Source organism: Azoarcus sp. TTM-91, assembly GCF_012911025.1.
In the GTDB taxonomy this organism is placed as follows: Bacteria; Pseudomonadota; Gammaproteobacteria; order Burkholderiales; family Rhodocyclaceae; genus Azoarcus.
The window spans coordinates 1-57,372 of record NZ_WUEI01000005.1; the positions used below are offsets into that span (position 1 = coordinate 1).

49 protein-coding genes, 2 tRNA genes, 1 other RNA gene and 1 pseudogene (1 of these 53 only partly in view) are annotated in these 57,372 nt (G+C 65.2%); 15 read left to right on the plus strand and 38 right to left on the minus strand.

Annotated elements, in window-relative coordinates; translation table 11 throughout:
- Nucleotides 1–49: 49 nt before the first annotated feature.
- From GRF61_RS02635 to GRF61_RS02645, 3 genes are all read left to right on the plus strand, one after another.
- Nucleotides 50–1,489, plus strand: a complete 1,440-nt coding sequence (locus GRF61_RS02635; RefSeq protein ID WP_169149181.1) for a catalase — start codon at nt 50–52, stop codon at nt 1,487–1,489.
- A gap of 133 nt (nt 1,490–1,622) precedes the next feature.
- Entirely contained in the window at nt 1,623–2,816 is a 1,194-nt protein-coding gene (gene cfa / locus GRF61_RS02640) for a cyclopropane fatty acyl phospholipid synthase (protein WP_169149182.1), read from the plus strand.
- 127 nt (nt 2,817–2,943) lie between these two features.
- The gene (locus GRF61_RS02645; protein WP_169149183.1) at nt 2,944–3,834 is read left to right on the plus strand and encodes a ZIP family metal transporter; all 891 of its coding nucleotides are present in this window, start codon (nt 2,944–2,946) and stop codon (nt 3,832–3,834) included.
- 86 nt (nt 3,835–3,920) lie between these two features.
- Here the strand turns inward: GRF61_RS02645 and ffs are convergent.
- Nucleotides 3,921–4,019: signal recognition particle sRNA small type (gene ffs / locus GRF61_RS02650), an RNA gene on the minus strand.
- A 247-nt stretch (nt 4,020–4,266) separates the two neighbouring features.
- Here ffs and GRF61_RS02655 point away from each other — a divergent pair.
- From GRF61_RS02655 to GRF61_RS02665, 3 genes are all read left to right on the plus strand, one after another.
- Entirely contained in the window at nt 4,267–4,800 is a 534-nt protein-coding gene (locus tag GRF61_RS02655) for a flavodoxin (RefSeq protein ID WP_169149184.1), read from the plus strand.
- Between the two features lie 164 nt (nt 4,801–4,964).
- Complete coding sequence (locus GRF61_RS02660; RefSeq protein WP_169149185.1) at nt 4,965–5,786, plus strand: nitroreductase family protein; 822 nt, start codon at nt 4,965–4,967, stop codon at nt 5,784–5,786.
- Between the two features lie 80 nt (nt 5,787–5,866).
- On the plus strand, nt 5,867–7,276 hold the full coding sequence (locus GRF61_RS02665; protein WP_169149186.1) for a TonB-dependent receptor: 1,410 nt from the start codon (nt 5,867–5,869) through the stop codon (nt 7,274–7,276).
- A 96-nt stretch (nt 7,277–7,372) separates the two neighbouring features.
- On the opposite strand, the gene GRF61_RS02670 is transcribed toward GRF61_RS02665, so the two are convergent.
- From GRF61_RS02670 to cadR, 3 genes are all read right to left on the minus strand, one after another.
- Nucleotides 7,373–7,804 (minus strand): DUF6491 family protein, encoded by a 432-nt coding sequence (locus GRF61_RS02670; protein ID WP_169149187.1) that lies wholly within the window; start codon nt 7,802–7,804, stop codon nt 7,373–7,375.
- Between the two features lie 97 nt (nt 7,805–7,901).
- Nucleotides 7,902–8,273, minus strand: coding sequence for a cupin domain-containing protein (locus tag GRF61_RS02675; RefSeq protein ID WP_169149188.1), 372 nt, complete (start codon nt 8,271–8,273; stop codon nt 7,902–7,904).
- The gene (cadR, locus tag GRF61_RS02680) at nt 8,270–8,707 is read right to left on the minus strand and encodes a Cd(II)/Pb(II)-responsive transcriptional regulator (protein ID WP_169149189.1); all 438 of its coding nucleotides are present in this window, start codon (nt 8,705–8,707) and stop codon (nt 8,270–8,272) included. Before cadR ends, GRF61_RS02675 begins: the two co-directional genes overlap by 4 nt.
- Nucleotides 8,708–8,815: 108 nt before the next feature.
- On the opposite strand from cadR, the gene GRF61_RS02685 reads away from it, so the two are divergent.
- Nucleotides 8,816–9,484: a cation transporter gene (locus tag GRF61_RS02685; RefSeq protein ID WP_169149190.1), complete on the plus strand. Its 669-nt coding sequence runs from the start codon at nt 8,816–8,818 to the stop codon at nt 9,482–9,484.
- Nucleotides 9,485–9,531: 47 nt separating this feature from the next.
- Here the strand turns inward: GRF61_RS02685 and GRF61_RS24540 are convergent, their stop codons facing one another.
- The 3 genes and pseudogenes from GRF61_RS24540 to cobA all read right to left on the minus strand — a co-directional run bounded on the left by GRF61_RS24540 (nt 9,532) and on the right by cobA (nt 14,516).
- A complete protein-coding gene (locus GRF61_RS24540) occupies nt 9,532–12,393 on the minus strand; it encodes a nitrate reductase (RefSeq protein WP_248281077.1) in 2,862 nt (953 codons plus the stop codon).
- A 94-nt stretch (nt 12,394–12,487) separates the two neighbouring features.
- Nucleotides 12,488–13,702 (minus strand): annotated as a pseudogene (locus tag GRF61_RS02700) (FAD-dependent oxidoreductase); the annotation flags it as partial.
- Nucleotides 13,703–13,733: 31 nt separating this feature from the next.
- Entirely contained in the window at nt 13,734–14,516 is a 783-nt protein-coding gene (gene cobA, locus GRF61_RS02705) for a uroporphyrinogen-III C-methyltransferase (RefSeq protein WP_169149193.1), read from the minus strand.
- Between the two features lie 599 nt (nt 14,517–15,115).
- Here cobA and GRF61_RS02710 point away from each other — a divergent pair.
- Nucleotides 15,116–16,009, plus strand: coding sequence for a choice-of-anchor L domain-containing protein (locus tag GRF61_RS02710; RefSeq protein ID WP_169149194.1), 894 nt, complete (start codon nt 15,116–15,118; stop codon nt 16,007–16,009).
- 119 nt (nt 16,010–16,128) lie between these two features.
- On the opposite strand, the gene GRF61_RS02715 is transcribed toward GRF61_RS02710, so the two are convergent.
- The 6 genes from GRF61_RS02715 to rnr form a co-directional block, all read right to left on the minus strand.
- Nucleotides 16,129–16,923 carry an ABC transporter ATP-binding protein gene (locus GRF61_RS02715; RefSeq protein WP_169149195.1) on the minus strand — a complete coding sequence of 265 codons (795 nt, stop codon included), beginning with the start codon at nt 16,921–16,923 and terminating at the stop codon, nt 16,129–16,131.
- Between the two features lie 11 nt (nt 16,924–16,934).
- Nucleotides 16,935–17,864, minus strand: a complete 930-nt coding sequence (gene ntrB, locus GRF61_RS02720) for a nitrate ABC transporter permease (RefSeq protein ID WP_248281078.1) — start codon at nt 17,862–17,864, stop codon at nt 16,935–16,937.
- Between the two features lie 33 nt (nt 17,865–17,897).
- Complete coding sequence (locus GRF61_RS02725; protein ID WP_169149196.1) at nt 17,898–19,142, minus strand: ABC transporter substrate-binding protein; 1,245 nt, start codon at nt 19,140–19,142, stop codon at nt 17,898–17,900.
- A 439-nt stretch (nt 19,143–19,581) separates the two neighbouring features.
- Nucleotides 19,582–20,877, minus strand: a complete 1,296-nt coding sequence (locus tag GRF61_RS02730; RefSeq protein WP_169149197.1) for a nitrate regulatory protein — start codon at nt 20,875–20,877, stop codon at nt 19,582–19,584.
- 76 nt (nt 20,878–20,953) lie between these two features.
- Complete coding sequence (rlmB, locus tag GRF61_RS02735; RefSeq protein ID WP_169149198.1) at nt 20,954–21,712, minus strand: 23S rRNA (guanosine(2251)-2'-O)-methyltransferase RlmB; 759 nt, start codon at nt 21,710–21,712, stop codon at nt 20,954–20,956.
- Nucleotides 21,705–24,701 (minus strand): ribonuclease R, encoded by a 2,997-nt coding sequence (gene rnr / locus GRF61_RS02740; RefSeq protein WP_169149260.1) that lies wholly within the window; start codon nt 24,699–24,701, stop codon nt 21,705–21,707. The genes rlmB and rnr overlap by 8 nt, the downstream gene beginning before the upstream one ends.
- A 161-nt stretch (nt 24,702–24,862) precedes the next feature.
- Here rnr and GRF61_RS02745 point away from each other — a divergent pair.
- Together GRF61_RS02745 and GRF61_RS02750 are read left to right on the plus strand one after the other, a co-directional pair.
- Nucleotides 24,863–24,947 (plus strand) — tRNA-Leu (locus GRF61_RS02745).
- A gap of 201 nt (nt 24,948–25,148) precedes the next feature.
- Nucleotides 25,149–25,233: transfer RNA gene (locus GRF61_RS02750), tRNA-Leu, on the plus strand.
- A gap of 140 nt (nt 25,234–25,373) precedes the next feature.
- Here GRF61_RS02750 and GRF61_RS02755 read toward each other — a convergent pair.
- The 20 genes from GRF61_RS02755 to GRF61_RS02850 all read right to left on the minus strand — a co-directional run bounded on the left by GRF61_RS02755 (nt 25,374) and on the right by GRF61_RS02850 (nt 44,771).
- Nucleotides 25,374–26,684 carry an adenylosuccinate synthase gene (locus tag GRF61_RS02755; protein ID WP_169149199.1) on the minus strand — a complete coding sequence of 437 codons (1,311 nt, stop codon included), beginning with the start codon at nt 26,682–26,684 and terminating at the stop codon, nt 25,374–25,376.
- A gap of 3 nt (nt 26,685–26,687) precedes the next feature.
- Nucleotides 26,688–27,854, minus strand: a complete 1,167-nt coding sequence (locus GRF61_RS02760; RefSeq protein ID WP_348982335.1) for an ATP phosphoribosyltransferase regulatory subunit — start codon at nt 27,852–27,854, stop codon at nt 26,688–26,690.
- Entirely contained in the window at nt 27,851–28,036 is a 186-nt protein-coding gene (locus GRF61_RS02765) for a DUF2065 domain-containing protein (RefSeq protein WP_169149201.1), read from the minus strand. Before GRF61_RS02765 ends, GRF61_RS02760 begins: the two co-directional genes overlap by 4 nt.
- Nucleotides 28,037–28,044: 8 nt before the next feature.
- Complete coding sequence (hflC, locus tag GRF61_RS02770; RefSeq protein WP_169149202.1) at nt 28,045–28,926, minus strand: protease modulator HflC; 882 nt, start codon at nt 28,924–28,926, stop codon at nt 28,045–28,047.
- Entirely contained in the window at nt 28,926–30,188 is a 1,263-nt protein-coding gene (gene hflK / locus GRF61_RS02775; RefSeq protein WP_169149203.1) for an FtsH protease activity modulator HflK, read from the minus strand. Before hflK ends, hflC begins: the two co-directional genes overlap by 1 nt.
- A gap of 14 nt (nt 30,189–30,202) precedes the next feature.
- Nucleotides 30,203–31,348, minus strand: a complete 1,146-nt coding sequence (gene hflX, locus GRF61_RS02780) for a ribosome rescue GTPase HflX (RefSeq protein WP_169149204.1) — start codon at nt 31,346–31,348, stop codon at nt 30,203–30,205.
- Between the two features lie 54 nt (nt 31,349–31,402).
- Nucleotides 31,403–31,648, minus strand: a complete 246-nt coding sequence (gene hfq / locus GRF61_RS02785) for an RNA chaperone Hfq (protein WP_169149205.1) — start codon at nt 31,646–31,648, stop codon at nt 31,403–31,405.
- A gap of 109 nt (nt 31,649–31,757) precedes the next feature.
- Entirely contained in the window at nt 31,758–33,086 is a 1,329-nt protein-coding gene (der, locus tag GRF61_RS02790) for a ribosome biogenesis GTPase Der (RefSeq protein ID WP_169149206.1), read from the minus strand.
- Between the two features lie 20 nt (nt 33,087–33,106).
- On the minus strand, nt 33,107–34,249 hold the full coding sequence (bamB, locus tag GRF61_RS02795) for an outer membrane protein assembly factor BamB (RefSeq protein WP_169149207.1): 1,143 nt from the start codon (nt 34,247–34,249) through the stop codon (nt 33,107–33,109).
- Nucleotides 34,250–34,252: 3 nt separating this feature from the next.
- The gene (locus GRF61_RS02800; RefSeq protein ID WP_169149208.1) at nt 34,253–34,897 is read right to left on the minus strand and encodes a tetratricopeptide repeat protein; all 645 of its coding nucleotides are present in this window, start codon (nt 34,895–34,897) and stop codon (nt 34,253–34,255) included.
- Nucleotides 34,884–36,197, minus strand: coding sequence for a histidine--tRNA ligase (gene hisS / locus GRF61_RS02805; RefSeq protein WP_169149209.1), 1,314 nt, complete (start codon nt 36,195–36,197; stop codon nt 34,884–34,886). Before hisS ends, GRF61_RS02800 begins: the two co-directional genes overlap by 14 nt.
- Before the next feature lie 35 nt (nt 36,198–36,232).
- Complete coding sequence (ispG, locus tag GRF61_RS02810) at nt 36,233–37,480, minus strand: flavodoxin-dependent (E)-4-hydroxy-3-methylbut-2-enyl-diphosphate synthase (protein ID WP_169149210.1); 1,248 nt, start codon at nt 37,478–37,480, stop codon at nt 36,233–36,235.
- A 1-nt stretch (nt 37,481) separates the two neighbouring features.
- Nucleotides 37,482–38,390 (minus strand): RodZ domain-containing protein, encoded by a 909-nt coding sequence (locus tag GRF61_RS02815; protein ID WP_169149261.1) that lies wholly within the window; start codon nt 38,388–38,390, stop codon nt 37,482–37,484.
- 5 nt (nt 38,391–38,395) lie between these two features.
- Complete coding sequence (pilW, locus tag GRF61_RS02820) at nt 38,396–39,199, minus strand: type IV pilus biogenesis/stability protein PilW (RefSeq protein WP_169149211.1); 804 nt, start codon at nt 39,197–39,199, stop codon at nt 38,396–38,398.
- Entirely contained in the window at nt 39,196–40,326 is a 1,131-nt protein-coding gene (gene rlmN / locus GRF61_RS02825) for a 23S rRNA (adenine(2503)-C(2))-methyltransferase RlmN (protein ID WP_169149212.1), read from the minus strand. Before rlmN ends, pilW begins: the two co-directional genes overlap by 4 nt.
- Before the next feature lie 84 nt (nt 40,327–40,410).
- Complete coding sequence (gene ndk, locus GRF61_RS02830) at nt 40,411–40,836, minus strand: nucleoside-diphosphate kinase (protein WP_169149213.1); 426 nt, start codon at nt 40,834–40,836, stop codon at nt 40,411–40,413.
- A gap of 84 nt (nt 40,837–40,920) precedes the next feature.
- A complete protein-coding gene (locus GRF61_RS02835; RefSeq protein ID WP_169149214.1) occupies nt 40,921–41,574 on the minus strand; it encodes a DedA family protein in 654 nt (217 codons plus the stop codon).
- Nucleotides 41,575–41,713: 139 nt separating this feature from the next.
- Complete coding sequence (locus tag GRF61_RS02840) at nt 41,714–43,000, minus strand: TRAP transporter large permease subunit (RefSeq protein WP_169149215.1); 1,287 nt, start codon at nt 42,998–43,000, stop codon at nt 41,714–41,716.
- Complete coding sequence (locus GRF61_RS02845) at nt 42,997–43,701, minus strand: TRAP transporter small permease (RefSeq protein ID WP_169149216.1); 705 nt, start codon at nt 43,699–43,701, stop codon at nt 42,997–42,999. The genes GRF61_RS02840 and GRF61_RS02845 overlap by 4 nt, the downstream gene beginning before the upstream one ends.
- Nucleotides 43,702–43,766: 65 nt before the next feature.
- Nucleotides 43,767–44,771: a TRAP transporter substrate-binding protein gene (locus GRF61_RS02850; protein ID WP_169149217.1), complete on the minus strand. Its 1,005-nt coding sequence runs from the start codon at nt 44,769–44,771 to the stop codon at nt 43,767–43,769.
- Nucleotides 44,772–44,967: 196 nt separating this feature from the next.
- On the opposite strand from GRF61_RS02850, the gene GRF61_RS02855 reads away from it, so the two are divergent.
- Both GRF61_RS02855 and GRF61_RS02860 read left to right on the plus strand, forming a co-directional pair.
- Nucleotides 44,968–46,950, plus strand: a complete 1,983-nt coding sequence (locus GRF61_RS02855; protein WP_211165698.1) for a PAS domain S-box protein — start codon at nt 44,968–44,970, stop codon at nt 46,948–46,950.
- The gene (locus tag GRF61_RS02860) at nt 46,947–47,549 is read left to right on the plus strand and encodes a response regulator (protein WP_169149218.1); all 603 of its coding nucleotides are present in this window, start codon (nt 46,947–46,949) and stop codon (nt 47,547–47,549) included. The genes GRF61_RS02855 and GRF61_RS02860 overlap by 4 nt, the downstream gene beginning before the upstream one ends.
- 17 nt (nt 47,550–47,566) lie before the next feature.
- Here the strand turns inward: GRF61_RS02860 and tilS are convergent, their stop codons facing one another.
- From tilS to GRF61_RS02875, 3 genes are all read right to left on the minus strand, one after another.
- Entirely contained in the window at nt 47,567–48,829 is a 1,263-nt protein-coding gene (tilS, locus tag GRF61_RS02865) for a tRNA lysidine(34) synthetase TilS (protein WP_248281079.1), read from the minus strand.
- A gap of 101 nt (nt 48,830–48,930) precedes the next feature.
- The gene (locus tag GRF61_RS02870; protein ID WP_169149220.1) at nt 48,931–49,899 is read right to left on the minus strand and encodes an acetyl-CoA carboxylase carboxyltransferase subunit alpha; all 969 of its coding nucleotides are present in this window, start codon (nt 49,897–49,899) and stop codon (nt 48,931–48,933) included.
- A gap of 94 nt (nt 49,900–49,993) precedes the next feature.
- Nucleotides 49,994–50,950 carry a TerC family protein gene (locus GRF61_RS02875; protein ID WP_169149221.1) on the minus strand — a complete coding sequence of 319 codons (957 nt, stop codon included), beginning with the start codon at nt 50,948–50,950 and terminating at the stop codon, nt 49,994–49,996.
- A 662-nt stretch (nt 50,951–51,612) separates the two neighbouring features.
- Here GRF61_RS02875 and GRF61_RS02880 point away from each other — a divergent pair.
- The 3 genes from GRF61_RS02880 (at nt 51,613) to GRF61_RS02890 (ending at nt 54,695) form a co-directional block, all read left to right on the plus strand.
- Nucleotides 51,613–52,938, plus strand: coding sequence for a hemolysin family protein (locus tag GRF61_RS02880; protein WP_169149222.1), 1,326 nt, complete (start codon nt 51,613–51,615; stop codon nt 52,936–52,938).
- A gap of 213 nt (nt 52,939–53,151) precedes the next feature.
- Entirely contained in the window at nt 53,152–53,808 is a 657-nt protein-coding gene (locus GRF61_RS02885; protein WP_282447108.1) for a cation transporting ATPase C-terminal domain-containing protein, read from the plus strand.
- Complete coding sequence (locus tag GRF61_RS02890) at nt 53,805–54,695, plus strand: universal stress protein (RefSeq protein ID WP_169149223.1); 891 nt, start codon at nt 53,805–53,807, stop codon at nt 54,693–54,695. Before GRF61_RS02885 ends, GRF61_RS02890 begins: the two co-directional genes overlap by 4 nt.
- A gap of 74 nt (nt 54,696–54,769) precedes the next feature.
- Here the strand turns inward: GRF61_RS02890 and ybaL are convergent, their stop codons facing one another.
- Complete coding sequence (ybaL, locus tag GRF61_RS02895; RefSeq protein WP_169149224.1) at nt 54,770–56,494, minus strand: YbaL family putative K(+) efflux transporter; 1,725 nt, start codon at nt 56,492–56,494, stop codon at nt 54,770–54,772.
- 526 nt (nt 56,495–57,020) lie between these two features.
- On the minus strand, nt 57,021–57,372 hold the 3' portion of the coding sequence (locus tag GRF61_RS02900; RefSeq protein ID WP_169149225.1) for a Bax inhibitor-1/YccA family protein. It continues 317 nt past the right edge of the window; 352 of the gene's 669 nt are visible here — the last part of the coding sequence; its start codon lies off the right edge, out of view; it ends in the stop codon at nt 57,021–57,023.

Below are 57,372 nucleotides of genomic sequence, written 5' to 3' on the forward strand. Positions count from 1 at the left end.
CACTGACCCCGCCCCTCACCCCTCTTGCGCCAAAACCACGGAGACCGCCATGAGCAACTGCCCGTACCACACCACCACCGCCGGCGCGCCCATCGCCGACAACCAGAACAGTCTCACCGCCGGCCCGCGCGGCCCGGTGCTGATGCAGGACTGGCAGCTCATCGAGAAGCTCGCCCACCAGAACCGCGAGCGCATCCCCGAACGGGTCGTCCATGCAAAAGGCTGGGGCGCCCATGGCACCTTCACCGTCACTCATGACATCACCCGCTTTACCCGTGCCCGCATCTTCGAGCAGGTAGGCAAGACCACCGAACTCATCGCCCGCTTCTCCACCGTCGCGGGGGAGCTCGGCGCGGCCGATGCCGAGCGCGACGTGCGCGGCTTCGCCCTCAAGTTCTACACCGAGGAAGGCAACTGGGACGTTGTCGGCAACAACACGCCGGTGTTCTTCGTTCGCGACCCGCTCAAGTTCCCCGACTTCATCCACACCCAGAAGCGCCATCCGCGCACCAACCTGCGCTCGCCGACGGCGATGTGGGACTTCTGGTCGCAGTCGCCGGAATCGCTGCACCAGGTCACCATCCTGTTCTCCGACCGCGGCCTGCCCACCGATGTGCGCCACATCAACGGCTACGGCTCCCACACCTACTCCTTCTGGAATGCGAGCGGCGAACGCTTCTGGGTCAAGTTCCACTTCAAGACCCAGCAGGGCCACCGCCACTGGACCAATGCCGAGGCAGCACAGGTGGTCGGCGCAACCCGCGAATCCACCCAGGAAGACCTCTACGGCGCCATCGAGAGCGGCGACTACCCGCGCTGGACACTGTTCGTGCAGGTAATGCCGGAGTTGGATGCGGAGAAAACGCCCTACAACCCGTTCGACCTCACCAAAGTGTGGCCGCACAAGGACTATCCGTTGATCGAAGTGGGCGTACTCGAGCTCAACCGCAACCCGGAAAACTACTTCGCCGAGATCGAACAGGTGGCGATGTCGCCCTCCAACATCGTCCCCGGCATCGGCTTCTCGCCGGACAAGATGCTGCAGGCGCGCATCTTCAGCTACGCGGACGCCCACCGCTACCGCCTCGGCACCCACTACGAAGCCTTGCCGGTGAACGCACCCAAGTGCCCGGTGCATCACTACCACAAGGACGGCGCGATGCGTTTCTTCGCCAACAACCCGAATCCGGACGCTTACTACGAGCCGAACTCCTTCGGCGGCCCGGTGGCCAATCCGGAAGTCAAGGAGCCGCCGCTGCGCATTTCCGGCGACGCCGATCGCTACGACCACCGCGAGGGCAACGATGACTACGGCCAGCCCCGGGCGCTGTGGAGTCTCTTCACCGAGGAGGAACGCGGCCGCCTGCATGCCAACATCGCTGCCGCCATGCAGGGCGTACCGGATTTCATCGTCGAGCGGCAACTTGCGCACTTCGACAAAGTCCATTCCGGATACGGCGCCGGAGTTCGCAATGCACTAAAGCGCTAGACTGGAAAACGGGAGCGTAAAACTATAGTGGTAGGACCACCTACCCGCTGACAGTAGGCGGGCGGCTTCGCCGCCGCCCGCCTGTCGGCCGCCCGACTAGCGGCCTCAACCGATCACAAGGCATGAGGACACGATGAACCAGGCTCACACGGATTTCCCCCACTCCGACAGCACCACAGAGAACAGCGCCAGCCCCCGGCGCGACAGCAGCGGCGCCCAGCGCGCGATCGCCAAGTTGCTGGCAGAAGCGGATGTGAGGATAGGCGGAGGCAGACCCTGGGACATGGTCATCCACGACCCGCGCACGGCGGATCGCATCCTCGCCCAAGGCAGCATCGGCCTCGGCGAAAGCTATATGGACGGCTGGTGGGACAGCCCGCGCCTGGACGAATTCTTCAGCCGCATCCTCTACGCCCGGCTGGATGAAAAGGTCACCGCCGGCATGGCGCTGCAGAGCCTGCGCGCCCGCCTGCTCAACCTGCAGAGCCTCCGCCGCGCCTGGCAGGTCGGCCAGGTGCACTACGACACCGGCAACGATTTCTTCGAGGCCATGCTGGGCAGCCACATGGCCTATACCTGCGGCTACTGGGCGCAGGCAAGAAACCTGGAGGAAGCCCAGACCGCCAAGCTGGATCTCATCTGCCGCAAGCTCGGCCTGGAGCCCGGCATGCGCCTGCTGGACATCGGCTGCGGCTGGGGCAGCCTGATGAAATACGCCGCCGAGCGCTACGGCGTCTCCTGCGTCGGTGTCACCATCTCGCGCGAACAAGCCGAACGCGGCCGCGCCCGCTGCGAAGGCCTGCCGGTGGAGTTCCGGCTGATGGACTACCGCGACCTGGGCAAGGACAAGAACGACCGCTTCGACCGCGTCGCCTCGGTGGGCATGTTCGAACATGTGGGCCGCAAGAACCACCGCACCTACTTCGAGGTTGCCCGCCGCTGCCTGCCGGACGACGGCCTGTTCCTGCTCCACACCATAGGCAAGAACCTCCGCCGCACCCACACCGATCCCTGGATAGACCGCTACATCTTTCCCAACGGCGACTTGCCCGCCCTGGGCCAGATCACCGACGCAGCGGAAGACATCTTCATCGTCGAGGATGTGCACAACTTTGGCGCCGACTACGACCGCACACTGATGGCATGGCACGGCAACTTCGAAGCTGCCTGGCCTCGCTTCGCCAGCCAGTACGGCGAGCGCTTCCGCCGCATGTGGTCCTACTACCTGCAGGCCTGCGCCGGCACGTTCCGCGCACGTACCACGCAACTGTGGCAGGTCATGCTCTCGCCGCTAGGCATTCCTGGGGGCTATCGGCGCCCGGGCTGAGTGCCTCATCATTAATCCAGCAAATCACGTTCTTTCTTTCTTTCAATTTGAACTATGAAAGCCCGGATCCCATACTGGGCTTCATGGACCGCCCCCAACACCCGGGGCATTTGAAAGGAGTCGGAGCATGGTTGCTCAAGTTGCGAAGCTGCATCGGGTTCCCGCCAATCTTGGCGGCATGCTGCGAGTGCTCGGTGGTTGGGCCATCGCCCTCGCCGGCAGCGCCCTGTTGTTCGATGCCGTGCTTGGCCGGCTAGGCGACGCCGGCTCTCCGCTGCATGACGCCCTGCTCGGTGGCGCCATGGCGGCAGGCGCAACCGCCCTGGGTGCCACGCCGCTGCTGGTGATGCGCCGCATAGGCGACGGCGTGGAGAGCGGCCTGCTCGGCTTCAGCGCCGGCATCATGCTCGCCGCCAGCGTGTTCTCCCTGCTGCTGCCGGGCCACCAGACCGCGCTGGCGCAAGGCTACAGCGACACCGGCGCAACCATGCTGGTGGCCCTCGCGATGATGATCGGCGCCGCCCTGCTGCTGGCCATGGACCGCGCCCTGCCGCATACCCATGCGCCAGACGCCGGGCGCTCCGCCACCGCGGTGTGGCTGTTCGTGTTCGCCATCGCGGTCCACAACATCCCCGAAGGCCTGGCCATCGGGGTGGCAGCGGGTACCGCCGGCAGCGGCAACGCGGTGGCTACCGGCATCTCGCTGCAGAACGTGCCGGAAGGGCTGATCGTCGCCATCGCCCTGGCCAGCGCCGGCTACAAGCGGCTGTTCGCCTTCGCCATCGCCGCGCTGTCCGGGCTGATAGAGCCTGTTGCCGCCGTCGCTGGTTCGACCATGGTGTCGCTGTCCTCCGCCCTGCTGCCCTGGGGATTGGCAGGCGCGGCCGGTGCAATGCTCTTCGTGGTCAGCCACGAGATCATCCCCGAGTCCCACCGCCGCGGCCACGAAACGCTGGCCACCAGCGGACTCATTGCCGGCTTCGCCGCCATGTTGATGATGGACACGCTGCTCGGCTGAACACCCGGCTAGCGTCGCCGCTGCGCCAGGGGCCACAAAAGCAAAACGGGCGTCCTTCGACAAGGACGCCCGTTTTTCATGTTCGGGGTGGCGAGCCCAACCCCCGGCACTTGCAGGGAACGGCTGTGGCTGCTGCCTTCCGGCCCTGACCAGGTTCACCGCGCTGCAATGCGGGGAGACCCGCCACGCGGCGGATTGTAGCAGCTATCGCCCGCCGCAGGCATCGCATGCCCGCGCTATCGCCTCGTCCGGTTTCCTCCAATGCTGTCGCAAAGATGACAGGCGGAACACATCGTGCCCGCCAGGGCCACGCTCTGGCGCCGTTTGCGCCCCCCTCCGCAATGGCAAGGGGCTTGCTTCGAGGGCCACAAGAACGCGTCGCCCCTGTCTTCCGACGCGGATTTGTCGTCATCCACCTCGAAAGGAAACATCATGTCCCGAATCGGCATCTTCTACGGCAGCAGTTCCGGCGTCACCAAGTCGGCGGCGGAAAAACTGGCGGAACTTCTGGGCGAAGATCGCTGCGACCTCTACAGCATGGAAGAAGACTTCGTCGATTTCGACGAAATGCTCGACTACGACTTCCTGTTGTTCGGCTGCTCCACCTGGGGCTCCGGCGAAGTCCAGAACGACTGGCGCGATCCGCTGCTGGACCTGGACAACGACAAGCCCGACTTCTCCGGCAAGACCATCGCGGTATTCGGCGCCGGCGACTACGTCTCCCACGGCGAGCAATTCGTCAGCGCGCTGGGCATCCTGCACGACAAGTTCAAGGCCCGCGGCGCCACCCTGGTCGGCACCTTCCCCACCGAGGGCTACACCTACAAATATTCTTTTGCCGAGCGCGACGGCCAGTTCGTGGGCCTGCCCTTCGACGATGTGAACGAAGCCGACAAGACCGCCGAGCGGCTGGAGCGCTGGGTCGCCAGCTTGCAAGCGGTGCTGCCGGAAGCGGAAGAGGCCTGAGCACGCCTGACGGCCAACCGCCACCACAAGCGGGAGCCGCGCCGGGAAACCGGCCGGCTCCCGTTTTCATTTCCGCAGCCCCGCCTGCGGTCCGGCAAAACGGCCGGGCGTATACTTGCGGGCTACCGCGCCCTTGCCCTGGGCCGCATCCAGACGGAGCCTCCATGAACGCCCAAGACCTCTACCAGGCCCGCTACGGCGACCCGGCCTACGCCGCGCCGCAGGCATGGTCCCCCATCATCGAACACCTCCTCGGCCACCGCTCGGTGCGCAGCTATCTGCCCGACGCGGTGAGCGACGACCAGCTCAGCGCCATCATCGCCGCCGCCCAGTCCGCCGCCAGCTCCTCCAACCTCCAGGCCTGGAGCGTGGTCGCGGTGCGTAATCCGGCCACCCGCGCGGCACTCGCCGAGTGCGCCGGCGGCCAGACCCACGTCAAGGATGCGCCGCTGCAGCTGGTCTGGCTGGCCGACCTTGCCCGGCTGGACCACCTCGCCCAGTCCAACCAGCGGCCGGCGGCCGGCCTGGACTACCTGGAGATGCTGCTGGTAGGCGTCATCGACGCCGCACTGGCAGCACAGAACGCCGCAGCCGCCGCCGAATCGCTGGGGCTAGCCACCGTCTATATCGGCGGCATGCGCAACCAGCCGGAGAAGGTCGCCGAGTTGCTCAAGCTGCCGCCCAAGGTCATTGCCGTGTTCGGCATGTGCGTGGGCACGCCCGATCCAGCCAAGCCGGCAGAAATCAAGCCGCGCCCGCCGCAATCGGTGGTGCTCCACCAGGAAAGCTACACGCCGCTGGCCGAGCAGGATGCCGGCATCGCCGCCTACAACGAAGCCATGGCCGCTTTCTACACCCAGCAGCAGATGGATGTGCGCGGCACCTGGGCGGTGCACTCGGCCAAACGCGTGGCCGGCCCGGAGAGCCTTTCCGGCCGCGACCGCCTGGTCGAAGCCCTGCACAATCGCGGCTTCCCGCTGAAATGAGCCGTGTGAACTGAGCCGCCGCGGGCACCGCCCGGCGCCCCTGCATCCCTCCCACTTCCGACAGCCGGCCCGACACCGCCATGCGCAAACGCGACAACACGCTGACCACCGATCAGAAAGCCCTCGCCGTCAATCTCGACAAGTTCAAGTACGGCTCCATCGTAGAGATCGGCGCCGGCCAGGAGGTCGCCCGCCGTTTTTTCCAGGTCGGCGCCGCCGCCGGCACCATCGCCAAGACCATGTCCGCCTACGACATGGCGGTCAGCGACGATATCTACGGCCATGTGGACCGCTACGTCAGCCGCGCCCGGCTGATGCAGATGCTGGACAAGGAGTTCACCCAGGTGGTGGATCGCCTGAGCGCCATCCGCCCGCGCAACACCACCTTCTTCGCCTACGCCGCCACCGTCACCGCGCGCAGCTTCAAGCAGAAGAACGAATGCCACGGCTGGGTCGGCATCCGCCTGCAATTGCATCCGGGCGCGGCGCCCAGCGACATCGTGATGCACGTGCGCATGCAGGACGACGACAACGCCCTGCAGTCGGAAGCGCTCGGCATCCTCGGCGTGAACCTCATCTACGGCGCCTTCTTCAACCACGACTATCCGGAATGGATCGTCGAGGGCCTGGGCGACAACCTCGGCTCCGACCGCATCGAGGTCGACCTCATCCACTTCTCCGGCCCCTACTTCGAGGAAGTGGAGAACCGGCTGATGAACCTGCACCTGATCCGCAGCTGGCTGACGCGGGCGGTGATCTTCAACCCCGCCGGCGAGGTGGTGGTGCCGGGCGAGCTGTTCTACCGCAAGCCGGTCATGGTCATCCGCGGCACCTTCAAGCCGGTCACCCGGGTGAACATGGACATGATGCTGGCCGGCCGCCGCCAGTTCAGCCAGATCGCCGCGGTGGACGAGCAGGAGATCGTGTCCCTGGCCGAGATCACCATGAACACGCTGGTGAATGGCGACACCCTGGACGGCGCCGACTTCCTCGCCCGCATGGACCTGCTCGCCTCCCAGGGCTACACGGTGATGATCTCGGATTACGTCCGCTTCTTCCGCCTGCGCGCCTACCTGCGGCGCTACTCGCAGAAGCCCATCGGCATCGTGCTCAGCGTGCGCGACCTGCTCGCCCTGTTCGACGAGAAGTATTACGACGGCCTGGAAGGCGGCATCCTCGAAGCCTTCGGCAAGCTGTTCCCGGACAACACCCACGTCTACGTCTATCCCTCGCGCCGGCGCGGCGAGAGCGAACTGAAGACGCTCTCCAACGTACCGGTGCCGCCGCACCTGCGACACCTGCTCGCCCACCTGATCGAGAACGGCAAGCTGATCGAGATCCAGCCGCTGGACCTCGCCCATCTGGAGATCGACGCCGGCGAAGTGCTCGCCGCCCTGCGCCACGGCCTGGGCGAATGGGAGCAGGAAGTGCCGGAGGAAGTCGCCCGCCTGATCCGCGAACGCCGGCTGCTGGGCTTCGACAGCGAGTAAGCCACACGGGGGGCTCCGCTTCCGCCGTCACGAAAAAACAGCGCAGCCGGTGCTGCCCCGCTCTTCTCCGCACTGGCGGCGCCCACCGCAGCGCTTCTACCTGCTGCTGCGCGCCACCCGCTCCAGCTTGTGGATCTGGCTCACCGGGCAATCCACCGGCATCCCGGTCGAATGGGCGCGGATGCGCTCCATGCGGCCGAAGATGCCAGCGGTGGTGGTGTAGCCGATGCGCTCCACATAGGCCAGCTCGCGGCAGGAGATGGCGAAGCCCAGCAGGTATTCCCGGCCGGGGCCGTCTTCCACCTGGATGTGGTACTCGTCGACGTAGTTCCAGCCGGACAGACCGAAGCCCGGCACGGTGTTCACCGCCTCGCCCTGGCGATAGCCGAGCTTGAGCAGGCGCTTGTCCAGCGGCTCCGGTGCAATGTCCTCGCCCATGCCGGCGCAGGCGCCGAGCAGGGTGCAGGCGGCAAGGAGCGCCAGCATGGGAAGGCGGCCGAAAGCCGTGCGCTGCGGTTTCTGTGTCATGGCGAAAACTCCTGTTCCCGCAGGGCGGGAATGGTTCAGCCCGGCCAGGCATCCGCGGTGAGGCGACGCCGGGCGGCGGGATGATCGCGCCCCCGGCTCATGCCTCCGCGCGCTCCAGCAGCTCCGTGTCCTCATGCGCATAGGCCGGGCTGCAACAGCACAGGATGCTCAGCACCGCGTCCGGCCCGGCCTCCACCCGGTGCGGCGTGCCCGGCGGAATCAGCACGGTGTCGCCGACGGCGATGGGGAAAACCGCCTCGCCCAGCGTCATCAGGCCGGCGCCGGCGGTGACGTGGTACAGCTCCTCGGTACGCGAGTGGCGGTGCAGCAGCGTGCGGCCGCCCGGCGGCACCCGCGCCTCGGCCAGGCTCTGCGCCCGGTTGCCGTGGCGGGCGGGGTGCATCAGCTCGCGGATCTCCGAGCCGTCCTTGGTGATGTAGGGCGGGCAGCCGGCGTAGGCCGTCTTCATGCCGGCGCTCCGCGTTCATGGCAGGTGCAGGCCTCGCCGCGGGCGGCGCCGACCAGCTCCTGCAGGATGCCGCAATCGCGCACCTGCAGATCCTCGTCGCAATGCCGGCGCAGCGCGCTCAGCTGCCGCTCCAGCGCCTGCAGGCTGATGATGCGGGCACGCACCCGGTCCAGCTGCGCATCCACCAGGCGGTTGATGTCGCCGCAGGCGGCTTCTGGATGGTCGAGGAAATCGAGCAGGCGGCCGATGTCGGCCAGCGAGATGTCCAGCGCCCGGCAGTGGCGCACGAAGGCCAGCCTCTCCAGGTGGCCGGAGCCGTAGGCGCGGTAGCCGTTGTCGGCACGCGAGGGCGGCGGCAGCAGGCCGGCCTTCTCGTAGTAGCGGATGGTTTCCACCTCCACGCCGGTGGCGCGAGAGAGTTCGCCGATGCGCATTGCGGTCTCCAGAATCCGGACAGATCGATGTTCCGACTATAGGTGCTTGACCCTGGAGTGGCTACAAGGTTTGCAATGGCCCCATCGCCTTTCCTCTCGGAGCCTGCCATGGCCTGCTGCAGCGGCAACTGCGCTTCTTCCTCCTCTCCGCCCGCCAACCCGCGCTATCGCCGGGTGCTATGGATCGCCCTGATATTGAACGCGGCGATGTTCTTCGTCGAAATCGCCGGCGGCATGCGCTCCGGCTCGGTCTCGCTGCTGGCGGACGCGGTGGACTTCGCCGGCGACGCCGCCAACTACGGCCTCTCGCTGGCAGTGCTGGGCATGGGGCTGATGTGGCGCGCCCGCGCCGCGCTGGTGAAGGGTCTGACCATGGGCGCCTACGGCGTGCTGGTGCTGGGCAAGACGGCCTGGAACCTGGCCGCCGGCGACGTTCCGGAGCCCTACACGATGGGCGCGGTAGCCATCCTGGCGCTGGCGGTGAACCTGGCGGTGGCGGTGATGCTCTACGCCTGGCGCGAGGGCGACGCCAACATGCGCTCGGTGTGGCTGTGCAGCCGTAACGACGCCATCAGCAACCTGGCGGTGGCCGCCGCCGCGCTGGGCGTGTTCGGCACCAGCCAGGCCTGGCCGGACCTGCTGGTCGCCGCCATCATGGCCGGGCTGGCGCTCACCGCCGCGGTGGTAGTGGTGCGGCAGGCGCGGCAGGAGCTGGCCTCGCTGGAGACGGCGCCGCCGGCGGGCACGGCACAGCTGCTCAAGTCGCGGCAGGGCTGAGGGCTGCCGCAGCCTGCGCGGTCGGGGGCAAGCCGCCCCCGCCAGCCTCAGGCCGCCGCAGCCGCAAGCCCGCTCCCCGCCTCGGCCACCATGCGCCGCAGCTCCGGCAGACAGGAGCCGCAGGCGGTGCCGCACTTCAATTCCTGCTGCAGCCCTTCAAGGCCGGCGCCATCGGCCAAGCAGGCGCGGATGCGGCCTTCGCCGACACCGAAGCAGTTGCACACCGTGCGCTCGGCCGCCGCCAGCCCCAAGGGCGGCTGCGCCAGCGGTGCGAACAGCCAGCGCCGCAGCGGCGCCAGCGACTCCGCCTGGGCGATGGCGGCGGCCAGCCAGCCGAAGGCCTGCACTTCGCCCGCCAGCCGCAATGCGACCAAGGCGTCGCCGGCGACGCGGGCGCGCTTGGCGATGCCGCGGGCGGCGTCGTCGAAAGTCATCACCTGGGCATCGTCGGCGCGGCAGTCGAAGGCGGCATCCAGTCCGGCGATCACCTCGGCGTCCACCGCCGCCCCGGCGGCGATCTCCAGCAGCACCACGTTGCGCTCCCGGCCGGTGAGCGACAGCGCCGCATAGGCGAAGCCGGCAAGCCGCGGCCGCAGGCTTTCCTGCAGCGTGCAGGCTGCGGCCGGGCTGTCCGCCAGCCTCGCCCAGGCCGCCCGCCACGGCAGCCGGGCCGGCGTGATGGCGACCGCGGCCTGCTTCAGCGCCGGCTGGCGCGAGGCGGGATCGACCGCCGCCGAGGTCAGCGCGTTGGCGCCCGGCTGGGCGAGGCTGGCGCTGCCCCAGTGCATCGGAATCCAGGCCTGGCCGGCGACAACGCCGGCGTCTGCCGCCAGCGGGAGCACCAGCTCGCCGCGCCGGTTGGCGATGCGCACCAGCTCACCGGCGCGCAGGCCGCGGCCGGCGATGTCCGCCGGGTTCAGCGCCACCTCGGCGCGCGGCGCGTGCCCCCACAGCGCGGCGACCTTGCCGGTGCGGCTCATGCCGTGCCAGTGGTCGCGCAGGCGGCCGGTGGTGAGCACGAAGGGGTGGCGCGCGTCGACTGGCTCCGGCAGCAGCGCATGCGCCGCCGGGAAGCCGATGGGGGCGAAGCGGGCGCGGCCGTCGGCGGTGGCGAAGCGCTTGTCCTGGAACAACCGTGCCGTTCCCTGCTGCGCGCCGGCGGGGAAAGGCCACTGCTGCGGGCCGTCGCGCTCCAGCAGGGCGTGGGAGAGGCCACTCATGTCGCAGTCGCGGCCGGCGCTGAGGCTGGCGTGCTCGGCGAACACCGCCGCTTCATCGCGCCAGTCGAAGGCGGCGGCGTCCCGCTCCAGGCGGGTGGCGAGGCGGCGGGCGAAGTCGGCCACGATGGCCCAGTCCGTCCGCGCCTCGCCCGGCGGCGGCACCAGCGCGCGCACCCGGCTCACCCGGCGCTCGGAGTTGGTCACCGTGCCGGATTTCTCGCCCCAGCTCGCCGCCGGCAGCAGCAGGTCGGCGTAGGCGGCGGTCTCGGTGTCGGCGAAGGCTTCCTGCAGCACCACGAACTCCGCCTTGGCCAGCGCGGCGCGCACCCGCGCCTGGTCGGGCAGTGACTGGGCGGGGTTGGTGCAGGCGATCCACACCGCCTTGACGCGGCCTGCGGCCAGCGCCTCGAACAGCTGCACCGCCGCCAGTCCGGACGCGCCCGGCAGCGCCGGGATGTTCCACAGGCGGGCGAGTTCGGCGCGGTCGGCGGCATCGTCGATGTTACGGTGGCCAGGCAGGATGGTGGCCAGCGCGCCCACCTCGCGCCCGCCCATGGCGTTGGGCTGGCCGGTGAGGGAGAAGGGGCCGGCGCCGGGGCGGGCGATCTGGCCGCTGGCCAGATGCAGGTGGATCAGCGCGGCGTTGTTGGCGGTGCCGTGGTGCGACTGGTTGAGCCCCTGGCACCACATGGACAGCGCGGCGCGGGCGCGGCCGAAGCGGCGGGCGGCTTCCACGATCTGCGCCGCCGGCAGGCCGCAGGCGGCGGCGACTTCGCCCGGGGCGTAGCTGCCGAGCTGCGCCTGCAGCGCCTCGAAGCCGCTGGTGTGGTCGCGGATGAAATCCTGGTCTGCCAGCCCTTCGGCCAGCAGCACGTGCAGCATGGCGTTGTAGAGCAGCACGTCGCTGCCGGGGGCGATCTGCAGGTGCAGGTCGGCCAGCTCGGCGGTCTCGGTGCGCCGCGGGTCGACCACGGTGAGGCTGAAGTCCGGGTTGGCGCGGCGGGCATCCTCGATGCGGCGGAACACGATGGGATGTGCCCAGGCGGGATTGGCGCCGGCGATCAGCAGATGGTCGGCGAGGGCGATGTCCTCGTAGCAGGTGGGCACGCTGTCCGCCCCCAGCGTGGCCTTGTAGCCGGACACCGCGCTGGACATGCACAGCCGCGAGTTGGAGTCGATGTTGTTGGTGCCGACCAGGGCGCGGGCGAGCTTGTTGAAGACGTAGTAGTCCTCGGTGAGCAGCTGGCCGGAGATGTAGAAGGCGACGGCGTCCGGGCCGTGGCGGCGGATGATGGCGGCGAAACGCTCTGCGGCGGTGTCCAGCGCCACATCCCAGCCGACGCGGCGGCGAGTGGTGGTAACTGCGGTGGAAACTGCGGTGGAAACTGCAGCGGTAACTGCGGTAACACCCGCGGTGGCGCGCGCGCCGCGCAGTTCCGGGTACAGCGCCCGGCCGCCGGGTGCCGCCGCGAGGTGCAGCGTCGAGCCCTTGGTGCACAGCCGGCCGAAGTTGGCCGGATGCGCCGGATCGCCCCGCACCGCGGTGATGCGCCCGCCCTCGGCGCTCGCCAGCACGCCGCAACCGGTGCCACAGTAGCAGCACACGGTGGCCTGCTCGCTGCGCCCGTCCCTGCCCTTCCGGTCCTCACCACCCGCCGGCGCGGCCCGCCCTGCTTCGCTCATGTCCATCGCTGGGGTTTCCTTTGCATGTCGGAGGCGCTCAGGCGCACAGCGCCGTGGTGGCATCGGCCGGGGATGGACCGCGCTGCGATTCGGCGCACTGCTGGCCGAACATCAGGTGGTCGCGCATCGCGGCAACGCTGCCGCCCTCGCGCACCAGCTGGAAATACCAGGCGCCGTCGGCGGTATCGCCCACCATCACCGCGCCGGCCAGCCTGCCGTTCTTCAGCACCAGCTTCTTGTAGATGCCGCCGGCGCGGTCGTGCAGCACCACTTCCTCGCAGCCCTCGCCCCCCATGAAATCGCCAGCGGAGAACACGTCCACGCCGGTCACCTTGAGCTTGGTGGAGGTCACCGAACCCTGGTAGCGGCCGATGCCGAAGCCGGCCAGATGGTTGGCGCAGACCCTGGCCTGCTCGAACAGCGGCGCCACCAAACCGTAGGCGACGCCGCGGTGGCTGGCGCATTCGCCCACCGCATAGATGCGCGGGTCGGTCACCGTCTGCAGAGTGTCGCTGACGACGATGCCGCGCTCGCAGCGCAGCCGCGCGGCCTCTGCCAGTGCAGTGTTGGGGCGGATGCCGGCGGCCATCACCACCAGGTCGGCCGGCAGCTCGTCGCCATCCTTCAGCCGCAGGCGGGCGACGCGGCCATCGGCGCCGGCAAGCAGTTCGCCGGTGTGGGCGCCCAGGCGGAACTTCAGCCCCCTGGCCTCCAGCGTGGCCTGCAATAAATCAGCCGCCGGCTGGTCGAGCTGGCGCTCCATGATCCAGCCGCCGATGTGCACCACGCTGACGTCCATGCCGCGCAGCGCCAGTCCGTTAGCCGCCTCCAGGCCAAGCAGGCCGCCGCCGATGACCACCGCATGGCGATGGTGGCGGGCGGCGGCAATCATCGCCTCGGTGTCGCCGATGTCGCGGTAGGCGATCACGCCCGGCAGGTCCTTGCCCGGCACCGGCAGCACGAAAGGTGTGGAGCCGGTGGCCAGCAGCAGGCGGTCGTAGGCGGCCTCGACCACCTCGCCATCCTTGCTCTCCGCCCGCACCCGACGGCGCGCACGATCTATCGCCGTCACCGTGTAGCCGGCATGCAGCATGACGCCATGCCGGCCGTACCAGGCCAGGTCGTTGAGCATGATGTCCGGCAGGCTCATCTCTCCGGCCAGCACCGGCGACAGCATGATGCGGTTGTAATTGCCGTGGGGTTCGGCGCCGAACACCGTGATGTCGTAGCGCTCCGGGGCGTGCTTGAGCAATTCCTCCAGGGTCTTCACCCCCGCCATACCGTTGCCCACCATGACCAGTCTCTGCCTGCGCATCGCGCGTCCCCTGCTTCCGTTCGCGTCGCGCTCAGGCCGCCAGCACGCGCAGCGCGGCACCCAGCTCGGGCTGTGCTTCAGCCAGCGCCTGGGTTTCCGGCAAAGCCAGCGCGGCCACCGCGCCGACAACGATGATGGCCGGCGAGGCCAGCCCTCCCGCCTGCACCCGCGCCGGCAACTCCGCCAGCGTGGTCTTGATATGGCGTTGGCCGGGTAGCGTACCGGAGGCGATGGCGGCGGCCGGCGTGTCCGGCGTCAGGCCGCCGGCTATCAGCCGCGCGCTGATGTTCAACACCCGGTTGAGGCCCATGTAGATCACCAGCGTGGTGCCACCCTTGGCCAGCGCCGCCCAGTCCGGCTCGCCACAGCCATCGCCAGCAGTACCGGTGACCAGCGTGACGCCGTGGGTGTAGGCGCGGTGGGTCACCGGAATGCCGGCCGCTGCCGCCGCGGTGAGCCCGGCGGTGAGCCCCGGCACCACCTCCACTTCCATGCCCAGCGCTTCCAGGTAAGCCTGCTCCTCGCCGCCGCGGCCGAAGACGAAGGGATCTCCACCTTTCACCCGCACCACCTTCAGCCCCAGCCGGGCGTAGCGCGCCATCGCGCGGTGGATGAAATCCTGCGGCGTGGAGCGCATGCCGCCACGCTTGCCCACCCGCAGGATGCGCACGCCCGGCCGCCCCAGCGCCAGCACCTCCTCCGCCACCAGCGCATCCGCCAGCAGCACGTCGGCGGTGGCGACAATCCGTGCCGCGCGCACTGTCAACAGGTCCACGGCTCCCGGACCGGCTCCGACCAACGACACCTTGGGCATGCTTGCCTCCTGCAACTGAACTCCGACCAGCAATGAAAAACGGCGCCACGTCGCACCCCGGATATCCATCCGGAATGAGACGGACGCCGTTGTCCGTATTCTTTACAGCAGAAACCGCCGCCTCGTTGCGCCAGCCCTGGTGCTGCATTTGACTTGATAGCAAGTTGGACGCCAGCTTCGCCAAAATCAATCAATCATCTGATTTTTAATAACTTTCTACCCAAAAAACTAAGCAACTGCGGAAGGAAACAGCACTGCAGCGGTGCATCCAAGGCGCCCCATGCACCAAGAATCCTCAAACATCTGCTGCTCTTGGCTGCCACGAAAGCAGAAAAAAACCCTCCCACCCGGCTCGCCACATCATTCCAACGGGGTAACTGTCGGGAATTTTTACGAAGTGACCTGAAAAAGCGCTCAGTGACGCCTAATTCTGCCGAAGAAATAAATCAAGCAATTGATTAAAAAGAAAATTTTTCAAACACCCAGCCCCTAGCACGGTTAATGCTTATACCCGCCGTGAAATGCATCACGTTCGATACAAAAAGGCATGCCGTTCTACCCCAGCGTACAAACCGTCAGTTCTGCATCGAGGCACATTCATGAAGACCAAGCTTCTCGCATCCCTCAGCATCGGCGCCGCCGCCATGCTCTCCACCGCTCCGGCTCACGCCTTGTTCATCAACGTGGTGAACGATCCTGATCCCGCCGATACCCTGGTATCCGCGCTGTTCGGCGCGAACAGCGGCATCAACGTGGTTGCCGGCAGCGCCAGCTTCGTCGGCCGCACCACCGCTGGCTCCGAGCAGTCCGCGACTTATACCAACTTCAATCTGTCGCCCAACTCCGGTCCCGGCGCCACCATCACCAACCCCAACGGCATCCTGTTGACCACCGGGAACGCCAATCTGCCCACCAGCAACACCACCAACAGCTACTCCAATGCGCTGAGCCAGCCGGGCACCGGCTCCAATGCCCAACTCAGCGCGCTGTCCGGCCAGACCACCCGCGACCAGAACTACCTGACTTTCCAGTTCACCGTTGAAGCCGGCTTCAACGCCGTTCTGGCCAACTTTGTGTTCGCCAGCGATGAGTTCCCCACCCAGACGGTGACCGACATCTTCGGTTTCTTCGTCGACGGCATTAACTACGCCTTCTTCCCCGGTGGTGCGCTGGTCTCCAACATTCCCCAAGCCAACTTCCAGAACAACCCGATCGGCGCCGACGGCTACCCGATCGAGTACAACGGCCTCACCACCAGCTTGCTCGTCCAGGGCCTGCTCGACCCCACGCTGACCACCCACACGCTGACCATCGCCATCGCCGACACCAGCGATGACATCTACGACAGCGGGGTGTTCATCGGCGGCCTGCGTGCCGGCACCGGCAGCGGCGGCGGCATCATCAATCCGGTTCCCGAGCCCTCCATCCTCGGTCTGTTGGGCGTCGGCCTCGCCGGCCTGGGCGCGCTGCGCGCCCGTCGTCGCAAGGGCTGAGAACTCGGGCTTGCCGGATGAGAAACGCCGGATCGCCTGCCAGGCGGTCCGGCGTTTTCCATTTGGGCCATGCTCCCGCCGGCACCCATCCCCGGCGAGACAAGACATGCTCGGCTTCGTCAGGCTGCCACGCGCAGTTGCTTCTGATACAGGAACTCCATGATGGCGGCGCGGCAGTCGCCAAACATCGGCTCATGCGCCAGCGCCAGGCGATCGCGCGGCCGCGCCAGCTTCACCTCCAGGACCTCGCCTATCGTGGCCGCCGGGCCGTTGGTCAGCATCACCACCCGGTCGGACAGCAGCACCGCCTCGTCCACGTCGTGGGTCACCATCACCATGGTGGCGCGGGTGGCGGCAAGGATCTTCATCAGCTCGTCCTGCAGGTTGGCGCGGGTCAACGCGTCCAGCGCACCGAAGGGCTCGTCCATCAGCAGGATGCGCGGCTGCATAGACAGCGCCCGGGCGATGCCGACGCGCTGTTTCATGCCGCCGGAGATCTCGTGCGGGTACTTGCTCTCCGCATGGCTGAGGCCGACCAGCGCCAACGCCTCGCGGGTGCGCGCCTTAAGCTTCGCCTTGCCTTCCTTGGCCGAGAACACCCGCTCCACCGCCAGGTAGACGTTGTCGAAACAGGTCAGCCAGGGCAACAGGGAGTGGTTCTGGAACACCACTGCCCGTTCCGGACCGGGGCCGGCAATCTCGCGGCCATCGCACAGCATCACGCCGCTGCTGGGCAGCGTGAGGCCGGCGATGAGGTTGAGCAGCGTGGATTTGCCGCAGCCTGAGTGGCCGATCAGGCTCACGCTCTCGCCCTCGTGGATATCGAGGTTGATATCGCGCAGCGCAGTGAACTTGCCCTTCTTGGTGGCGAAGGTCTGGCCGACGTTTTCGATCTGGACGATCTTCTTGCTCATGATTCTGCTCCTCAGCGGCCTTCGTAATTGAAGCGGCGGGCCAGCAGCATCAGCGCCTGCTCCAGCGCCAGGCCGACAGTGCCGATGACGAAGATGGCGATGATGATGTGCTCCACCTTCAGGTTGTTCCATTCGTCCCACACCCAGAAGCCGATGCCGACGCCGCCGGTGAGCATCTCCGCTGCGACGATGACCAGCCAGGCGGTGCCGATGGAGAGCCGGATGCCGGTGAGCATGTAGGGCAGCACCGCCGGGAACAGGATCCTGGTGAATACCTTCCATTCGGACAGCTTGAGCACGCGGGCGACGTTGAGGTAGTCCTGCGGCACGCGGGTGACGCCTTGGGCGGTGTTGAGCACCATCGGCCAGATGGAGCAGATGAAGATGGTCCAGGTGGCGGCCGGGTCGGCGCGCTGGAACACCAGCAGGCCGATGGGCAGCCAGGCCAGCGGGCTCACCGGCCGCAGCAGGCTGATGATGGGATTGAGCATGCGCGACAGGATGGCGAAACGGCCGAGCAGGAAGCCCGCCGGAATGCCGACCAGCGCGGCGATGCTGAAACCGATGCCCACCCGCTGCAGCGAGGCGAGCACATTCCAGCCTATGCCTTGGTCGTTGGGGCCTTCACGGTAGAAGGGGTCGGAAAACAGCACCACCGCCGCATCCCAGGTCTTGGCCGGGCTGGGAATGCCGCCGCCATTGAGCGTCGCCAGATGCCACAGGCCGATCAGCAGGGCCAGGCCCGCCACCGGCGGCATCACCGCCCGCAACACGGCCTGCAGTGCAGCCAGCAGGCGCTCGCCGCCTCCCGAACCCGTCGGCGCGGGCGCGGCCGTCATTACCGGTGTGCCGGCGGCGGCGGGCTTGGCACCCACCGGCCGGGCGGCGTCCGTCACCTTCCCGGCATCGCCGGCCTGATTCGTCATCGCTGCTGCGCTCATGATGTCGTTCTCCTAATCACTACCACCGGCCGCTCAGGCGCGGACCTTGAAGGCGCCTGCGTATTTGGCCGGCTCCTTGCCATCCCAAACCGCGCCGTCGATCAGCCTGGACGTGCGCATTTCGCTCTTGGGCAGGGACACGCCCACAGCCGTCGCCGCCTGCTTGTAGATGTCGATGCGGTTGATTGCCCTGGCCACGCCGAGGTAGTCCGGCTCCTTGTCCAGCAGCTTCCAACGGCGGTGCTGGGTGAGGAACCACATGCCGTCGGAGAGGTAGGGGAAGTTCACCGCGCCATCGTTGAAGAACTGCATCGGGTGGGCGTCGTCCCAGCTCTTGCCCAGGCCGTTCTCGTAGCGACCCAGCATGCGACCGAGGATCACGTCCATGTCGGTATTCACATAGGAACGCGCGGCGATGGTCTCGGCGGTGGTACGGCGGTTGGACTGGGAGGCATCGATCCAGCGCGAGGCTTCGAGGACGGCGGCGGTCAGCGCGCGGGCGCTGTTGGGGTTCTTCGCCACCCAGTCCGACGTGGTGCCGAGTACCTTCTCCGGGTGATCCGGCCACACGTCCTGGCTGGTCGCCACCGAGAAGCCGACCTTGTCGATGATGGCGCGCTGGTTCCACGGTTCGCCCACCGAGAAGCCATGCATATTGCCCACCCGCACGTTGGCCACCATCTGCGGCGGCGGCACGACGATGGTCTTGACGTCGTTGAAGGGGTGGATGTCGTGCGTCGCCAGCCAGTAGTACAGCCACATGGCGTGGGTGCCGGTGGGGAAGGTCTGGGCGAAGGTATAGGTGCCGGGCGCGCTGGCGGCCACCACCTTCTTCAGCGAGGGGCCGTCCACCGCGCCCTTGTCCTTCATCTGCTTCGCCAGCGAGATGCCCTGGCCGTTGTTGTTCAGCGTCATCAGCACCGCCATGTCCTTCTGGCTGCCGCCTATGCCCATATGCACGCCATACACCAGGCCGTAGAGCACATGGGCGGCGTCCAACTCGCCGGATACCAGCTTGTCCCGCACCGCGGCCCAGCTCGCTTCCTTGCTGGGGATGATCTTGATGCCGTACTTCTCGTCGAACTTCTGCACCGAGGCCATCACCACCGAGGCACAGTCGGTCAGGGGAATGAAGCCGACGCGGATCTCCTTCTTCTCCGGCGCATCGGAACCGGCTGCCCAGGCACCGCCAAACAGGGCGTTGCCGCCCAGGGCGGCGCTGGCCTTGATGAAATCGCGGCGGGATACAGCCGATACCAACTTGCTTTCGCTCGACATGCTCAACTCCTTGAATGCGGTCCGGAAAACGAAAACGGCGCCCATCTCCGCTCCGCGCCTCCGCGCGGGTGGGAAATGGACGCCGTTGTCCAGTGTTCGGGGTAATGCTTCAGCGAACGCCGAACCGCCGTTGGTTCAGCCTCGGCTTCTGTTTAGCATGAGCCGTGCCAACACCCTCCATCGAGCAAGATGCCTTGCCAGCGCTGGAGATCAGCGTTTTCAGGGAATTAGCGGTGTTCCGCGCAGCGCACTGCCGCAGTGCAACATGCGAGATAGGCGCACGTGCGCGGTGCGGATTTCGAGGACGACTCTTGCTGCAGAAAGCAAAAGGCCACCCGGATTTCAGGTGGCCATTCGTTTTGGGCGTTCAGGAACAAGCTTGCCTTGATAGCGGCAGCAACTCCCATGCGGGCAGCGGTTCAACACCTCCAGTCAAAGCTCAGCTCGCACGTCCGCTGCGACTCCCTGGCAGGAAGTCCGCCAGCGCCAAGGTGGCCTCCGCCACTTCGACCAGACGCCGGTTCTGACTCATCGCAGTCTGCCGCAGCAGCTTGTAGGCCTGGTCTTCCGTGAGCCCCTTGTGCGCCATGAGCAAGCCCTTCGCCCGCTCGATGACCTTGCGCTCATTGAGCGCACCACGCACCGCGTTGAGCTCGTCGCTCACCGCCTGCAGCCGGCGGGATTGGGCTTGCACCATGTCGAGGATGGAGCGCTCCAGCTGTGGCCCAAAGCCATCGGCGGCAATCAGAGCCTGGGAAGCATCACCGTTGATGGGTTTATCGAAGAACACGGCGATTGAAGCCGCCGGCGTGGGCACACCGGAGGCCAGCGAATTAAGGAAAGCTCTCTGATCGTTCAGGTCGGCGAGCGCTTCGGCAGACTTGGTCGCACATAGAAACTGCAGGCTGGCAGCCAGCTTGTCCTCCACCGCCTTCATGCCATCTATGCGCCGGGTGCTGCAGTCGTACCAGACGTCGCTCAATTCCGGGTCCAGCCGCCCGCCCGCCGGCGCCGTGCAGAGCACCCGCCGCAGCCGCTCCAGCTCCGCCAGCTCGCCACAGGCTTCCACCGTGCGCCAATAGGCCAGGATGTCGCCCTCGGTAAAGTCGGAAAAGATCTGGAAGCAGCGGTCCTGCGCTTCGATGAGGTGCAGTTGCCGCTGCTGCAGCGCAACATCGGCGCGACCGGCGGCAAAGGCAGTGGCGCCAGTGGCGCGCTCCTGCCCGGCCAGTTCCTTGCCCTGCATGAAGTTGAACAAGGCCACCAGGGCGCGGGAAATCACCGGATCGCTGGCGGTGTCGGCCGCTTCGAACACAACCGCCAGCAAGCCTGCGATCAACTCGGTGAACGCGGCCGTCGCCTGCGCAGGCGACAAGGCCAACTCGGCAATGCGCGCCCGCAACTCAGGCAGCGCATCCAGTCCATGCAGCACGTAGGCAATGCGGCTGAACAGCCTCACACCACCACTCAAGCGACCGGAGTCGGTCTCCAGCTCGTCGAAACGGGCCCGGACTACAGCCTCCACCTCCGCGCTCTCCACCGCGCGCCGCTGCCGCTGCTCTTCGAAGCGTGCGCCAGCCGAGCCCAGGAAGATATTGGAAGCGCCCCGCTCCTTCTGCAGTAAATGCACCAGCTGGCCGATGCTGCCAACCAGCTGGCTGGTGACTCCAAGTTGGTCCAGCCCGTGGATTTCGCAGCGCTTGGCCGCGACCAGGAATTCCAGCGCAGATTTCATCTTCTTGCTCTCCCCATGAGGCCGGGCGAACCCGGCATCCGAGAAGCAAACATCATGCACATAGGAGAACAAGCGCTCAGAGGCTGCGCTGGCGGCGAGCCTCGAACAGGCAGATTCCGCTCGCCACCGATACGTTCAGGCTCTCCACGCTGCCGTGCATCGGAATCTGCGCCAGTTCATCGCAGGTTTCGCGGGTAAGCCGGCGCAAGCCGTCACCCTCCGCGCCCAACACCCAGGCCAGCGGGCCTTTCTGCTCGACCTGGTAGACGGATTTCTCTGCCTCGCCGGCCGCGCCCACCACCCAGACTCCCGCCTCCTGCATCTCGCGAAGGCTGCGGGCCAGGTTGGTCACGGTGATGTAGGGCACGGTGTCAGCCGCGCCGCTGGCAACCTTCACCGCAGTGGCGTTCAGCCCCACCGCGCGGTCCTTTGGTGCGACGACCGCATGCGCGCCAGCGGCATCCGCCACCCGCAGGCAGGCACCGAGGTTGTGCGGATCCTGCACACCATCGAGAACGAGGATGAGCGCATCCTCATCAAGCCCGTCCAGGATGTCGGTCAGCTTCAACTCGCGCCGGGTAGCGTCGATCCGCGCCACCACCCCCTGGTGGCGTCGGGTTCCAACCATTGCGTCCAGCCGCTCCCCTTCGCTGGGAACCAGCTTGACCCCAGCCGCTTCCGCGGCCGCGATAAATTTCTTGACTCGGGCGTCCTTGCGGTCGCCCGACAGATACACCTCGAAAACAGCCGCCGGTGCGTGCCGCAGCTTGGCGGACACCGCGTGGAAACCGTAGATCAGACGGGATGCTGCGCCTTCGGAACTCTTGTTAACCACCCCGGCGTCCCTTCTTCGACTTGTTGGCCGCAGCGGGTGCCGACGCAGCCGGCTTGCTGGCAGCCTTTGTTGCCTTGGCCGGAGCCTTGGCCGGAGCCTTGGCCGGAGCCTTGGCCGGAGCCTTGGCCGGAGCCTTGGCCGGAGCCTTGGCCGGAGCCTTGGCCGGAGCCTTCTCGGCCTTGGCCGGAGCCTTCTCGGCCTTGGCCGGAGCCTTCTCGGCCTTGGCCGGAGCCTTCTCGGCCTTGGCCGGAGCCTTCTCGGCCTTGGCCGGAGCCTTCTCGGCCTTGGCCGGAGCCTTCTCGGCCTTGGCCGGAGCCTTCTCGGCCTTGGCCGGAGCCTTCTCGGCCTTGGCCGGAGCCTTCTCGGCCTTGGCCGGAGCCTTCTCGGCCACGGCCCCCCGGGCCGCCGCCTTCGTCTTCCGGGTGCCTTTCACTGCAGGCTGGCGCACGACCTCGGCCACTACCAACTCGCTGCTAACCGCTTCCGGCAGTCGCGCGACTTCCGCGGCCATCTCCTTGACAAACTCCTTATCGGAGACAGCCTCCGCGGACGTTTTTACTGTCCTCTTCGGAGTGGCCGCGGGCTTGGTGGCCGCGGGCTTGGTGGCCGCGGGCTTGGTGGCCGCGGGCTTGGTGGCCGCGGGCTTGGTGGCCGCGGGCTTGGTGGCCGCGGGCTTGGTGGCCGCGGGCTTGGTGGCCGCGGGCTTGGTGGCCGCGGGCTTGGTGGCCGCGGGCTTGGTGGCCGCGGGCTTGGTGGCCGCCTTGCCGCCCACGGCGGCGACGGCTTTCTGCGTTCCTTTTTCTTGCTGTGCCACTTCAGCTTTCTCCTGAACGAGCAAGGGACCTTCCACAAGGCGGAAGTCGATTTTCGTCGTTTGCATGTCCACACGCATCAGCTGTATCCGCACCCGGTCGGAAAGCCTGAATTGCTTGCCAGTCCGTTGCCCCACCAGCGCGTGCCGGGTTTCGTCGTAATTGAAATAGTCGCTGCCAAGCTCCGAGATATGCACCAGACCTTCGATGAAAATGTCGTCCAGTGCCACAAAGAGCCCGAAAGGTACTGCTGCCGAGACGCTGCCGGTGAATTCCTCGCCAACGCGATCCTGCATGAAGTAGCACTTTAGCCATGCCACAACGTCGCGGGTAGCATCGTCTGCCCGCCGCTCGGTCATCGAGCAGTGCAGGCCGATGTCTTCCCAGTCTCCCGGGCGGTATTCGGAGCGTGCCAGCACCGCCTTGATCGCGCGATGGACCAGCAGATCCGGATACCGGCGGATCGGGGAAGTGAAGTGGGTATAAGCCTCGTAGGCGAGACCGAAGTGGCCCACGTTGTCCGGGCTATAGACCGCCTGGCGCAGGGAGCGCAGCATCACCGTCTGAAGCAGTTGCGCGTCCGGCCTGTCTTTTACCTTGTCCAACAGCTTGGCGTAATCAGCGGCACGCGGCTCGTCGCCGCCCCCCAGGCCGAGGCCGAACTCAGCGAGGAAACCACGCAGTTTCTCCAGTTTCTCGGGGGTGGGCCCTTCGTGGATGCGGTAAAGCGCGGGATGCTCGTTCTTGGCGAGAAAATCGGATGCGCAGACGTTGGCCGCCAGCATGCACTCTTCGATCAGGCGGTGGGCGTCGTTGCGGACCTCCGGCACGATGCGCTCGATCTTGCCCTTGTCATCGAAGATCATCCGCGTTTCGGTAGTCTCGAAATCGATCGCGCCGCGCTTAGCCCGCGCCTTGAGCAGCACCCGGAACAACTGGTCGAGGTTCTCCAACTGCGGCAGCAGGGCCTGGAGTTCGTCACGCACCGCCGGATCTTTCTCATACAGCGCAGCCGCAACCTTCGTATAGGTCAGACGGGCATGCGAGAAGATTACCGCTGGATAAAAGCGGTAATTCGCAACAGCGCCATTGCCGGAGATGTTCATGTCCGCGACCATTGCCAGGCGCTCGACCTGCGGGTTGAGCGAACATAGTCCGTTCGAGAGCTTCTCCGGCAGCATCGGGATCACCCGCCGCGGGAAATACACCGAGTTGCCCCGCTCGTAGGCATCCTGGTCCAGCCCCTTTCCCGCAATGACGTAGTGAGATACGTCAGCGATGGCGACGATCAGCCGATACCCGTTGCCCTGGCGCTCGCAATACACCGCATCGTCGAAGTCCTTCGCCGTTTCGCCGTCTATGGTGACCAGCGGCAGAGCGGTAAGGTCTTCCCGGCCAGCCCAATCCTTCTTGCGCACAGAGCTCGGGAGCTTACGGGTCTCAGCCAGCGCCTCCGGGCTGAAATCGAAGGGCAATTCGTGCTTGCGCAGCGCGATCTCGATCTCCATGCCGGGGTCGGCATAGTTGCCGAGCACCTCCACGACACGCCCTATCGGTTGCGCATAGCGCGTCGGCTGCTCCACCAATTCCACGGTAACGATCTGACCGGGTTCCGGCTTCTTGCCGCCGGGCGCGATGAGGATGTCCTGCGCCAGGCGACGATTCTCCGGCACCACCAGCAGTACGCCGTGTTCGTTCAGTACCCGCCCCACCACACGCCGGTTGGCACGCTCCAGCACTTCGACGAGTTTGCCTTCCGGCCGGCCCCGGCGATCCTGCCCGGCGATGCGCACAATGGCACGGTCGCCATGCAACACTTCCCGCATCTCCTTCGGGCCGAGGAAGACGTCCTGCCCGCCGTCGTCACGCACCAGGAAACCATAGCCATCCGGATGCCCCTCCACTCGGCCACGGATGAGATCCGCCTTGTCCGGCAGCAGATAGGCGTCACGCCGGTTGCGCAGCAACTGCCCATCCCGTTCCATAGCCCGCAGACGGCGCTCGAAATGCTCAATCTCGGAGCTGTGGATATCCAGCGCGTCGACCAACGCCAGGAAGGAAAGCGGCACCCCGCGTTCGGCCAGCACCTGTTCGACATACTCCCGGCTAGGCAAGGGATAGTCGTACTTGGCCGACTCCCGCTCGAAGAAAGGGTCCGCCCGACGAACCGGGCTCATCTGGATATTGCTCTTGGGGGCGCTCTTGGCCGGCCGCCGCCGCTCTGCGGCGTGCCTGGAACGGGTGGGAGCCTGACCATGCGGTTTATTTCTATCGTTTCGCTTTTTCGTGTTTCGACTCATTGACATTCTTCTTTTCGTGCTTATAATGCGCGGCTCTTGCCCAGATGGCGGAATTGGTAGACGCACTAGTTTCAGGTACTAGCGCCGCGAGGCGTGGAGGTTCGAGTCCTCTTCTGGGCACCAGTTTCGCAGGAAAGCCGCTCTTCGGAGCGGCTTTTTTGTTTTCCGGCCGCATTCGGTATTACCGATGCTGCGGCGCGGACAGCAGACACCATCGCTCGACCGAGCGTCGGCATCGCGCCTGCGCAGTCGAGATACGACGACGCATTTTTTTTGCTCGGCGACTTCCCAACCAGCTGGAAGCCCCCTATAATCGCGGTCCTTGCCCAGATGGCGGAATTGGTAGACGCACTAGTTTCAGGTACTAGCGCCGCGAGGCGTGGAGGTTCGAGTCCTCTTCTGGGCACCAGTTTCAAGCAAAAGCCGACCTTGAGTCGGCTTTTTGCATTGGACGGCCGTTTTCCACCCGAGCACACACCACCCACGTTCGCAACCCGGACGCGCCCGGCAAAGGAACCGGCCTTGCGGCCGGCTCCAACGAAGCAGCAATCAAGCGCCAAAAGGATGGCGCCGCAGGATGGTTTCATCCCGCTCGGGTCCAGTGGAAATCACATCAATGGGGATCTCGCAGATTTCCTCGATGCGGTGCAGATAGGCCCTCGCCTCCTGGGGTAACGCATCCCAGGTCTGCGCCCCGAAGGTGCTGCCTCCCCAACCCGGCATGGTCTCGTAGATCGGTTCGCACCGAGTCACCTCTTCAGCCCCCATCGGCAGCAGATCAATGCGCTTGCCATCGAGCTGATAACCCGTGCAGAGCTTGAGCTCCTTCAAACCATCCAGCACATCCAGCTTGGTGATACACAGGCCAGTCACGCCGTTGATGATGATGGAACGCTTCAGCGCCGCCAGATCCAGCCAGCCACAACGCCGCTTGCGGCCGGTCACTACGCCGAACTCACGCCCCTTGGAAGACATCTGCTGACCCGGCGTACCTGCCGTCTCAATATCCAACTCGGTCGGGAACGGCCCACCCCCGACGCGGGTGCAGTAGGCCTTGGTAATCCCCAGCACGTAGTGCAGGCGCCCCGGACCAACACCCGAGCCCGCAGCCGCCTGCCCGGCAACGCAGTTGCTGGAAGTCACGAACGGGTAAGTACCGTGATCGATGTCGAGCAACGTGCCTTGGGCACCCTCGAACAACAAGCTGCCGCCAGCCTTATTGACGGCATACAGCTCAGCCGAGACATCTGCCACCATCGGCAGAATCTCCGCGGCGTCAGCCATGGCCTCGTCGAACACCGCCTGGAATTCAATCGCTTCTGCACCCAGGTGCTGGGTCAGGACGAAATTGTGATACTCCAAGTTGGCCTTGAGCTTCTCTGCAAAGCGCTCCCGGTCGAACAGGTCATAGACGCGCAACGCACGCCGCGCCACCTTGTCCTCGTAGGTCGGGCCGATACCCTTGCCGGTGGTGCCGATCTTGTCGCCGGCAGCCTTGGCCGCCTCCCGCGCACGATCCAGCGCAGCGTGATAGCCCAGAATTAGCGGACACCCCGGACTGATCCGCAGGCGGTCTCGCACCTTCAGGCCACCCTCTTCGAGCTTGCGGATTTCGCTCAGTAGATGATGCGCATCCAGCACAACGCCGTTGCCGATGTAGCAGGCCACGCCCTCGCGCACGATACCGGACGGCACCAGGTTCAGCTTGTACTCGGTCTGACCGATCACCAAGGTGTGACCGGCGTTGTGCCCACCTTGGAAACGCACTACGCCTCGCGCGTGGTCGGTCAGCCAGTCGACGATCTTGCCTTTGCCCTCGTCGCCCCACTGGGTACCGACAACCACAACATTCTTTGCCATTCCTTACTCTCCCTGAAGCGGCTCAACCGTCCAACGGCCGCCCCGCAGCACCAGTTGCCGGTCGCAACCGGCTTCGTTCCATGTTCCTTCATGCCCTGGCAAGGCATCCATGACGATCTCGCCGCGCCCGCGCAGCGCGTCTATTTCCGCAACGAGGCCAGCCTCCCCGGAAATCGGCGCCAAGATCGCGCCGCTGACCTGCTGTCCGGGCAGATGCAAGACCAGTTCCCTGAGATCCAGGCTGAAGCCAGTTGCCGGACGCGCCCGCCCGAATGCAGCGCCGACACGATCGTAGCGACCGCCCAGCGCAAGTGCTGCTGGCGAGCCGCCGCCATAGGCGGCGAACACCACGCCACTGTGGTAGTGGTAGCCGCGCAGGTCCGCCAAGTCGAAGCTGATCGGCAGACCGGACAAGCTTTTCGCCAGCGCCCGCAGATCCTTGAGCGCAGCGGCAATCTCTTCGTCCTGCGGCAGCAGCGCCGCAGCCCTCTCGATGACTTCTGCCCCACCATACAGCTCAGGCAGCAGCAAGAGCGCAGCCCTCACCGGCTCAGGCACATCGGCAACCAAGGCCCGCAAGCCAGGCACATCCTTGGCCTGGAGCAAGCCAAACAGCTCTTCCTCGCGCCCCGGTACCAACCCCGCGCGCGCCGCCAATGCATGGAACAGCCCCATGTGGCCGATATCGATCCGGCTCGCCGGCACATCGGCAAGACGCAACACCTCTGCCAGCAGGCGCAGGATCTCCACATCCGCCTCGATTCCGCCGTGGCCGTACAACTCCGCGCCGAGTTGCAACGGCTCCCGGGTTGCGGTGACCGAGGAAGGCAGGGTGTGAAGCACGCTGCCGCAGTAACAAAGCCGCGACACCCCCGTCCGGTTGAGCAGATGGGCGTCGATGCGCGTTACCTGCGGCGTCATGTCCGCCCGAACCCCCATGGTCCGGCCAGACAGTTGGTCGACCAGCTTGAAAGTACGCAGATCAAGATCCTGTCCCGCCCCGGTGATGAGCGAGTCCAGGTATTCAAGCATCGGCGGGGCAACCAACTGGTAACCCCGAACCCGGAAGGCATCCAGCAGCTTGCGCCGCAGGGATTCCAGCTGTTCAGCCTCGGACGGCAAGGCGTCCTGTATGTAGTCGGGCAATACCCAGCGCATGAGGGACTTCAGTTGAAAATCAGGAGAAGGGCAACGCCCAGCAGCATGGAGGACAGCCCGATAAACCGGATCTGCCCATCCGCCATGCTTGCCAGACGCAAAAAAGTTTCGCGCCAGGCAGCTGGCGCGACAAAGGGAAGAATGCCTTCGATGATCAACATCAGCGCGAAGGCAGTCAACAGGGTGTTACCCATGAAGAAACTCAGTTCCGGCGAGGGCCTCCGGAGCTCTTCATGAACTTGAAGAAGTCCGAACTGGGATCGACCACGAGCACATCATCCTTGCCGTCGAAGCTCGAGCGATAGGCCTCGAGACTGCGATAGAAAGAATAGAACTCCGGGTTCTGGCCAAAAGCCTGGGCATAAATCGCCGTTGCCTTCGCGTCGCCTTCACCCTTGACCTCTTGCGCAGAGCGATAGGCTTCGGCGATCAGAACCTCCCGCTGGCGATCCGCGTCCGCCCGGATCTTCTCGGCTTCAGCTCCACCCTGGGAGCGCAGTTCATTGGCCACCCGCTTACGCTCGGCTTCCATCCGGCGATAGACCGACTCGGACACCTCGGTAGGCAGATCGACGCGCTTCAGGCGAACGTCCACAATCTGCACGCCAATCTTGCGCGCATCCTGGTCGGCCTTGGTACGCATATCCTCCATGATCTGGTCTCGCGCGCCCGAAACCACATCGTGCACCGTACGGCGACCGAACTCTTCGCGCAGCCCCGCGTTCACCGTCTGATTCAGGCGGGTACGAGCCCGGGCTTCATCACCCGCGACGGACTCGTAATACAAGCGCGGATCGACGATGCGCCACTTCACGAAATGATCGACCAGCACGTTCTTCTTCTCGGAGGTGATGAAACGCTCCGGCTCCGGCGTATCCATTGTGAGAATACGCTTGTCGAAATAACGCACGTTCTGGATCAGCGGCAGCTTGACATTGAGGCCCGGGGTCTCGATGACCTCCTTTACCTCCCCCAGCTGGAATACCACCGCGTACTGACGCTGGTCCACGGTAAACAGCGACATAGAGGCCAGCACCAGCAGGAACAGGACAACGCCGGCAATCAAGGAAAGCTTGTCGCGCATTAACGATCTCCCCGTTCGCGGTTACGCATGAGCTCGCGGCTACGCGGATCGAACATGCCGGACTGCGCCGACGACGAACTCGAGGCCGGAGTTGCCGCCTCATTCTGCGGTGTGGGCGTGGAGCCGGGACTGCTTCCTGCAGCCTGGATCAATTTATCCAACGGTAGGAACAGCAGATTGCCATTGCCCTTCGCGTCGATCATCACCTTGGACGTATTGGACAGCACTTGCTGCATGGTCTCGATATACAGGCGCTCACGCGTCACATCCGGGGCACGCCGGTATTCCGTGTAGATCTGATTGAAGCGGCTCGCCTCGCCCTCTGCGTTCGCGACTACACGGTCACGGTAAGCCTGCGCTTCCTCGATCAGGCGGGAGGCCGTACCACGCGCCCTCGGGATGACGTCATTGGCGTAGGCCTCGCCTTCGTTCTTCTGCCGCTCGCGGTCCTGCCCCGCCTTCACCGCGTCGTCGAACGCGGCCTGAACCTGCTCGGGCGGCTGCGCATTCTGCATGGTCACCCGGCTGATCTGGATACCAGTCTGGTAGCGGTCCAGGATGCGCTGCATCAGTTCATGGGCCGTGGCGGCTATTTCTTCACGCCCTTCGTAGAGCACGAAGTCCATCCGGCTTTTACCCACGATCTCGCGCATCGCGGTCTCCGCCACCTGGGCGACGGACTCATCCGGATAGCGGTTATTGAAGATGTAACTCTCCGGGCTGTTCAGCACGTACTGCACGGCGAACTGGATGTTGATGATGTTCTCGTCATCAGTCAGCATCAGCGACTCGCGCAGGACCTTGTTCCGCTCGGAGCCGCGATAGCCCACTTCGACGGTACGAACGCCGGTCAAGTCCACCAACTCATGGCTCTCGAAGGGATAGGGCAAACGCCAGCGCAGACCAGGCTCTGTCACTTCGATGAACTTGCCGAGACGCAATACAACGCCCCGCTGGTTGGCATCCACCGTGTAGAAACCGCTGGCCAGCCAAACGACCAGTACAAGGGCAACCAGCGCAGTGATGCCGCCGCCGAACTGCCTGAAGGAGAAGCCGGGACCCTGCGGGCCACCGCCATCGCGGCCGCCACCGGATCCACCATCGCGCCCCTGCCGCTTGCCACCAAACAGACTGGAGAGGCGCTGGTTGAAATCACGCCACACTTCTTCGAGATCCGGAGGGCCTTGATTGTTACCGCGATTGCCTTCTCCGCGATCGCCGTTGTTGCCCTGGCCCCCCCAACGCGGGTCGTTTAGGGACATGAGAATGCCTGTTATCACTGTTGTAATGGAATGTCTGGCGCAGTCCCCGGCATGTCGCCCGCATTTGGACCAGATGCCTGGCTAGCCGTCTCGGCCAGCGCTTCTCGAAGCAGATCAAGCCCTTCGCCGGTTCTTGCGCTTAAAAAAACGCGCCTGATTCTATCACAGTCGCCCCTCTCGACCGCCGCGCTGGCATGAGTGAGGTCTATCTTGTTCCACACCATGATCTGCGGAACCTCGGCCGCGCCGATTTCGGCCAGCACCTGGTTCACCGCGGCGATCTGTGCATCTCTGTCCTCGCTGGCAGAATCCACCACATGTAGCAGCAGATCAGCATGCGCGGTTTCTTCCAACGTCGCGCGGAAAGCCGCCACGAGGGCATGAGGCAGATCACGGATGAATCCGACCGTGTCCGACAACACAACGTTCCCCCCGCCAACATAAAGTCGGCGCGATGTTGTATCGAGGGTGGCGAAAAGCTGGTCGGCTGCATAGCTGCCAGCCTTGGTCAGTGCGTTGAACAGCGTGGACTTGCCGGCGTTGGTATAGCCGACGAGGGATACAGACAGGACGTCGCGCCGCTCCCGCGCTCGGCGACGCACCTTGCGCTGCTTCTCCATCTGCTGCAAACGGGATTTCAGTAATTTGACCCGGTTGCCCAGCAAGCGGCGGTCCGTCTCCAGCTGGGTCTCGCCCGGCCCCCGCAGACCGATACCGCCTTTTTGCCGCTCCAAGTGAGTCCAGCCCCTTACTAGGCGGGTGGAAAGATGGTCCAACTGCGCCAGTTCGACCTGAAGCTTGCCTTCATGGCTGCGCGCGCGGAGCGCGAAGATGTCCAAGATCAGCGCAGTGCGGTCAATGACGTGGCAGTTCAGCTCACGCTCAAGATTACGCTGCTGCGCCGGCGACAAAGCATGATTGAAGATGACGAGGTCCGCGGCATTGGCGCGCAGGACTTCGCCCACCTCTGCCACCTTGCCGCGACCGGCGAACAAAGCCGGATCAGGTGCGGAGCGCCGCCCCTGGACCACCGCCTCGACGCTCGCCCCCGCGCTGGCAGCGAGCAATTTGAGTTCGGACAGACGCTCGTCGACGGCCTCTTGACCGAAGTCCAGTTGAACGAGAACCGCGCGCTCCCCGGATGCCGGGCGCTCAAACATGGGAGAGAATCCCGGCCGACGCTGGCGGTCGGCCACGAGCTTGGGAGCGGGAGATCAGTTGCCGCCCTCGCCCGGCTCCTGCTGCTGGATCGTTACCGGGCGGGCAGGCACGACGGTGGAGATGGCATGCTTGTAGACCATCTGCGTCACAGTGTTCTTGAGCAGCACGACGTACTGGTCGAAGGATTCGATCTGACCCTGCAGCTTGATTCCGTTGACCAGATAGATCGATACCGGGACATGCTCCCGGCGCAAGGTGTTCAGAAAGGGGTCTTGTAGAAGTTGCCCTTTATTGCTCATCGTTGAACCTCTTTATTTTGTGTTTATATGAATGTATCGGATTTCGTGCTGCACTGCCACATGCCAGTATGCATCGAAATCCCGGTGTGGGAATCGGGTTTTTCCGCAATCAATTCTTGGTCGCGTAGGGATTGTGCGCGGTCCGGAACTGTATCCGCAAGGGCGTACCCTGGAGCTTGAAAGCCTCCATGAAGGTGCGCTCCAGAAAACGCACATACGAGTTCGGAATATTCTCCAAAGCATTACCGTGGATGACGATCACTGGCGGGTTCATGCCGCCCTGGTGAGCGTATCGCAGCTTTGGACGAGCGCTGCCGTGACGTGGCGGGGCCTGTTTGGCCACCGCAGCCTGCATGGTGCGGGTAAGCCGGGGCGTGGACAGGTTGGCCATCGCTGCCGCATAAGCACCGTCCACCGACTTCAGAAGACCATTGATGCCTTCGGCCTTGAGCGCGGAAATCTGATGGAAGCGCGCAAATGACAGGAAACCGAGCTTGCGCGTCATGTCCTCTTTCAAGCGCTCCCGCCGGTAGTCATCCACCGCATCCCACTTGTTGACTGCCACCACCAGCGCGCGGCCAGTATCCAGCACGAAACCGGCGATGTGCGCGTCCTGGTCGGAAATGTCTTGCGCCGCATCCAGCACGAGCACGACGACGTTGGACTCCTGGATAGCCTGCAGGGTCTTGATCACCGAGAATTTCTCGACGGCTTCGAAGACCTTCCCACGGCGGCGCAGGCCTGCGGTGTCGATCAGCGTATAGGGCCGTCCGCCACGCTCGAAGGGAATCGCAATGGCGTCACGGGTCGTTCCAGGCATGTCGAAGGCAATGACCCGCTCCTCGCCCAGCAAGGTATTGACCAGCGTGGACTTGCCGACATTCGGACGGCCGACGATGGCCACCTTGGGCCCCTTCTCGGCGTCGTCTTCGGCGTCTTCGTCCTCCGGGAAGGGCGACAGCACGAGTTCAACCACCTGCTTGATCCCGTCGCCATGAGCCGCGGAGACCGGCAGCGGTGCGCCCAGGCCGAGCGCATGGAAATCCGCCGAGACGATGGCCCGGTCCAACCCTTCCGCCTTGTTCACCACCAGGTGAACGGGCCGCCCCGCGCGCCGTAGTCGAGCAGCGATCTGTTCATCGTGCGGCGTCCTCCCCGCCCGGCCATCCACGAGAAACAGCAGGACGTCCGCCTCGGCGATGGCCTGCTCAGCCTGCCGAGCCATCTCGTGCATGATGCCGTCCTTGGCCACCGGGTCGAAACCCGCGGTGTCTACCACCAGGTAATCCCGGTCACCGACACGCCCGACGCCATAGTGGCGGTCGCGGGTAAGGCCGGGTTGGTCAGCGACCAAGGCGTCACGCGTTTTCGTCAGCCGATTGAAGAGGGTGGACTTGCCGACGTTGGGGCGCCCGACCAGGACGATGGTAGGTTTCACGTTCTTGTATCCGTTTCCGCTCAGCGCAGCTCGTAGGCGGCGATTTCACCGTCACGGCTCTGGGCGATGAACCCATTGCCGTAGGGACGCAGATCCGCGGTCACCGCGCTGCTGTCAACCCGCACGCGCGCGGCGAAGGCGCCGTCTTCGCGCTTCAACAGGTGGACATAACCTTCCAGATCGCCCACCGCAACATAGTCACCCACGATCAGCGGGCGCCCCACCGTACGACGCGCCAGCGCGTCCTGCTTCCAGATGCTCGCACCACTATAGACATCCAGCGCGTTCACCGCGTCCTTGTCATCGGTGATCACAGCGAAGCGGGTGTCTCTGTCCATGCCTACGCTGCTCGACATTTCGCGAGACCACAGCGAATTGCCATTGGACGCGTCGAAGCAAGCCGCACGGCCCTGGTAAGCCACGGCGCACACCTCGCGGCGCCCGATAACCGGCGGGCCGACGATGTCAGCAACCCGCTCCAGCTCGGTCGAACCCTTGGGCGTCGCCACCGTCAGCTCCCACAACGCACCGCCGTTCGCGAGGCTGATCGCGACCAGCTTGCCGCCGGGAAAGCCAGCCAGCGCAACGCCACTCTCCAGCAACACCCCCGCGTAGGTCCGCAGACCCAGCGGCGGATTGTTGCGTTGGTAGACCCAGCGCCGCACGCCGTCCTTGGCCGACAGGGCAATCAAGCGGTGGTCCGAGGAGCGCACCACTACGACATCATCATTGACCGCCGGCGGCGCCAGCACTTCGGCCCCGACCTGCGAACGCCAGCGCTCCGAACCGTTGGTGGCATCGTAGGCAATGACCGTGCCGTTGACCGTTACTACTACGGCCAGCTTGCCGTCGCTGCCCACACCAGCGGACAGCGGCGTCTTCGTGCTCGCCTTCCACACCGCGCGCCCGTCTTCATAACGAGCAAGGTCGCCGCCTTCGGCCGCGGCGTAGACCGCGAAGCCCACCACGGCGGGCTGGAACACATAGTTCTTGGACTTGCCGATGTCCACGCTCCAGGTCTTCGCCAGTTGGGCCGACTGGGTGAAATCCACCAGCGGCGCAGGCTTGGGGCCATCGCTGGAAAATGGGTTCAGCGAGGAGCAGGCGGTCAGCAGTGCCACCGGCACCGCCAGGGAAAGGGAACGCAGAGAGACGGGGAGCATCGATCAACCTTCCAGCGATTCGAGTTTCACGCGCACGACTTCGCGCAGGGTAGCGGCCCGTTCGTCATCCTGACCGATGGCATCCATTGCGGCCTGATAGGCGGCGCGGGCATCGGCAGACTTGCCTTGGGCAGCCAACACATCGCCCTTCAGATCTTCGAAGCGGGCCTTGTACTGGCCGGCGGGTACCGGCTGCAACCGGGCCAGCGCCTCATCCAGCGCCCCCTGCTGCTGCAGCACTGTCGCCAGACGCAGGCGCGCAAGATCGCGCAGCGACGGATCAGCGCCCTTATCGGCCGCCCACGCCAGCTGCGCCTTGGCGTTGTCCAGTTCCCCCTTGTGGAACTGCACGCCGGCGGAGAGCAAGGCGCCCATCTGGGCATGGGTGGTGCCGGGATACTGGCCAATCAGCTGGCCGGCGGCGTCGCGCGCCTTCTGCGCGTCATCCTGCTCCACCGCCTGCTGCACCGCGAAGTAGAGCACGCCGGCTTCGCCCGCCTGCTTGCCCTGGTACCACTGCCAACCCTGCCAGCCGACCGCCGCCAACGCCGCCACGGCGATGAGACCAGTCACCCAGTTGCCGTAGTCTTCCCACCAACCCTTGAGCGCGGAGATCTGCTCCTGCTCCTCGAGGTCATACACCGCCATCGTTACCCTCTTCGTTCGTCGATTCGTCGGTAAAAAGCAGGTCAGCAACCGCTTCCGGCAGACCTTCCAGGGAAACCCGCTGCTGGGCGCCAGCGCCGCGCAGCGGCTTGACGCCGACTTCGCCCGCCGCCGCTTCGTCCTCGCCGATGACCACCGCCACCGCTGCCGCACTGGCGTCGGCCTTCTTCATCTGCGACTTGAAGCTGCCGCCACCGCAATGGAGCAATGCCGCAAAGCCATGGCCACGCAGCGCCTCGGCCGCACGGAAGGCCAGGCGCATCGCGGCTTCGCCCTGGTGCACCAGATAGACGTCCGGCCGCACCTTCTCCGCCTCGCCGCCGCTCTCCTGCCACAGTGCAAGCAGGCGCTCGACCCCCATCGCGAACCCCGCGGCAGGCTGTGGCTTGCCACCCAGTTGCGCGACCAGCCCGTCGTAGCGCCCACCCGCACAGACGGTGCCCTGCGCGCCCAGGCGGGTGGTGACCCATTCGAAGACGGTACGGTTGTAGTAGTCCAGCCCGCGCACCAGCCGATGGTTCACCCGGTAGGGGATGCCAGCATCCTTGACCAGAGTCTGCACCGCGGTGAAATGCAACAGGCTTTCTTCGCCGAGATAGTCGGCCAGCTTGGGCGCCTGTTCGACGATCTGCTGCAGCTCGGGGTTCTTGGTGTCCAGGATGCGCAGCGGATTGGAGTAGAGGCGGCGCTTGCCGTCCTCGTCCAAGCGGTCCACATGCTGTTCCAGGTAGGCGATCAACGCCGCCCGGTGCAAGGCGCGCTCTTCCGCCGAGCCCAGGGAGTTGAGTTCCAGCGACACATCTTCCAGCCCGAGGTCGTCCCACAGCCGGGCGCACATGATGATGAGCTCGGCATCGATGTCCGGGCCGGCAAAGCCCAGTGCTTCGACACCGATCTGGTGGAACTGGCGATAGCGGCCTTTCTGCGGCCGCTCATGGCGGAACATCGGGCCGTGGTAGTAAAGCCGCTGCGGGCCGGAGCCGGCGATGAGGTTGTGCTGGATGGCGGCACGCACGCAGGAAGCGGTGCCTTCCGGGCGCAGCGTCAGACGCTCGCCGTTCAACGCGTCCTCGAAGGAATACATCTCCTTTTCGACGATGTCGGTCACTTCACCGATGGCGCGCTTGAACAACGGCGTCGGCTCGACGATGGGCATGCGGATGGGCCGGTAGCCATAGCTCTTCAGCCAGTCCCGCACGATGTCTTCGAAGTGTTCCCAGGTTTCGGCCTCGTCCGGCAGGATGTCGTTCATCCCGCGCAGCGCCTGCAAGGTCTGGCTCATCTGTATCCGTTTCGCTCTGTTCGTTGCCGGGGGCCTCAGCCCGCCTTTTTCGCGTATCGCGTGCTCACATAGTCATCGACGATGGCCTTGAACTCGGCGGCGATGTTGTCGCCGCGCAAGGTCACCGTCTTCTCGCCGTCGACGAACACCGGTGCCGCCGGACTTTCGCCGGTGCCGGGCAGCGAGATACCGATGTTGGCATGCTTGCTCTCGCCCGGGCCATTCACCACGCAGCCCATCACCGCAAGCGTCATGTTCTCGACGCCGTCGTACTGTTCGCGCCACACCGGCATCTGCTCGCGCACATAGGTCTGGATGCCGGAGGCCAGTTCCTGGAAGAAGGTGCTGGTAGTGCGGCCACAGCCGGGACAGGCAGTCACCATCGGGGTGAATGCCCGCAGGCCCATGGTCTGCAGGATCTCCTGGGCAACGACTACCTCTTGCGTCCGGCTGCCGTCCGGCTCCGGCGTCAGCGAGATCCGGATGGTGTCGCCTATCCCCTCCTGCAGCAGCACCGACAGCGCCGCGGTGGAGGCGACGATGCCCTTGCTGCCCATGCCGGCCTCGGTGAGGCCGAGATGCAGCGGGTAATCACAGCGCTGGGCGAGGTCGCGGTAAACCGCGATCAAATCCTGCACGCTGGAAACCTTGGCGGACAGGATGATGCGGTCGCCCCCCAGGCCGTACTCCTCGGCCTTGGCTGCGGACTCCAGCGCCGACACCACCAGCGCTTCGCGCATGACGGCGCCAGCGTCGCGAGGCTCTGCGCGCGTGGCGTTCTCGTCCATGATGCGGGCCAGCACCGACTGATCCAGGCTGCCCCAGTTCACGCCGATGCGCACCGGCTTGTCGTAGCGGCAAGCGATGTCGACGATGGCGGCGAACTGCGGATCGCGCTTGCTGCCCGCCCCCACGTTGCCCGGATTGATCCGCAGCTTGGCCAGCGCCTCGGCGCAGGCCGGGTGGTCGGACAGCAGCTTGTGGCCGTTGTAATGGAAGTCGCCCACCAGCGGAACATCCATGTTCAGCGCCAGCAGCCGGTCGCGGATGTGCGGCACCGCCTTGGCGGCCGCTTCATTGTTCACCGTGATGCGTACCAACTCGGAACCGGCTCGGGCCAGTTCGGCGATCTGTATCGCGGTTCCCAACACGTCGGCGGTGTCGGTGTTGGTCATGGACTGCACCACCACCGGCGCGTCCGAACCGACGATGACACGGCCGATGCGGACCTGGCGGGTAGCCCGGCGCGGCTCGGCGCCGGCCTGGAAAATCTGGTGCGTCATCTTATTGAACCGTCAGGCGGGCAACCGTGACCCGGGTATGGGGAGCGAGGTCGACCACCTTGCCCTGATATTCGAGGCGGACATCCTTGGCGTTGCCCACCACCAGCGTGAAAGGCGCCTTGCCCTGTACCGTGCGAGTGGCGCCCGCGGAATTGGTGCCGGAATAGACCACCGCACCAGCAGCATCCCTGACCTCTATCCAGGACTCGCCAGTGAAACTGAAAACGAGGCTGGCGCCGTCCGTCGCCGGAGCAGGCACCGGCGTAGCGGGCGCCGGAGTTGCAACAACCGCACCCGCGCCCTGGTCCGCCGAAGGCGTCATGGCCGGCTGCACAGCCGCCGCCCCCGGAGCCTGCGGCGCGGGAGCCGCTGCCGCCGGCGCCTCCGCGGCCGGCGCCTCCAGTGGCTCGATCGCCACACCGCCTTCGATGGGCGCCGTCTCGGTCGATTCAGACCCCGGCATTTCAGCCGGTGGCTCCGTCTGGAACCAGTCGAAATACCAGCCCGCGAGCACCCCGGCGAGCAAGATGAAGAACAGCGCCGTTACCGGCTTGCTGCTGGTGCGCCGCCCCATCCCAACCGGCATTTCGCCGGTCGCGTTCGAGACCGGCGCCAGCTCCACCGTACCCGCCGCCCCGCGCTGCTCCACGCCACCCAGCAGGGGCGCCGGGTCCAGGCCTAGGTAACGGGCGTAATTGCGCAGGAAACCCCGCGCGAAAGCCGGGCCGGGCAGCGCATCATGACGGCCGCTCTCCAGCGCCTCCACCTGCCTGCGGGACAGCTTCAGCACCTGAGCAACGTCGGACAGGGTTTCGCCGCGCGCTTCACGCGCTTGCCGCAGCTGCGCTCCGGCAAACTCGGCGGGCGTCATCTCGGACGTAACGCCCGAGGGCTCGGGCGGAGACTGCATGGCACTCACTCGTACTTCCCTTGCAACATCAACTGATATTCGGGTGAATCGGCAAAGCGGCTCCGCAGCTGCGCGGCGTAGCTCGCCTCGGCATCGCGGTGGCCGAGGCGGCGTTCAGTGCGCAGCCCCAGCCAGGCAGACGCAGCCGTCGGCTCCAGAGCCTGGTGGAGCCGGATCAACCGGTTGCGCGCCTGCTCGTAATCCCCCCGGCGATAGGCAATGCCCGCCAACTCGTACATCGCCCGCCCATTCGTGGGGTCAGCCTCCACCGCCGACGCGAATTGACCCTCGGCCGCACTGTCGTTCTTCACGCGCAGCAGGCACAGGCCAGCGTTGGTATAGGGCCGGGTAGGATACCGGTAATAGGGGTTGCGTGCGGCGCGATTGAAATAGCTCAAGCCCTCGCTCTCGCGGCCGTACTGGCAGAGAAACCAGCCATAGCTGTTGCTGAAATCCGGATCGCCCGGGGCTGCCCGCAGCGCCCGTTCGAAGTTGTCCTGCGCCAGAGCACGCTCATCCAGCAGCATGTAGATCAGGCCCATCAGGTGATAGGCCGGCCCATAGCCCGGGCTATCGGAGAGGGCGGTCTTGGCCTCGTCCAATGCGACGTCGTAGCGCGCGATCTCGATATAGGCCAGCCCAAGTTCCACATGAGCCCGCGCGCGCGCCTCCGCTTGGTTGGCCGGCGAAGTATCGGCCATCGGCCGGGAGGGCGCCGCAGCAGAATCACCCGGTTGCCCGGGCGCAGTGGCACACCCCGCCAGCAAGGCGGCAGCAGCGATTGACACGATCGCGGCAAAGCGCGTCATGAACGGACCTCCAGCGTCTGTTTGAGGCGCACGGTGCGCCGGGTTTTGTCCTGAACCTGGCCGGCCAGCTGGCCACAGGCGGCATCGACATCGTCACCCCGCGTCTTGCGCGTCGTGGTAACGATGCCGGCGTCAATCAGGATACCCGCAAAGCGCCGTATGCGTTCCGGCGCAGAGCGCTGGAAGCCAGAGTTCGGGAAAGGGTTGAAAGGGATCAGATTGAATTTGCACGGCACCTCGCGCACGAGCTCGATCAGTTCCCTGGCATGGGCAGGGTCGTCGTTCACGCCGTCGAGCATCACGTATTCGAAGGTGACGAAATCCCTGGGCGCCTTGTCGAGATAACGTCGGCAGGCCGCCATCAGTTCGACCAGCGGGTACTTGACGTTGATCGGCACCAGCCGGTCGCGCAGCGCATCGTTCGATGCGTGCAGCGACACCGCGAGCGCGACCGGGCATTCATCGCGCAGCCTGTCCATTGCCGGGACGATGCCGGAAGTGGAAACCGTGACACGGCGGCGCGACAGCCCGTAGGCATGGTCATCCAGCATCAAACGCAGGGCGGTCACCACGTTGTCGAAGTTCGCCAGCGGTTCGCCCATGCCCATCATCACCACATTGCTGATGATGCGGCCGTTGTCCTTATCACCAGCCTCGAGGCCGGCCTCCGCCTCGCGAGCGGCGCCCAGGAGGTGATTGGCAAGCCACAGCTGACCGATGATTTCACCTGCCGAGAGATTGCGGTTGAAACCTTGCTTGCCGGTAGAGCAGAAAGCGCAGTCCAGCGCACAGCCAGCCTGCGAGGAAATGCACAGGGTGCCGCGGTTGGTCTCCGGAATGAAGACCGTTTCCACCGCATTGCTGTTACCGACGTCCAACAGCCATTTGCGGGTACCGTCGGCGGAAACCGAGTCGCGCACCGGCACCGGCGGGCGAATGCAGGCCTCTTCGGCGAGGCGGGCTCGCAGCGCCTTGGCGACGTCGGTCATCGCAGCGAAGTCATTGCAGCCCTCGCGGTGCATCCAGCGCATCACCTGGCGCGCACGAAAGGGCTTCTCGCCCCGTTCTGCGAACCAGGCGATCAGACCATCCACGTCGAAGTCGAGGAGATTGACCGGGGTATTCATCTTCGTCAGCACCTTGTGACCCCAACGCAAACGGCCCGTTCGCGCTCCACGGTGGAGCCGAGACGGGCCGCCGGAATGGATCGCTTAGCGGGAATAGACGTTCATGCCGGGGAAGAAGAAGGACACTTCCACAGCAGCGGTTTCGGGGGCGTCGGAGCCATGCACCGCATTGGCGTCGATAGAGTCGGCGAAGTCGGCGCGGATGGTGCCCGGGGCAGCCTTCTTCGGATCAGTGGCGCCCATCAACTCACGGTTCTTGGCGATGGCGTTTTCGCCTTCCAGCACCTGGATCATCACCGGACCGGAGATCATGAAGGACACCAGGTCCTTGAAGAAGGGGCGCTCCTTGTGCACAGCGTAAAACTGGCCGGCTTCCAGCTCGGACAGCTGCACCAGCTTGGCGGCCACGACCTTCAGCCCGGCGTCTTCGAAGCGCTGATAGATCTTGCCGATGACGTTCTTGGCGACGGCGTCGGGCTTGATGATGGAGAGGGTGCGTTCGATGGCCATGTAAAACTCCGGGGTGTTTGACAAAACACGGAATTTTAGCAGATTTCCGCCCGATGCCAGCGCCCGGCCGGGCCAGGCCCGCCCTCAGGCCCGCCCTTCAGCCGGGGCGTTGCGTTCCTTCAGCCAGGCAATCACCACCGGCAGGATGGATAGGACGACAATTCCGATCACGACGGTGGAGAGGTTGTTCTTGATTACCGGGATGTTCCCGAACCAATAGCCGATCATCACCAGCGGCCCCACCCACAGCGCCGCGCCCAACACGTTGAACATGACGAAGCGGCGGTACTGCATGCGCGCCATGCCGGCAACGAAGGGCGCAAAAGTGCGCACGATGGGCATGAAGCGCGCGATCACGATGGTCTTGCCGCCGTGTCTCGCATAGAAGGCCTGGGTGCGCTCAAGCGCCTTTCTGTTGAAGAAGCGGCTGTTCTCCCACTTCGACATCCGCGAACCGAAGTGCTTGCCTATCGTGTAGTTGAGGGTATCGCCCAGCACCGCGGCAACGAACAGCAGGGGAATCAGCAGCGCCGGATCCAGTCCGCCGCCGGCCGCCAGTGCGCCTGCCATGAACAAGAGGGAATCCCCCGGCAGGAAGGGAGTCACCACCAGGCCGGTTTCGCAGAAAACGATCAGGAACAGGATGCCGTAGAGCCAGACGCCATACTGCTCCAGCAACATGACCAGATAATCGTCCAGATGGAGCAGGAGATCGATGAAGAAAGTGACGATTTCCATGAAGGGGGCCGATGAAAAATTTGGCTGATCATATCCCAACAGCCCCGACGCCCTGCTACCACATGTCTCTCCGAACGTATCGCCCCGGAAAAGAAAAAGCCCGGCACAGGGCCGGGCTTGCTCAGGCATTCAGGCCTATTTAAGAAATCATCCCCAGAGTCCTCGGCAGCCAGAGGGAGATTGCCGGCACATAAGTCACCAGTACGAGGAACACCAGCATGGAGAGCAGCCAAGGCCACACCGCCACGGTCAGCTCGGTAATCCCCATCTTGGTGATGCCGCTCGCTACGTACAGGTTCAGACCCACCGGCGGATGGCACAGACCGACTTCCATGTTCACCACCATGATGATGCCGAAGTGGACCGGATCGATGCCCAGCGCGATCGCGATCGGGAACAGGATAGGCGCCAGGATCAGCACGATGGACGAGGGCTCCATGAAGTTGCCCATCACCAGCATCAGGATGTTGGCCATGATCAGGAAGCCGATCACGCCCACGCCGGTACTCATCATGAAGTCCGTCATCGCCTGCGGGATCTGCTCATGCGTCAGCAGGAAGGAGAACAGGGTGGCGTTGGTGATGATGTACAGCAGCATCGCGCTCATGTTCGCCGAGTTCAGCAGGACCTTGGGCACATCCGAGAGCTTCAGGTCCTTGTAGATGAACACCGCGACGATGAAGGCATAGACCGCGCTCATCGCGGCCGCCTCGGTCGGCGTGAAGATGCCGGTGTAGATCCCGCCCATTACCACGACGATGAGGAAGAGGCCCCAGGCGGAGTCCTTGAACGCCTTCGCCCGCTCGCCCCAACTCGCCTTCGGCAGCCGCGGGTAGCCGAAGCGGCGCGCCCGATTCCAGGTGGTGAAACCGAGGAAACCGGCCAGCAGCAGACCCGGAATCACGCCCGCCATGAACAGGGCCCCCACCGAGGTGTTGGTGGAAACCGAGTACATCACCATGACGATGGACGGCGGAATCAGGATGCCCAACGCGCCGGAGGTGGTAATCACCCCCGCGCCGAACTTGTTCGGGAAACCCTGCTTCACCATGGCCGGCAGAATGATGGCGCCAATCGCCACGACGGTTGCCGGACTGGAACCGGACACCGCCGCGAACAAGGCGCAAGCCAGCACGCCGCCCAGACCGAGACCACCATGCCAGTGGCCGACCATTGAAGTGGCGAAGTTGATCATCCGCCGCGCCACGCCGCCATGGGTCAGGAAGTTGCCCGCCAGGATGAAGAACGGGATCGCCATGATCTCGAACTTCTCGATGCCGGTGAAAAGCTTCAGGGCCACCGACTCGATCGGCACGTGCGTCATGGTGAAGAGGAAGGTCAGCACCGTGAGGCCGAGCGAGATCGAGATCGGCATCCCGGTGAGCATCAGCACCAGGAGGATGATGAAGATGATGGCGGCGCTCATTGCTTGTCTCCCTTGCCGGCATCCTTGTCTTCGCCGATCTGCTTGTGCTTGAGGTCGTGCGGGTGCAGGTTGTCGCCCATGTCGTAGGGATTGGCGTCGGCCGGCAGGTGCTCCTCGTCGATGCCATCAACATGACCATGGTCGTGGTGCGGCAGCTCGCCAGTCTTCCAGAAGCTCCACATGACCTGCAGGAAGCGGAAGCACATCAGATAAGAGCCCAGCGGCACCGCGGCGTAGACCATCCAGGTCGGCCATTCCAGGTCAGGCGTGACCGGACCCTCATACAGGCCATCCTGGGTGATGCCAAACCAGTGATAGATCTGGTAATGAGCGCCGTTCTCCCAGACGAAGGTCGCGCCCAGGGTGCCGACGATCGCGGTGAACAAGGCGCCAGCCCCAAGACCAAGGAGGATGAAACGGCCGCGGTTTTCGGTGCTCAGGCGATTGATGAGCACGTCGACACCGACGTGGATGCCGGTGCGGACACCGTAGGCGGCGCCGAACTTCGCCATCCACACGAACATGATGATCGTCAGTTCCTGGGCCCAGCCCAGGTTGATGGACAGCAGCACATCCTGCAGCGCAGGGTAGTCGATGCCGGTGCCATAGCGATGCAATACGGAGACGAAGATGATGACCGTCGCCGCCCCCATGAGGAAGGCGATGAGCCACTCCTCGAGGTGGTCGAGTACTTTGAGCATGGAATTCTCCCGTCACGAAAACGCCCGCCGGATTGAGGGCCGGCGGGCGTTCAAGGGATGGCGGATCAGAGCTTGTTCGGATCGAAGCTGGTGGCTTCGTAGATGGACTTGATCAGATCGCCGCCGATGCGGGACTCCATCTTCTTGTGCACCGGGACCAGCACCTTCTTGAAGGCCAGGCGTTCTTCGGTCGTGGGCACATAGACCTCGGTCTTGCCGGACTTCTTCACCATCTCAAGCGCCTGGTCGTTCTCTTCCTTGGCGATCTTGTTGGCGTACTCGGTGGACTCCTTCATCGCCTTGTCGAGCTGGGTGCGCAGCTCGGTCGGCAGGCCGTCCCAGAACTTCTTGTTCACGATGACCGCGTAACCCAGGTAACCGTGATCGGTGATGGTGAGGTATTTCTGCACCTCATGCATCTTCTGGGTGTAGAGGTTGGAGATCGGGTTCTCGGTCCCGTCCACCACGCCCGTCTGCAGCGCCTGGTAGACCTCGGAGAAGGCCATCACCTGCGGCAGCGACTTCAACTCACGCATCTGCTCTTCCAGCACCTTGGAGGACTGGATGCGCATCTTCTTGCCGCGCAGGTCGTCCGGCTTCTTGATCGGGGTGTTGGCGGAGAAGGACTTGAAGCCGTTGTCCCAGTAAGCCAGACCCTTGATGCCCTTGGGCTCGAGCTTGGCAAACAGCTGCTGGCCGACCGGACCGTAGGTCACCTTGTGCAGCGCATCATAGTTGTCGAAGATGAAGGGCAGATCGAAGGCTTCGAACTCGCGCACGCCGAGGGGGCCGAACTTGGCCAGCGAGGGGGCGAGCATCTGGACGGCGCCCAGCTGCAGGGCCTCCATCTCTTCCTTGTCCTTGTACAGCGTGCTGTTCGGATAGACCTCGACCTTCACCGCACCACTGGTGTATTTCTCGGCAAGTTCCTTGAATCGCTCTGCCGCCTTGCCCTTCGGGGTGTCCTGGGCGACAACGTGGCTGAACTTGATAACGACAGGGTCGGCGGCCAGGGCGCCAGCGGAAAGGCCGACAGCGACCAGTCCGAGCAGAAGTGCACGGAGTCTCATGAACTCTCCTCCAATTAATGAAATGTTCGCTTTTTGCTATTGACTACTTTTTTGGCCCCGCACCGCGGTAGGCTGCGGGCGCCGGACAACCTGGGCGGACGAACAACGCGCAGGCATCGTTCGAGTATCCTTTCAGCTTTGTAAGCGTCGCTATTGTGGAATACCGCAAGATCGCCCCCGTCCGGCACTCACCCGAATGAACCATCCCGACGCCGCGCAGCAGCCCTTGCCGCCAGTCCGGGGGAAATGGCTGCACATCCTGCCCATCCTCAGCCTCGCCCTGTTCCTCGCGGCGCTCGCCGTGCTGGTATGGCTGACGCGGGAATATGACGCGGACGAGCAGCAGGCCATCCTCATCAACGACGCCCTGTGGATGGAGCAGAACCTGCGCTTCCAGCTCGACCGCAACGAGGCGCAGCTGCAGCAGCTGGGCCCGGAGCTGCTGCGCGAGGAACGAATGTCGGCGCAGACCGAGGCGCAGCTGCGCCAGTTGCTCAGTCAGGAGCGCGGGCTCGTACGCATCCTGTGGCTGGACCAGGATGGCAAGGTGCGCGGCGCCTTGCCGCCGGCGGCGGACGAGCACCTGGTCGGCGAAGCCGCGGGCGCCATGTCCTCCGAAACCATCTTCCGCCTCGCCCGCGCGGTCGGTCGCCCGGTATATGGCCCCGCCTACACGGTGATGGGCGACAAGACGCATTTCGAGGTGGATGTGCCCGCCTGGTCCGACGAAGCCTTCCTCGGCATGGTGGTGGGCGTGTATTCGCTCTCCGACCTGGTGGTACGCGAACTGCCCTGGTGGTTCTCCGAGCGCTACCGGGTAGCGGTGCTGGATGCGGACGGCCGCGAGATCGCCGCCAAGTCCAAGATCGCGCCGCTGGAAGCCCGCCGCAGCTACAGCATGAACTTCGACCCGCCCGGCCATGGGCTGACACTGCAGATCACCCCCTACAAGGCGGAGACCCGCTGGATTCCGGTGCTGCTGACAGCGTCCATTGCGCTGCTCGGCGGCATCGTGGTCTGGAGCTTCTGGCAGGTACGCCGCCAGCTCACCAAACGCCAGGCGGCGGAACAGGCGCTGCTGGAGGAATCCGCCTACCGCAAGGCGATGGAGGATTCGCTGATCACCGGCCTGCGCGCCCGCGACCTCGAAGGCCGCCTCACCTATGTCAACTCCGCCTTCTGCCGCATGACCGGCTACGACGCGGGCGAGCTGCTGGGCCGGCCACCGCCGATGCCGTACTGGGAGCCAGACCACATCGAGCGACGGCGCGAACTCTACGAGCGCATCCAGAACAAGGGCTCGACCCCGGACGGCGTCGAGATCAAGTTCCGGCGCAAGAATGGCGAGCGCCTGGACGTGCTGCTGTTCGAGGCGCCGCTGATCGACGCCCAGGGCCGCCACACCGGCTGGATGGGCTCGGTGCTGGACATCACCGAGCAGAAGCGCGCCCACGCCCTCGCCCACCAGCAGGAAGAGCGCCTGCAGGCCACCTCCCGCCTGGTCACCATGGGCGAGATGGCCTCCACGCTGGCCCACGAGCTCAATCAGCCACTGGCCGCCATCGCCAGCTACAACAGCGGCTGCATCAACCGCCTCGCCGCCGGCGAGGTGGACCGAGGCGAGCTGCGCGACATCCACGAGAAGCTCGGCCGGCAGGCGCGGCGGGCGGGCGAGATCATCCGCCGGGTGCACGATTTCGTCCGCCGCTCGGAGCCCAAACGCGAGCAGCTGGACCTCAATGCGGTGATCCGCGATGCGGTCGGCCTCATCGAAGCGGACGCGCGCAAGCGGCGCATGCGCATCGCGACCGAACTGGCACCACGGCTGCCCCAGGTCGCCGCCGACCCGGTGATGATCGAGCAGATCATCGTCAATCTCGTCCGCAACGGCATGGATGCAATGCGGGAAACACCCGCCGGCAAACGCGTCGTTACCGTCTCCACTCATGCCGCCAACGGCATGGTCAGCGTCCGGGTGTCCGACCGCGGTAGCGGCATCGACAGTGAAACCGCCAGCCACCTGTTCCAGCCCTTTTTCACCACCAAGCAGGAAGGAATGGGCATGGGGCTGAACATTTGTCGCTCCATCGCCGAACTCCACCATGGCCGCCTGGCTTTTGAGCCTAACCCGGAGGGCGGTACCATCTTCACCCTGTCGCTTCCCATAGACCCCACATGACCCAAGCTTGCGCGCACATCATCGATGACGATGAAGCCATCCGCGATGCCCTGCAATGGCTGTTCAAGACCCGCGGCGTCGCCACCCGGCTGTGGCCCAGCGCCGAGGCTTTCCTGGAAGCCTGGCAGACAGACTGGCCCGGTTGCATCGTGCTGGACATCCGCATGGACGGCATGAGCGGCCTGGAGTGCTTCGAGGCATTGCTTACGCGAGGCAACCGCCTGCCGGTCATCTTCGTCACCGGTCACGGCGACGTGCCGATGGCGGTGGCCGCCTTGAAGAAGGGGGCCTATCACTTCATCGAGAAGCCTTTCAACGATAACGACCTGGTCGACCTGGTCGAGCAGGCCATCGCGCATGACGACGAGAACCGCCAGGCCGCCGCCGACCGCGGCACCGTCGAAGCCCGACTGGCCACACTGACGGCACGCGAGCGCGAAGTGATGGATCTGATCCTGGAAGGCAAATTCAACAAGGTAATCGCCGACGAACTGGCGATTTCCATGCGCACGGTGGAAGCCCACCGCTCCCGCGTGTTCGACAAGATGAAGGTGCGCTCGGCGGTGGAGCTTGCGCAGATGCTGACTGCCCTGCGCTGAGGTCCAGGGCTTAAGGCTTAGGGTTCCCCCGCAGGCGGAACAAGCGGCAGCCATTCGACGGCCACGGCGTCTTCGTCCGCCGCCGCGGCGAATTCCGCCGCGGTGCCGATGCCGCCCACCCAGGCGGCACAGCCGTCCACCTGCAACACCGGCAATCGCTCCCGCTGCCAGGCGGGAATACCCGCCTCCTGGCACAGGTTCTTGAAACTCCTGCTCGGCCGACCGGCAACCAGGCGCAGGCGCATCCCCGGCCAGCGAGGCAACAGTCGCAAAGCGTGGGCAGCCTGCAAGCGCGCAGCGGAAAGCCCCTCGCCCCGGGCCGACGAGAACCGCAGCACCCCGCCCAGCCACGGCACCTCGGCTTCGCCTGCCCACGCTCTGGCTGCCGCACCCGCCAGCGAAGCCGCCGGCTCCAGCCAGACCTTGCCGCGGTAGCAGCAACAATCAAGCGCCCCCAGCGCCACCCGGAAGCCCCGCGCAGCCTCAACGCCGTGCAACTGGCGGATCACCTCCAGCAAGCGCGCCCGCGCCGGCATCTCCGCGCCCAGGCGGCCCGCCTGCCAGCGCAGCAGATTGGCGCAGCGCGCTTCGCTGAGCCGGAGCAGTTGCGCCCTCTCCAGGGACTGGCCTCCACATGCGGCCTCGTCCATCGCGGCAAGCTCATCCAGCAGCGCGCTCGCTTCACGAAAGTTGGCAGCAGCGCGCGCCAGCGTACGGGCGGCACCGGGAAAACCCTCCTCCATCGCCGGAAGCAGACGGTGCCGCAGATCGTTGCGCGTGTAGCGCCGATCCTCGTTGCTCTCGTCCTCGACCCATTGCAGCCCATGCTCGCGAGCATAGGCCTCGATCTCCGCACGGCGGCTGTCCAGGAGCGGGCGCAGGCGGCCCGGCTGCTGCCCGGCGGGGGCTTCCCGCTCCGCCATGCCGGCGGCGCCGCGCACCCCTGCACCCCGCAGCAGGCGGAACAGCACGGTTTCCGCCTGATCATCCGCATGATGGCCGAAGACCAGCCAGTCGCACTCGCTGGCCAGCAGCACCCGGTGCCGGGCTCGCCTTGCCGCCGCCTCCAGCCCGGCCGGATCGTCGCGCGCTACATCGACCCGATGCACTGTCAGCGGCACCCCGGCAGCGGCGCATAGTTCACGGCAGAACGCGGCCCAGGCATCGGCATGCGGGCTGAGGCCATGATGCACATGCACCGCGGTCAGCCGGAAAGACAAACGGGCCCGCAGGCCCGTCAGGATATGGAGCAGAACGCGGGAATCCACCCCGCCGGACAAGGCGCAGCACAGCCTGCTTCCTTCGGTGACATCCGCCTGCACCAGCGCCCTCAGCACCTGCGCAGGCAGAGGAGAAACCACAGCCATCGTCCCGGCTGCGGTCAGGCTGCCTGCTGTTCCTTGAAGCGCCCGTAACCCATCAAGCGCTCCAGGCGCTGCTCGATCAGCTCGGCCGGCGACAGTGAGTCGACCTGGCGCAGCGCTTCGCCCAATGCCCGCTTCAGGCTTTGGGCCATGGCACGATGATCGCGATGGGCACCGCCCACCGGCTCGTTGATGATCTTGTCGATCAGCCCCAGCGACTTGAGCCGCGCCGCGGTGATGCCCATGGTTTCGGCCGCCTCGGAAGCCTTCTCCGCACTCTTCCACAGGATGGACGCGCAACCTTCCGGTGAAATCACCGAATAGGTGGAGTACTGCAGCATCATCGTCTGGTCGCCCACCGCGATCGCCAGCGCGCCGCCGGAACCGCCTTCGCCGATCACCGTGCAGATCAGCGGCACCTTGAGCTCGGCCATCACGTAGAGGTTGTGGCCGATCGCTTCCGACTGGCCGCGCTCCTCGGCACCGATCCCCGGATAGGCGCCCGGCGTATCGACGAAGGTGAACACCGGCAGGCCGAACTTCTCCGCCAGCTTCATCAGGCGCATCGCCTTGCGATAGCCCTCGGGGCGCGGCATGCCGAAATTGCGGGCGATCTTTTCCTTGGTATCCCGGCCTTTCTGGTGACCGATCACCACGCAGCTCTGGCCGTTGAAGCGCGCCAGACCGCCGACGATAGCTTTGTCATCGGCGAAGGCGCGGTCGCCATGCAGTTCCTCGAAGTCGGTGAAGATGTGCTGCACGTAGTCCAGCGTGTAGGGACGCTGCGGATGGCGCGCCACCTGGGCGATCTGCCACGGCGTGAGCTTGGCGTACAGCTCCTTGGTCAGCACCTGGCTCTTGGCCTCCAGGCGCGCGATCTCTTCGGAGATATCGACAGCGGAATCGTCCTGCACGAAACGCAGCTGCTCGATCTTTCCCTCGAGCTCGGCGATCGGTTGTTCGAAATCCAGAAAGGTGGTCTTCATCTGACCTTTCCCAGCAAGAAAGTCGGCCATTGTAACCTGCCGTTGCCGCGCACCGGTGTAACTCGCCTGGCGCGCGGCATGACGGCCCTGGCCCTTAGTGCGCCGCCTCGTCCGCGCTGCGGCGAAGGCTGAGCCAGACCGACACGGCAAGGATTGCCGCGACCACCCCCAGGGAGACGAAGATCGGGATCTTGAACCACTCCACGATCAGCATCTTCACGCCGATGAAGATCAGGATCACCGCCAGGCCGTACTTGAGCAGCGAGAAGCGGTTGCCCAGGTCAGCCAGCAGGAAGTACATCGCCCGCAGGCCGAGAATGGCGAAAATGTTGGACGTCAGCACGATGAAAGGGTCGGCGGTGATGGCGAAGATCGCCGGGATGCTGTCCACCGCGAACACCACGTCCGAGATCTCGACCAGCACCAGCGCCAGCAACAGCGGCGTGGCGTAGCGCACTCCGTCGCGCATCACGAAGAAGCGCTCGCCTTCCAGCGTCGGCGTCACCGGATAGTGGTTGCGGATGAAGCGGACGACGGGATTGCTCGCCAGATCGGGATCGTGGTCGGCCAGCCACAGCATCTTCGCCCCGGTTACCACCAGGAAAGCACCGAAGATGTAAAGGATCCAGTGGAACTCGCTGATCAGCCAGCTGCCCGCGAAGATCATGCCGGTGCGCAGCACGATGGCGCCGACGATGCCGTACAGCAGCACCCGGCGCTGCAGTTCGATCGGCACCGAGAAGAAGCCGAAGATCAGCATCCAGACGAAGACGTTGTCCACCGCCAGCGACTTCTCCAGCAGATAGCCGGTGAAGAACTCCATCGCCTTCTGGTTGGCCAGCGCGCGGCCGGCTTCGGCATCCAGATACCACCACAGTCCGGCATTGAAGAGCAGGGCTACGCACACCCAGGCAATGGACCAGCCCGCCGCTTCTTTCAAGGACACCTTGTGCTGATGCCCACCCTTGAAGAGGAAAAGATCCACCGCCAGCATCACCAGCACCACGGCGGCGAACACCGCCCACATCCACCACGTTCCTATCGATTCCATGCAACACACCTCGACGAAAGAAAAAACGGCCGGGTCCGGAGGACACAGGCCGTTTTCGTCGAAGGAGTTACGGATCGACGCGCGCACCTTGCCCTACGGCAAGGTCTTGCTCGCAACCAACCACGTTGCCCACAGTACCGGGGGACCGCGAAACTGGTGCGGCGCCACCGTGATGACGATACTGCAGCGAAAAGCTACTCCCCTTGAACGGTCGGAAGTGTAGCGCCGCGGCCCTGGGCGCCGTCAAGGACTATCCTCCCCGAACGGTGACAGAGAAAAGCGGATACGGCATGATGCTTGCACCTTTAACAACGCAAAGGAGCCGCGGGATACACCGATCCCGCCCCATGAGTAGTCGAAGTTCGCCCTCGGCGGCATACTCTCCGGCCCCCTCCGTGGCCAGCGTCAAGGCAGTTTCCGACGTCCCTCCCGCCCCCATCGCGGCCTCTGCGGAATTCTCCGATTCCGACACGCCGGGGCGATGTAGCCCCCGCAAGTCCTCTGCGATTCTTTCCTGCGACGGCCTCCGGCCAGTGCCCGCCGGTGCACGGCCGCCTCTAGCCGTCGGCGCTCCCGCCACGCATCGCGCCCCAGCCCTCAGCCGCACTCCTGCTGCGCCTGCGGCCAGCCATGCCCAGAAGCCTTTCTTCGGATAATCACAGATGGAAATCGTGTTTCTCGTCGTCCTCGTCATCCTGAATGGGGTCTTCGCCATGTCCGAGATCGCGCTGGTCACCGCGCGCCGGGCACGGCTGGCAAAACGGGCGGAGGAAGGGGATACCGCCGCCGCTGTCGCGATGAAGCTGGGCGAAGACCCAACCCGCTTCCTGTCCACCATCCAGATCGGCATCACCTCCATCGGCATCCTCAACGGCATCGTCGGCGAGGCCGCGCTCGCCAAACCGCTGGCGATCTGGCTGCAGGAGCTGGGGCTGCCCCAGCGCCCGAGCGAAATCGGCTCGACCATCCTGGTCGTGCTGGTAATCACCTACATCTCCATCGTCGTCGGCGAGCTGGTGCCCAAGCGCATCGGCCAGATCTCGCCGGAAGGCATCGCCCGCCTGGTGGCGCGTCCGATGAACGCGCTGGCCATCGTCTCCCGGCCCTTCGTGATCCTGCTCTCCATCTCCACCGACACCCTGCTGCGCCTGCTCGGCAAGCGCGACCTAGGTGGCCCCAGCGTGACCGAGGAAGAGATCCACGCCATGCTGGAAGAGGGCTCGGAGGCTGGCGTGATCGAGAAGCACGAGCATGAAATGGTGCGCAATGTGTTCCGCCTGGACGACCGCCAGATCGGCTCGCTGATGGTGCCGCGCGCCGACATCCTGTGGCTGGACCTCAACCATCCGCTGGATGCCAACTTGGCGCGGGTCGCCGAGTCCGAGCACTCCCGCTTCCCCGTCTGCCGGGGCGGCCTGGACAACATCGTCGGCGTGGTCGCCGCCAAGCAACTGTTCAACCAGACCCTGCGCGGCGGCTCCATCGACCTGTCCTCCCAGCTTCAGCCGGCGGTATACGTGCCGGAATCGCTAACCGGCATGGAGTTGCTGGACCAGTTCCGCACCTCTGGTACCCACATGATGTTCGTCATCGACGAATACGGCGAGGTGCTGGGCATGGTGACGCTGCAGGACGTGCTGGAGGCGGTGACCGGCGAATTCCGACCGCACAACCTGGAAGACGCCTGGGCGGTGCAGCGCGAAGACGGCTCCTGGCTACTGGATGGTTTGATTCCGCTACCGGAACTCAAGGACCGGCTGGAACTGAAGACGGTGCCGGAGGAGGAGAAGGGCCGCTACCACACCCTGTCGGGCATGGTCCTGTGGCTGCTCGGCCGCCTGCCACGAACCGGCGACATCACCATCTGGGAGCAATGGCGCCTAGAGGTGGTGGACATGGACGGCAAGCGCATCGACAAGATCCTGGCCACCCGCCTGCCGGATCTGGAGGCCTCCGCGGAAAACCCCGGTCCGGCGCGAGAAAACTAGGGCTGACGCGCCCAAAACCTTAGTGGTTTCTTAAAACAGGGATGACGCAGCCGTCATCCCCGCGGTATAGTTTTGGGCAAACAAATTACACTGCGGGCCCGCCCCCCCCCCAAGGACAACACCGGACCCAGCCCATTCAGCCCTGTTCCGCACCGAATCCGCCCGCTCCTTGTCTTCGGCGCCTGCGAGCGGCTGGGATAGCCGTGGCGGCCCTTGACCGCCCTCGGCCCCAATGGCGGCCAGACCCTGGTCGTCATCGCCGCCATCCTGTTCGAACTCACCTTGCCCCTGACACCGGCGCAGGTGCTGTGGGTGAATATGGTCACCTCCAGCTGCCTTGGCCTGGCGCTCGCCTTCGAGCCAGGGGAGAAAGGCCTGATGCGCCGCCATCCCCGCCCGCCGGGGGAGGCCCTGCTGTCCGGCTTCTTCATCTGGCGCGTAGCGCTGGTCTCCACCCTGATGATGCTCGGCGCGCTGGGCCTCTTCCTGTGGGAACTGGAGAGCGGCACCGGCATCGAGACGGCCCGCACCATGGCAGTCAACGCCATTGTCGTCAGCGAGATGTTCTACCTGCTCAACAGCCGCTTCATCTTCGCCCCGGTGCTGACGCGCAACGGCCTCTTCGGCAATCCCTACGTGCTGCTCGCCATCGTCGCCTGCATCCCCCTGCAGCTACTCTATACGCATGCCGCACCCATGCAGGCCACCTTCGGCTCGGCCAGCCTCGGCCTGCAGGAATGGAGCAAGGTCATCGCCGCCGGCATGCTGATCTTCTGCGTTGCCGAGCTGGAAAAATTGATACTACGCAGAAACGGCCTCGCCCCCCGCCTCTCTCACCACCGACAACCTGGACCCAGGAGAACACCATGAACCCACAACAAGACCGGCCCACCGGCCTGCCGACGCGGCTGCTGCTCTGCACCGACCTCAGCGCCCGCTGTGACCGCGCGCTGGACCGCGCCGCCCTCCTTTCCCGGCTCTGGGACGCGGAACTCATCGCCCTCAACGTGCTGGAACCCCAGCAGGCGCCGGACCTGCTGCTGCGGCCGCAGGAAGATGAGAGCGACACCGGGCGCGAGCAGGCGGCTTATCGCCAGCTCAAACAGGACCTCGGCCAAGGCAACGTGCGCCTGCGCATCCGCATTGCCCGCGGCGATGCGCTGGATGCCATCCATGCCACCGCCGAACAGGAAGGCTGCGGCCTCATCGTCACCGGACTCGCCCGCAACGAAACCTTCGGCCGCTTCCTGCTCGGCTCCACCGTGCAGCGCCTGGCGCGCAAGACCACTCCGCCACTGCTGGTGGTGCGGGAGCGGCCGCATGTGGCCTATCAACGCATTGTCGTGGCGAGCGACTTCTCCAACTCCTCCCGCCACGCGCTGCTCGCCGCGCTGCGCCTGTTCCCGGGCACGCCGCTGACGCTCTACCACGCCTTCCAGGTGCCGATGAGCGCCATCGCCGACCGCATCGACTACCGGGAGCTGGCCCGCGAGATTGAAGGCGGTTCCTGCGCCCGGTTCCTGGACAGCTGCGGGCTGACGACCGAGGACCGCGCACGGCTGGACGTCACCATAGAACACCAGCCGCTGGAAACCGGTCTCGCCCACTACGTTCGCGCTCAATCGGCGGACCTCGTGGTGCTCGGCACCCACGGCAGCAGCGGCCTCACCGCACTCCTGCTCGGCAGCGCCGCGGAACGCCTGCTCGAATGGCTGCCCTGCGACACCCTGATCGTGCGCGAGCCCAAGGAAAGCTGAGCCGATAACGCCTGGCCGGAAACAGAAAGGGAGGCTGAGCCTCCCTTTTTGCTATCGCTGACCCAGTCCCCTGCTCAGCTGTGCCCGGAACGTCCGGTATGCGCCGGAATCGGCGGCGCAAAACGCTGCAGCACGTAGCCGGTCATGCCTTTGGCGAGTTCCTCTTCGCCGAAGAACACCTGGCCTATCTTCTCCTTCACCAGCAGCACCGCCTCTTCCTCGTTGTGGGTGCGCAGCACCACCTCGATACCGGGATTCAGCGTCTTTGCGGTTTCCGCCATCTGGCGGACGTTAAGCGTGTCCGGCGTCGCCACCACCAGCATCGCCGCATGGGCGATGTGCGCCTGGATCAACACCGCCGGCTCCGCCGCATCGCCCGACACCGCGATGGCACCCTGCTTGCGCAAGTCCTCCACCCGCTCACGGTTCTGCTCGACGATCACATACGGGATGCTGCGCGCGTCCAGCGCCTGGGCAATGCGTCGCCCCACCCGGCCGTAACCGACCAGCACCACCTGCCCTTCCAGGTACTTGCGCTCGGTGCTCATAGGCAGCTCGGCCAGCGGGTCCTGACGCTGCTCCAGCTTGCGCGCCAGCTCCGAGCGCTTCAACACCCAACTGCGCAGGGGCGAAACCGCGGCGAAGACGAAGGGATTGACCGCAATCGAGATCAGCGCCCCGGCCAGGATCAGGCTCTGTCCTTCCGCCGGCAGCAGCCCCAGGTGCATTCCCAGGCCGGCCAGGATGAAGGAAAACTCGCCGATCTGCGCCAGGCTGGCCGCCACGGTGAAAGCCGTGTTCAACGGATAGCGGAAAGCCAGCACCAGCAGCGCCGCCGCGATCGACTTGCCGACGATGATGATCGCCACCACGCCCAGCACGTGCACCGGCTCCTCGACCAGCACCTTGGGGTCGAACAACATCCCCACCGAGACGAAAAACAGCACCGCGAAAGCATCGCGCAGCGGCAGCGACTCTTCCGCCGCCCGGTGGCTGAACTCCGACTCCCGCATCACCATGCCGGCGAAGAAGGCGCCCAGCGCAAAAGACACGCCGAACAGTTCGGCCGCACCGAAAGCGATGCTGACCGCCGCCGCCACCACCGACAGCGTGAATAGCTCGCGCGACCCGGTACGCGCCACCTGCCACAACAGCCATGGCAGGATGCGGCGTCCCGCCAGCAGCATCAAGGCGATGAAGGCCGCCACCTGCAGCAGCGTCTGACCGATGGTGCGCCACAGCGGAATATCCGCCGCCCCGGTCGAGTGTCCGCCGAGCACACCAGCCAGCGGCGGCAGCAGCACCAGCACCAGCACCATCGCCAAGTCCTCGACCACCAGCCAACCGACGGCGATGCGCCCGTTCATCGACTCCAGCACGCCACGCGCCTCCAGCGCTTTCAGCAGCACCACCGTACTGGCCACCGACAGAGAGAGGCCGAACACCAGCCCGGCCCCAAGGCTCCAGTCCCACCACCAGGCCATGCCCATGCCGAGCACGGTTGCCACCGCCATCTGCACCACTGCGCCCGGCAAGGCGATACGCCGCACTGCCAGCAAGTCGTCCAGCGAAAAATGCAGGCCAACGCCGAACATCAGCAACATCACGCCGATTTCCGACAACTGCGAAGCGATACCGACATCGGCCACGAAACCCGGCGTCGCCGGTCCAATGCAGATGCCGGCCATCAAGTAACCGACCAGGGCCGGAAGTTTCAGCCTCTCGGCCACGAACCCAAGGATCAACGCAAGGCCAAAACCCGCAGCCAGCGTGGTGATCAGGGATATGTTGTGTTCCATTCAGTCGCTTCCCCAATGTTGTGATTACCTACGCCAGGACACGACGAGAGCATGAATGCCAAATCGGCATCCATGCCGCGGGAGAGCCAAACTCCCATAGGACCAAATTCTGGGTTCCCATCACTGCCACAGCGACATTGCCGGAAGCCGGAATATCGGATGGCAGGGGAGAACAAACGCGGCACCTCGGCACGGAAAGAGCCCGGCCCAGCCTGACGAGAAGCGAGTCCGAATACCCGTCTTCATGCCGCTCGAATCGCCTATCGACGCTACGTGGATCAAGCCGCCCGCCCTGACCGGCCTTCCCCCGGCCACGGCAACGCGCCTCATGCATCCTGGCGATGGTTTCCTGACAATATCACCCCGAAAATGGTTCGCACAAAAATTGCTTCAGGCGAACCAGACAGCGCGGATGAGATATCGCCGCGCTGCAAACGGGCGGCGCAACTTCTCCGCCCGGTCAAACAAAAAGGCGGAAGCCCTGGGGCCTCCGCCTTTTTTCATCCAGCAAACCTGAACGCCGGCATCAATCGTTGTTGAACACACCGAGCAGGTGCAGCAGGCTGGTGAAGAGGTTGTAGATCGAGACGTACAGCGTCACCGTCGCCATGATGTAGTTGGTTTCGCCGCCATGGATGATGTTGCTGGTCTCATACAGGATCAGGCCGGACATCAGCAGCACGAACATCGCCGACACCGCGAGGGAAAGACCCGGCATGTTGAAGAACACCGCGCCCAAGCCAGCCAGGAAGGCCACCAGGATGCCCACCATCAGGAAGCCGCCCATGAAGGAGAAATCCTTGCGGGTGGTCAGCGCATAGGCGGACAGGCCCAGGAAGATCGCCGCGGTGCCGCCCATCGCCTGCATCACGACCATG

Excerpts from the sequence above, each read along its gene's own strand:
- GRF61_RS02635 (WP_169149181.1), top strand. The coding sequence starts at position 50 with ATGAGCAACTGCCCGTACCACACCACCACCGCCGGCGCGCCCATCGCC.
- cfa (WP_169149182.1), top strand. The coding sequence starts at position 1,623 with ATGAACCAGGCTCACACGGATTTCCCCCACTCCGACAGCACCACAGAG.
- GRF61_RS02645 (WP_169149183.1), top strand. The coding sequence starts at position 2,944 with ATGGTTGCTCAAGTTGCGAAGCTGCATCGGGTTCCCGCCAATCTTGGC.
- GRF61_RS02655 (WP_169149184.1), top strand. The coding sequence starts at position 4,267 with ATGTCCCGAATCGGCATCTTCTACGGCAGCAGTTCCGGCGTCACCAAG.
- GRF61_RS02660 (WP_169149185.1), top strand. The coding sequence starts at position 4,965 with ATGAACGCCCAAGACCTCTACCAGGCCCGCTACGGCGACCCGGCCTAC.
- GRF61_RS02665 (WP_169149186.1), top strand. The coding sequence starts at position 5,867 with ATGCGCAAACGCGACAACACGCTGACCACCGATCAGAAAGCCCTCGCC.
- GRF61_RS02670 (WP_169149187.1), bottom strand. The coding sequence starts at position 7,804 with ATGACACAGAAACCGCAGCGCACGGCTTTCGGCCGCCTTCCCATGCTG.
- GRF61_RS02675 (WP_169149188.1), bottom strand. The coding sequence starts at position 8,273 with ATGAAGACGGCCTACGCCGGCTGCCCGCCCTACATCACCAAGGACGGC.
- cadR (WP_169149189.1), bottom strand. The coding sequence starts at position 8,707 with ATGCGCATCGGCGAACTCTCTCGCGCCACCGGCGTGGAGGTGGAAACC.
- GRF61_RS02685 (WP_169149190.1), top strand. The coding sequence starts at position 8,816 with ATGGCCTGCTGCAGCGGCAACTGCGCTTCTTCCTCCTCTCCGCCCGCC.
- GRF61_RS24540 (WP_248281077.1), bottom strand. The coding sequence starts at position 12,393 with ATGGACATGAGCGAAGCAGGGCGGGCCGCGCCGGCGGGTGGTGAGGAC.
- cobA (WP_169149193.1), bottom strand. The coding sequence starts at position 14,516 with ATGCCCAAGGTGTCGTTGGTCGGAGCCGGTCCGGGAGCCGTGGACCTG.
- GRF61_RS02710 (WP_169149194.1), top strand. The coding sequence starts at position 15,116 with ATGAAGACCAAGCTTCTCGCATCCCTCAGCATCGGCGCCGCCGCCATG.
- GRF61_RS02715 (WP_169149195.1), bottom strand. The coding sequence starts at position 16,923 with ATGAGCAAGAAGATCGTCCAGATCGAAAACGTCGGCCAGACCTTCGCC.
- ntrB (WP_248281078.1), bottom strand. The coding sequence starts at position 17,864 with ATGAGCGCAGCAGCGATGACGAATCAGGCCGGCGATGCCGGGAAGGTG.
- GRF61_RS02725 (WP_169149196.1), bottom strand. The coding sequence starts at position 19,142 with ATGTCGAGCGAAAGCAAGTTGGTATCGGCTGTATCCCGCCGCGATTTC.
- GRF61_RS02730 (WP_169149197.1), bottom strand. The coding sequence starts at position 20,877 with ATGAAATCTGCGCTGGAATTCCTGGTCGCGGCCAAGCGCTGCGAAATC.
- rnr (WP_169149260.1), bottom strand. The coding sequence starts at position 24,701 with ATGAGCCCGGTTCGTCGGGCGGACCCTTTCTTCGAGCGGGAGTCGGCC.
- GRF61_RS02755 (WP_169149199.1), bottom strand. The coding sequence starts at position 26,684 with ATGGCAAAGAATGTTGTGGTTGTCGGTACCCAGTGGGGCGACGAGGGC.
- GRF61_RS02765 (WP_169149201.1), bottom strand. The coding sequence starts at position 28,036 with ATGGGTAACACCCTGTTGACTGCCTTCGCGCTGATGTTGATCATCGAA.
- hflC (WP_169149202.1), bottom strand. The coding sequence starts at position 28,926 with ATGCGCGACAAGCTTTCCTTGATTGCCGGCGTTGTCCTGTTCCTGCTG.
- hflK (WP_169149203.1), bottom strand. The coding sequence starts at position 30,188 with ATGTCCCTAAACGACCCGCGTTGGGGGGGCCAGGGCAACAACGGCGAT.
- hflX (WP_169149204.1), bottom strand. The coding sequence starts at position 31,348 with ATGTTTGAGCGCCCGGCATCCGGGGAGCGCGCGGTTCTCGTTCAACTG.
- hfq (WP_169149205.1), bottom strand. The coding sequence starts at position 31,648 with ATGAGCAATAAAGGGCAACTTCTACAAGACCCCTTTCTGAACACCTTG.
- bamB (WP_169149207.1), bottom strand. The coding sequence starts at position 34,249 with ATGCTCCCCGTCTCTCTGCGTTCCCTTTCCCTGGCGGTGCCGGTGGCA.
- GRF61_RS02800 (WP_169149208.1), bottom strand. The coding sequence starts at position 34,897 with ATGGCGGTGTATGACCTCGAGGAGCAGGAGCAGATCTCCGCGCTCAAG.
- hisS (WP_169149209.1), bottom strand. The coding sequence starts at position 36,197 with ATGAGCCAGACCTTGCAGGCGCTGCGCGGGATGAACGACATCCTGCCG.
- ispG (WP_169149210.1), bottom strand. The coding sequence starts at position 37,480 with ATGACGCACCAGATTTTCCAGGCCGGCGCCGAGCCGCGCCGGGCTACC.
- GRF61_RS02815 (WP_169149261.1), bottom strand. The coding sequence starts at position 38,390 with ATGCAGTCTCCGCCCGAGCCCTCGGGCGTTACGTCCGAGATGACGCCC.
- pilW (WP_169149211.1), bottom strand. The coding sequence starts at position 39,199 with ATGACGCGCTTTGCCGCGATCGTGTCAATCGCTGCTGCCGCCTTGCTG.
- rlmN (WP_169149212.1), bottom strand. The coding sequence starts at position 40,326 with ATGAATACCCCGGTCAATCTCCTCGACTTCGACGTGGATGGTCTGATC.
- ndk (WP_169149213.1), bottom strand. The coding sequence starts at position 40,836 with ATGGCCATCGAACGCACCCTCTCCATCATCAAGCCCGACGCCGTCGCC.
- GRF61_RS02835 (WP_169149214.1), bottom strand. The coding sequence starts at position 41,574 with ATGGAAATCGTCACTTTCTTCATCGATCTCCTGCTCCATCTGGACGAT.
- GRF61_RS02840 (WP_169149215.1), bottom strand. The coding sequence starts at position 43,000 with ATGAGCGCCGCCATCATCTTCATCATCCTCCTGGTGCTGATGCTCACC.
- GRF61_RS02845 (WP_169149216.1), bottom strand. The coding sequence starts at position 43,701 with ATGCTCAAAGTACTCGACCACCTCGAGGAGTGGCTCATCGCCTTCCTC.
- GRF61_RS02850 (WP_169149217.1), bottom strand. The coding sequence starts at position 44,771 with ATGAGACTCCGTGCACTTCTGCTCGGACTGGTCGCTGTCGGCCTTTCC.
- GRF61_RS02855 (WP_211165698.1), top strand. The coding sequence starts at position 44,968 with ATGAACCATCCCGACGCCGCGCAGCAGCCCTTGCCGCCAGTCCGGGGG.
- GRF61_RS02860 (WP_169149218.1), top strand. The coding sequence starts at position 46,947 with ATGACCCAAGCTTGCGCGCACATCATCGATGACGATGAAGCCATCCGC.
- GRF61_RS02870 (WP_169149220.1), bottom strand. The coding sequence starts at position 49,899 with ATGAAGACCACCTTTCTGGATTTCGAACAACCGATCGCCGAGCTCGAG.
- GRF61_RS02875 (WP_169149221.1), bottom strand. The coding sequence starts at position 50,950 with ATGGAATCGATAGGAACGTGGTGGATGTGGGCGGTGTTCGCCGCCGTG.
- GRF61_RS02880 (WP_169149222.1), top strand. The coding sequence starts at position 51,613 with ATGGAAATCGTGTTTCTCGTCGTCCTCGTCATCCTGAATGGGGTCTTC.
- GRF61_RS02890 (WP_169149223.1), top strand. The coding sequence starts at position 53,805 with ATGAACCCACAACAAGACCGGCCCACCGGCCTGCCGACGCGGCTGCTG.
- ybaL (WP_169149224.1), bottom strand. The coding sequence starts at position 56,494 with ATGGAACACAACATATCCCTGATCACCACGCTGGCTGCGGGTTTTGGC.